This is a genomic window from Klebsiella sp. GN_Kp190 (assembly GCF_040061795.1).
Lineage (GTDB): Bacteria > Pseudomonadota > Gammaproteobacteria > Enterobacterales > Enterobacteriaceae > Klebsiella > Klebsiella michiganensis.
On record NZ_JBEAFN010000002.1, the window covers coordinates 57,672 to 100,274 of the forward strand.

General features: G+C 55.5%; 47 protein-coding genes and 1 pseudogene (1 of these 48 cut by a window edge). 34 read left to right on the forward strand and 14 right to left on the reverse strand.

Going from position 1 to position 42,603, the window contains the following annotated elements:
* A protein-coding gene (gene mrcA, locus ABLU67_RS00685; protein ID WP_009654857.1) for a peptidoglycan glycosyltransferase/peptidoglycan DD-transpeptidase MrcA crosses the window boundary here: on the reverse strand, nucleotides 1–100 show its 5' end (the start). Its footprint begins 2,459 nt before the window's first position; 100 of the gene's 2,559 nt are visible here — the first part of the coding sequence; it begins with the start codon at nucleotides 98–100; its stop codon lies off the left edge, out of view.
* Nucleotides 101–217: 117 nt separating this feature from the next.
* Here mrcA and ABLU67_RS00690 point away from each other — a divergent pair, with 117 nt between their 5' ends.
* The 12 genes from ABLU67_RS00690 to trpS all read left to right on the forward strand — a co-directional run bounded on the left by ABLU67_RS00690 (nucleotide 218) and on the right by trpS (nucleotide 10,194).
* Nucleotides 218–1,009: a pilus assembly protein gene (locus tag ABLU67_RS00690; RefSeq protein ID WP_109241033.1), complete on the forward strand. Its 792-nt coding sequence runs from the start codon at nucleotides 218–220 to the stop codon at nucleotides 1,007–1,009.
* Nucleotides 1,006–1,545, forward strand: coding sequence for a pilus assembly protein PilN (locus ABLU67_RS00695; RefSeq protein WP_224384538.1), 540 nt, complete (start codon nucleotides 1,006–1,008; stop codon nucleotides 1,543–1,545). The genes ABLU67_RS00690 and ABLU67_RS00695 overlap by 4 nt, the downstream gene beginning before the upstream one ends.
* Nucleotides 1,529–1,969, forward strand: a complete 441-nt coding sequence (locus ABLU67_RS00700) for a hypothetical protein (protein ID WP_025107843.1) — start codon at nucleotides 1,529–1,531, stop codon at nucleotides 1,967–1,969. The genes ABLU67_RS00695 and ABLU67_RS00700 overlap by 17 nt, the downstream gene beginning before the upstream one ends.
* Nucleotides 1,959–2,366, forward strand: a complete 408-nt coding sequence (locus ABLU67_RS00705; protein WP_014839685.1) for a HofP DNA utilization family protein — start codon at nucleotides 1,959–1,961, stop codon at nucleotides 2,364–2,366. The genes ABLU67_RS00700 and ABLU67_RS00705 overlap by 11 nt, the downstream gene beginning before the upstream one ends.
* On the forward strand, nucleotides 2,275–3,516 hold the full coding sequence (hofQ, locus tag ABLU67_RS00710; RefSeq protein ID WP_032719989.1) for a DNA uptake porin HofQ: 1,242 nt from the start codon (nucleotides 2,275–2,277) through the stop codon (nucleotides 3,514–3,516). The genes ABLU67_RS00705 and hofQ overlap by 92 nt, the downstream gene beginning before the upstream one ends.
* A 270-nt stretch (nucleotides 3,517–3,786) precedes the next feature.
* Nucleotides 3,787–4,308 (forward strand): shikimate kinase AroK, encoded by a 522-nt coding sequence (aroK, locus tag ABLU67_RS00715; RefSeq protein ID WP_004106441.1) that lies wholly within the window; start codon nucleotides 3,787–3,789, stop codon nucleotides 4,306–4,308.
* Nucleotides 4,309–4,362: 54 nt separating this feature from the next.
* Complete coding sequence (gene aroB, locus ABLU67_RS00720; protein WP_048263507.1) at nucleotides 4,363–5,457, forward strand: 3-dehydroquinate synthase; 1,095 nt, start codon at nucleotides 4,363–4,365, stop codon at nucleotides 5,455–5,457.
* A gap of 84 nt (nucleotides 5,458–5,541) precedes the next feature.
* Entirely contained in the window at nucleotides 5,542–6,843 is a 1,302-nt protein-coding gene (gene damX / locus ABLU67_RS00725; protein WP_049070367.1) for a cell division protein DamX, read from the forward strand.
* A gap of 78 nt (nucleotides 6,844–6,921) precedes the next feature.
* Entirely contained in the window at nucleotides 6,922–7,749 is an 828-nt protein-coding gene (gene dam / locus ABLU67_RS00730) for an adenine-specific DNA-methyltransferase (protein ID WP_014227055.1), read from the forward strand.
* A 17-nt stretch (nucleotides 7,750–7,766) separates the two neighbouring features.
* Nucleotides 7,767–8,444, forward strand: a complete 678-nt coding sequence (rpe, locus tag ABLU67_RS00735) for a ribulose-phosphate 3-epimerase (RefSeq protein WP_004126039.1) — start codon at nucleotides 7,767–7,769, stop codon at nucleotides 8,442–8,444.
* Nucleotides 8,437–9,186 (forward strand): phosphoglycolate phosphatase, encoded by a 750-nt coding sequence (gph, locus tag ABLU67_RS00740; RefSeq protein WP_025107839.1) that lies wholly within the window; start codon nucleotides 8,437–8,439, stop codon nucleotides 9,184–9,186. Before rpe ends, gph begins: the two co-directional genes overlap by 8 nt.
* A gap of 3 nt (nucleotides 9,187–9,189) precedes the next feature.
* Nucleotides 9,190–10,194, forward strand: coding sequence for a tryptophan--tRNA ligase (trpS, locus tag ABLU67_RS00745; RefSeq protein WP_064374808.1), 1,005 nt, complete (start codon nucleotides 9,190–9,192; stop codon nucleotides 10,192–10,194).
* A gap of 89 nt (nucleotides 10,195–10,283) precedes the next feature.
* Here trpS and cysG read toward each other — a convergent pair whose 3' ends face one another.
* From cysG to nirB, 4 genes and pseudogenes are all read right to left on the reverse strand, one after another.
* Complete coding sequence (gene cysG, locus ABLU67_RS00750; protein ID WP_048263504.1) at nucleotides 10,284–11,657, reverse strand: siroheme synthase CysG; 1,374 nt, start codon at nucleotides 11,655–11,657, stop codon at nucleotides 10,284–10,286.
* A 107-nt stretch (nucleotides 11,658–11,764) separates the two neighbouring features.
* Nucleotides 11,765–12,034, reverse strand: a pseudogene (locus ABLU67_RS00755) (formate/nitrite transporter family protein); the annotation flags it as partial.
* Nucleotides 12,035–12,242: 208 nt separating this feature from the next.
* Nucleotides 12,243–12,569 carry a nitrite reductase small subunit NirD gene (gene nirD / locus ABLU67_RS00760; protein WP_004854898.1) on the reverse strand — a complete coding sequence of 109 codons (327 nt, stop codon included), beginning with the start codon at nucleotides 12,567–12,569 and terminating at the stop codon, nucleotides 12,243–12,245.
* Nucleotides 12,566–15,109 carry an NADPH-nitrite reductase large subunit gene (gene nirB, locus ABLU67_RS00765; protein WP_348852106.1) on the reverse strand — a complete coding sequence of 848 codons (2,544 nt, stop codon included), beginning with the start codon at nucleotides 15,107–15,109 and terminating at the stop codon, nucleotides 12,566–12,568. The genes nirD and nirB overlap by 4 nt, the downstream gene beginning before the upstream one ends.
* A 240-nt stretch (nucleotides 15,110–15,349) precedes the next feature.
* On the opposite strand from nirB, the gene ABLU67_RS00770 reads away from it, so the two are divergent.
* A complete protein-coding gene (locus ABLU67_RS00770) occupies nucleotides 15,350–16,672 on the forward strand; it encodes a cytosine deaminase (protein ID WP_348852107.1) in 1,323 nt (440 codons plus the stop codon).
* Here ABLU67_RS00770 and tsgA read toward each other — a convergent pair.
* Entirely contained in the window at nucleotides 16,669–17,853 is a 1,185-nt protein-coding gene (tsgA, locus tag ABLU67_RS00775; protein ID WP_004854892.1) for an MFS transporter TsgA, read from the reverse strand. The genes ABLU67_RS00770 and tsgA overlap by 4 nt on opposite strands.
* 277 nt (nucleotides 17,854–18,130) lie before the next feature.
* Between tsgA and ppiA the strand changes: the two genes are divergently transcribed.
* The 5 genes from ppiA to ABLU67_RS00800 all read left to right on the forward strand — a co-directional run bounded on the left by ppiA (nucleotide 18,131) and on the right by ABLU67_RS00800 (nucleotide 21,473).
* Entirely contained in the window at nucleotides 18,131–18,700 is a 570-nt protein-coding gene (ppiA, locus tag ABLU67_RS00780; protein ID WP_004854889.1) for a peptidylprolyl isomerase A, read from the forward strand.
* 108 nt (nucleotides 18,701–18,808) lie between these two features.
* A complete protein-coding gene (locus ABLU67_RS00785) occupies nucleotides 18,809–18,976 on the forward strand; it encodes a YhfG family protein (RefSeq protein ID WP_004854887.1) in 168 nt (55 codons plus the stop codon).
* Nucleotides 18,966–19,568 carry a putative adenosine monophosphate-protein transferase Fic gene (locus ABLU67_RS00790; protein WP_009654847.1) on the forward strand — a complete coding sequence of 201 codons (603 nt, stop codon included), beginning with the start codon at nucleotides 18,966–18,968 and terminating at the stop codon, nucleotides 19,566–19,568. The genes ABLU67_RS00785 and ABLU67_RS00790 overlap by 11 nt, the downstream gene beginning before the upstream one ends.
* A gap of 31 nt (nucleotides 19,569–19,599) precedes the next feature.
* Nucleotides 19,600–20,163 (forward strand): aminodeoxychorismate synthase component 2, encoded by a 564-nt coding sequence (pabA, locus tag ABLU67_RS00795; RefSeq protein ID WP_014227049.1) that lies wholly within the window; start codon nucleotides 19,600–19,602, stop codon nucleotides 20,161–20,163.
* Between the two features lie 89 nt (nucleotides 20,164–20,252).
* Nucleotides 20,253–21,473, forward strand: coding sequence for an aspartate aminotransferase family protein (locus ABLU67_RS00800; RefSeq protein WP_116280689.1), 1,221 nt, complete (start codon nucleotides 20,253–20,255; stop codon nucleotides 21,471–21,473).
* Here the strand turns inward: ABLU67_RS00800 and ABLU67_RS00805 are convergent.
* Nucleotides 21,463–23,541, reverse strand: a complete 2,079-nt coding sequence (locus tag ABLU67_RS00805; RefSeq protein ID WP_014839675.1) for a YccS/YhfK family putative transporter — start codon at nucleotides 23,539–23,541, stop codon at nucleotides 21,463–21,465. The genes ABLU67_RS00800 and ABLU67_RS00805 overlap by 11 nt on opposite strands.
* Nucleotides 23,542–23,592: 51 nt before the next feature.
* Nucleotides 23,593–24,225 carry a cAMP-activated global transcriptional regulator CRP gene (gene crp, locus ABLU67_RS00810; RefSeq protein ID WP_000242758.1) on the reverse strand — a complete coding sequence of 211 codons (633 nt, stop codon included), beginning with the start codon at nucleotides 24,223–24,225 and terminating at the stop codon, nucleotides 23,593–23,595.
* 304 nt (nucleotides 24,226–24,529) lie between these two features.
* On the opposite strand from crp, the gene ABLU67_RS00815 reads away from it, so the two are divergent.
* Nucleotides 24,530–24,934, forward strand: a complete 405-nt coding sequence (locus ABLU67_RS00815) for an OsmC family protein (RefSeq protein WP_004854875.1) — start codon at nucleotides 24,530–24,532, stop codon at nucleotides 24,932–24,934.
* 43 nt (nucleotides 24,935–24,977) lie between these two features.
* Here the strand turns inward: ABLU67_RS00815 and ABLU67_RS00820 are convergent, their stop codons facing one another.
* The 4 genes from ABLU67_RS00820 to ABLU67_RS00835 all read right to left on the reverse strand — a co-directional run bounded on the left by ABLU67_RS00820 (nucleotide 24,978) and on the right by ABLU67_RS00835 (nucleotide 27,924).
* Nucleotides 24,978–25,850 carry a phosphoribulokinase gene (locus ABLU67_RS00820; RefSeq protein ID WP_004854874.1) on the reverse strand — a complete coding sequence of 291 codons (873 nt, stop codon included), beginning with the start codon at nucleotides 25,848–25,850 and terminating at the stop codon, nucleotides 24,978–24,980.
* A 35-nt stretch (nucleotides 25,851–25,885) separates the two neighbouring features.
* Nucleotides 25,886–26,104 (reverse strand): YheU family protein, encoded by a 219-nt coding sequence (locus ABLU67_RS00825; protein WP_004125965.1) that lies wholly within the window; start codon nucleotides 26,102–26,104, stop codon nucleotides 25,886–25,888.
* A complete protein-coding gene (locus ABLU67_RS00830) occupies nucleotides 26,101–27,060 on the reverse strand; it encodes a hydrolase (protein ID WP_263441373.1) in 960 nt (319 codons plus the stop codon). The genes ABLU67_RS00825 and ABLU67_RS00830 overlap by 4 nt, the downstream gene beginning before the upstream one ends.
* Nucleotides 27,061–27,204: 144 nt before the next feature.
* Complete coding sequence (locus tag ABLU67_RS00835) at nucleotides 27,205–27,924, reverse strand: NUDIX domain-containing protein (RefSeq protein WP_348852108.1); 720 nt, start codon at nucleotides 27,922–27,924, stop codon at nucleotides 27,205–27,207.
* A gap of 196 nt (nucleotides 27,925–28,120) precedes the next feature.
* Here ABLU67_RS00835 and prs point away from each other — a divergent pair, with 196 nt between their 5' ends.
* Both prs and ABLU67_RS00845 read left to right on the forward strand, forming a co-directional pair.
* The gene (gene prs, locus ABLU67_RS00840) at nucleotides 28,121–28,990 is read left to right on the forward strand and encodes a ribose-phosphate diphosphokinase (RefSeq protein WP_224384536.1); all 870 of its coding nucleotides are present in this window, start codon (nucleotides 28,121–28,123) and stop codon (nucleotides 28,988–28,990) included.
* Nucleotides 28,991–28,994: 4 nt separating this feature from the next.
* A complete protein-coding gene (locus ABLU67_RS00845) occupies nucleotides 28,995–30,485 on the forward strand; it encodes a nicotinate phosphoribosyltransferase (protein WP_049084405.1) in 1,491 nt (496 codons plus the stop codon).
* 61 nt (nucleotides 30,486–30,546) lie between these two features.
* Here ABLU67_RS00845 and ABLU67_RS00850 read toward each other — a convergent pair whose 3' ends face one another.
* On the reverse strand, nucleotides 30,547–32,451 hold the full coding sequence (locus tag ABLU67_RS00850) for an ABC transporter ATP-binding protein (protein ID WP_004854860.1): 1,905 nt from the start codon (nucleotides 32,449–32,451) through the stop codon (nucleotides 30,547–30,549).
* A gap of 175 nt (nucleotides 32,452–32,626) precedes the next feature.
* Between ABLU67_RS00850 and kefG the strand changes: the two genes are divergently transcribed.
* The 4 genes from kefG to slyD all read left to right on the forward strand — a co-directional run bounded on the left by kefG (nucleotide 32,627) and on the right by slyD (nucleotide 35,873).
* Entirely contained in the window at nucleotides 32,627–33,187 is a 561-nt protein-coding gene (gene kefG / locus ABLU67_RS00855; RefSeq protein WP_224384535.1) for a glutathione-regulated potassium-efflux system ancillary protein KefG, read from the forward strand.
* A complete protein-coding gene (gene kefB / locus ABLU67_RS00860) occupies nucleotides 33,174–34,979 on the forward strand; it encodes a glutathione-regulated potassium-efflux system protein KefB (protein WP_014227043.1) in 1,806 nt (601 codons plus the stop codon). The genes kefG and kefB overlap by 14 nt, the downstream gene beginning before the upstream one ends.
* An 11-nt stretch (nucleotides 34,980–34,990) precedes the next feature.
* Nucleotides 34,991–35,191, forward strand: coding sequence for a YheV family putative zinc ribbon protein (locus tag ABLU67_RS00865; RefSeq protein WP_004106389.1), 201 nt, complete (start codon nucleotides 34,991–34,993; stop codon nucleotides 35,189–35,191).
* A gap of 94 nt (nucleotides 35,192–35,285) precedes the next feature.
* Nucleotides 35,286–35,873 carry a peptidylprolyl isomerase gene (slyD, locus tag ABLU67_RS00870; protein ID WP_014227042.1) on the forward strand — a complete coding sequence of 196 codons (588 nt, stop codon included), beginning with the start codon at nucleotides 35,286–35,288 and terminating at the stop codon, nucleotides 35,871–35,873.
* Nucleotides 35,874–35,932: 59 nt separating this feature from the next.
* Here the strand turns inward: slyD and ABLU67_RS00875 are convergent, their stop codons facing one another.
* Complete coding sequence (locus tag ABLU67_RS00875) at nucleotides 35,933–36,151, reverse strand: protein SlyX (RefSeq protein ID WP_004106384.1); 219 nt, start codon at nucleotides 36,149–36,151, stop codon at nucleotides 35,933–35,935.
* A gap of 222 nt (nucleotides 36,152–36,373) precedes the next feature.
* On the opposite strand from ABLU67_RS00875, the gene fkpA reads away from it, so the two are divergent.
* The 9 genes from fkpA to ABLU67_RS00920 all read left to right on the forward strand — a co-directional run.
* Entirely contained in the window at nucleotides 36,374–37,192 is an 819-nt protein-coding gene (gene fkpA / locus ABLU67_RS00880; protein WP_025107830.1) for an FKBP-type peptidyl-prolyl cis-trans isomerase, read from the forward strand.
* Nucleotides 37,193–37,358: 166 nt separating this feature from the next.
* On the forward strand, nucleotides 37,359–38,081 hold the full coding sequence (locus tag ABLU67_RS00885) for a transcriptional regulator (RefSeq protein WP_004106380.1): 723 nt from the start codon (nucleotides 37,359–37,361) through the stop codon (nucleotides 38,079–38,081).
* A complete protein-coding gene (gene tusD / locus ABLU67_RS00890; protein ID WP_025107829.1) occupies nucleotides 38,081–38,467 on the forward strand; it encodes a sulfurtransferase complex subunit TusD in 387 nt (128 codons plus the stop codon). Before ABLU67_RS00885 ends, tusD begins: the two co-directional genes overlap by 1 nt.
* Nucleotides 38,467–38,826, forward strand: a complete 360-nt coding sequence (gene tusC / locus ABLU67_RS00895; protein WP_004854839.1) for a sulfurtransferase complex subunit TusC — start codon at nucleotides 38,467–38,469, stop codon at nucleotides 38,824–38,826. The genes tusD and tusC overlap by 1 nt, the downstream gene beginning before the upstream one ends.
* A 7-nt stretch (nucleotides 38,827–38,833) precedes the next feature.
* A complete protein-coding gene (tusB, locus tag ABLU67_RS00900; protein WP_025107828.1) occupies nucleotides 38,834–39,121 on the forward strand; it encodes a sulfurtransferase complex subunit TusB in 288 nt (95 codons plus the stop codon).
* A gap of 124 nt (nucleotides 39,122–39,245) precedes the next feature.
* The gene (gene rpsL / locus ABLU67_RS00905; protein WP_002920115.1) at nucleotides 39,246–39,620 is read left to right on the forward strand and encodes a 30S ribosomal protein S12; all 375 of its coding nucleotides are present in this window, start codon (nucleotides 39,246–39,248) and stop codon (nucleotides 39,618–39,620) included.
* Between the two features lie 95 nt (nucleotides 39,621–39,715).
* On the forward strand, nucleotides 39,716–40,186 hold the full coding sequence (gene rpsG, locus ABLU67_RS00910) for a 30S ribosomal protein S7 (protein WP_004106370.1): 471 nt from the start codon (nucleotides 39,716–39,718) through the stop codon (nucleotides 40,184–40,186).
* Between the two features lie 96 nt (nucleotides 40,187–40,282).
* The gene (gene fusA, locus ABLU67_RS00915) at nucleotides 40,283–42,397 is read left to right on the forward strand and encodes an elongation factor G (protein WP_004115957.1); all 2,115 of its coding nucleotides are present in this window, start codon (nucleotides 40,283–40,285) and stop codon (nucleotides 42,395–42,397) included.
* A gap of 70 nt (nucleotides 42,398–42,467) precedes the next feature.
* The coding region (locus tag ABLU67_RS00920) for a GTP-binding protein (RefSeq protein ID WP_009484166.1) at nucleotides 42,468–42,603 on the forward strand (136 nt) is incomplete at its 3' end.

Here is a 42,603-nt window from a genome sequence, read left to right on the forward strand (position 1 = left end):
GGAGCTGCGGCTCTATATATTTATAGAGACCAAAAATCGAGCCTGCTCCCAGCAGTACGCAACAGACTGCAAGGATAAAAAGATACTTTACGAACTTCACCGGAGATTTCTCATTTAGTTTTCATTGGGCAGTTTATAAACAAACGCGCAGTAGTATAAAGGCAAGCCTGGAGCATTGATATAGCGAAGCATATCGGCGGATAAGGAGATCGTAGGCATGGCTTTTAGAAACTGGCGCATAGGAATGCATATTCAGCAGGACCATATTGCTATCGTCGCGTTATTACTCGAGCGTTCACGCTGGGCGCTACGTCGCTGGTGGAGTATCCCGCTGATGCCCGGCACCGTGCGGCAGGGCATCGTGGTGGACGTTGAGTCGCTGGCCCGCCAGCTGCAGCCCTGGCGGCGGGAGCTGCCTTTGCAGCATCAGGCGTGTATTGCCTTCCCGGCGGCGCGAACGCTGCAAAAGCAGCTTCCGCGCCCGCAGATTTCATTACGAGAAAGCGAGCAGGCGACCTGGATCGCCAGCGCGATGGCGCAGCAGCTGGAAATGCCCGCGTCATCGCTCTGCGTCGATTATGTGGACGCCAGAGCGGCCGATGGCTGGCGGGTCACCGCCGCGCAGCGCCTGGATATTAACGTCCTCGGCCAGCTGGCGAGCCGCCTGAAGCTGAAGGTGGTCGGAATTGTTCCGGACGCCAGCGCGCTTGGCGCCTTTTTCCCCTGGCTGCCCGTCGAGGTTCAGGGGCTGGCGTGGCGTGACGAAACGAGCTGGCTTTGGGCGACCGCCGATAGCTGGGGATGCTGTCCATGCAGCGACGTACCCTCTTTTCCCGGCCTGGTTTCCCGGGTGAACGCCGGAGAGTTTCGCCTTTGCACCTCTGCCTCGCTCGACGGGCAGAATTTTGACGCATGGAGCGCCATTCATCGCCTGCAGCCCCCGCTCCCGGCCCGTGGCGATAGCTTTACCGTTGCCCTCGGCCTGGCGCTGGGAGCGGGTCAGTCATGAGCCACATCGTTAACTTCCTTCCCTGGCGCGAAACGCGTCGACTGCAACGTCTGCGGATGGCAGGACTGCTGATTGTGGGTTTGCTGCTTATTCTGCTTGCGGCGATCCTCGCCTCACGGCTCAACAAACGGGCCAGCCACTCGCTTGAAACGGCGAGGATAAGCGCTGACGACCTGCTTTATAGCGCATTACAGCAGCGTGAACGCGCCATGCGCCAGCGCCTGCAGCAGCAGGAACAACGGCGCCTGCGCTATCTGCGGCGCGAGAGAACCGCCGCCTGGCAGCCAACGTTACAGGCGATAGCGTCGCGTATGCCGGAGCACGCCTGGTTAACGCTGCTGGAATACCGACAGAATACCCTGGTACTGAGCGGACTCACGTTGCATCTAAAGGGGCTGGCTGAGCTTGAAAAGGCGCTGGGGAGCGTTGCCGGCTTGCGTCCGCCAAAGGCGGGAGAAACGCACCGCGACAGCGAAGGGCGCTGGTTATTTCACTTTTCCATGGCCGAAGAGGACGACAATGCAGTGGGACGTTGAACGTTGGCTGACGGGGCGCAAATATCTGTTCATGATATCCGTCGCTCTGGTCCTCATCGCCGTAATCGGGTTCTGGCTACTGCTGCCTCTCCAGGCAGAAACGTCGGCGGGGCGCTCGCCGCAGGTACAGGCGCAGTGGCGAAAACTGCTGCCGCTGCGTAGCGCTTTACAGACCGCCGGCATGGAGGAAGACGCGACCCAGGTTTTTACGCCTATTGATCTTCCGATTGCCGGGGCGACGCTTATCGCCTGGCGGCCAGGGGGCTCCGCAGGCGAGATGCAGCTGGCTGTTGACTGGCAAGCGGTGCCCGCGCTCTTTTCCTGGCTGGCTCGCTGCGGGATGCGCGCTACGGCTTTCTCCCTGCAGCCGGAAAAGCAGGCGTTACGGTTGACCCTGCATCTGGAGGCGGAAGATGCGCCTTAAATGGTGGTGTTGGCTGCTGTTCCCGCTCCCGCTGCTGGCTGAAGAGCGCGATCCGTTTCAGCCCCCGGTGGACCGCTGCCGGACGGCGCAGCTTAGCCAGTGGCGCTACGGCGGTGCTATCGGCGATTCGCTGGCGCTTATGGGTATCGTGCAGGATAGCGCCGGGAAATGGCGTCGCGTGAGGGCGGAGGCGATTTTGCCCACGGGCTGGCGGGTGACGCGCCTGACGCCAGAGAAAATGACAATATCAACCGGTCCTGGGTGTGAACCCGCACAGTGGGTCTGGCTGCGAAAGGGAATAAAGAATAATGCGATGGACAAGCCTGCTGTTTCTGCTCCTGCCGCTGATGGTCGTCGCGGCCAAAAAGGATCTTCCCGTGTCGCTGGTCGTCGATGATGCGCCGGTGTCTCAGGTACTGCAAACGCTGGCGGAGCTGAAGCAAAAAAATCTCGTGGTGGCTCCTGACGTCAGCGGTACGGTATCTCTTCATCTGAAGGAGGTGCCCTGGTTACAGGCGCTGCGCTCGGTTATCGACAGCGCCGGTCTGGCCCTGACTCAGCAAGGTTCGGTCCTGTACGTGCACACTCAGGCGTGGCAAAAGGCGCAGCAACTGCAGCTGGAAGCGGAAAAAGCAAAGCGTCTGCAGAATCTTCCTTTGCAGGGGCATAGCGTGACCTTGCATTATGCGGATGCAGAAGATTTGGCGAAGGCGGGTGAAAAACTGCTCAGCGCTCGCGGGCATATGATGGTCGATAAGCGAACCAACCGCCTGTTGATTCGTGATGATGCCCGGCACCTCCCGGCGTTAAAAGCGTGGGCACGGGAAATGGATGTGCCCGTCGGCCAGGTTGAGCTGGCGGCGCACATCGTCTCAATGAGCGAAACCAGCCTGCGCGAACTAGGCGTTAAGTGGAGCCTGGCCGACGCCAGCAGCCCGCCGGGCTCCGGTAAATTAACCACCTTGAGCAGCAACCTGGCGGTAGGGGATGCCAGCACGAGGGCCGGGTTTAACATCGGCCGCATCAGCGGGCGGCTTCTGGAGCTGGAACTTTCCGCGCTTGAGCAGAAGCAGCAGGTGGACATTATCGCCAGCCCTCGGCTGTTGGCTTCCCATATGCAGCCCGCCAGCATTAAGCAGGGCAGCGAGATACCTTATCAGGTCTCCAGCGGCGAAAGCGGGGCGACCTCCGTTGAGTTTAAAGAGGCGGTGCTGGGGATGGAGGTGACGCCGACGGTGCTGCATCACGATCGCGTGCGTTTAAAACTCAGGATTAGCGAAAATACGCCGGGCCAGGTGCTCAAACAGGAAAATGGTGAAGCGCTGGCTATCGATAAACAAGAAATAGAAACGCAGGTTGAAATGAAAAGCGGCGAGACCCTGGCGTTAGGCGGGATCTTTGCGCAGAAAAATAAAACGTCTCGCGATGGTATTCCTCTCCTTAGCGACATCCCCTGGCTTGGTCAGTTATTTCGCCGTGACGGTAAGGATAACGAACGACGTGAACTGGTTGTCTTCATCACTCCACGTATTCTGGCAGTGCATTAAGCGGGTTTTTCATGCTAAACACGTTTCAGGTGTTTGACGTGAGGACGGATTTAGCATACAAGGGGTACCGATTTGAGAGTCGGGTACGACATCAATCCTCCCTTTCTTGTCCGGTGATTTATTCTGTTGCCAAACCAGCCGGAGTATTGAGATAATTTTTAGTCTGACTCTCGCTCTAATTGCATATGAGGTTTCAGTTCATGTCCTGCTGCGCTGGGTGTCTGCGAAGCGGGTTTACCATTAACGAATAGTCTTAGTAGTACCGAAAAAATGGCAGAGAAACGCAATATCTTTCTGGTTGGGCCTATGGGTGCCGGCAAAAGCACTATTGGGCGCCAGTTAGCCCAACAGCTCAACATGGAATTTTACGATTCCGATCAAGAAATTGAGAAACGCACTGGCGCAGATGTGGGTTGGGTCTTTGATGTAGAAGGCGAAGACGGCTTCCGCGACCGTGAAGAAAAAATCATCAATGAGTTGACGGAAAAACAGGGAATCGTGCTGGCAACCGGCGGTGGCTCTGTAAAATCCCGTGAAACGCGTAACCGTCTCTCCGCCCGCGGCGTGGTGGTCTACCTGGAAACAACTATCGAAAAGCAGCTTGCCCGTACGCAGCGCGATAAAAAGCGTCCTTTGCTGCAGGTTGATGCTCCGCCTCGCGAAGTACTGGAAGCGCTGGCGGATGAACGCAATCCGCTGTACGAAGAGATTGCAGATGTCACTATCCGCACTGACGATCAAAGCGCGAAAGTGGTAGCAAACCAGATTATTCATATGCTGGAAAGCAACTGATTCTGGCTTAATAAAGTGCGTCAGAGTAAAAGCAACTGAGGTGGACGTCGCGTTATGGAGAGGCTTACTGTAACCCTCGGGGAACGTAGTTACCCGATTACCATCGCGGCTGGTTTGTTTAACGATCCAGCTTCCTTCCTGCCACTGAAATCAGGCGACCAGGTCATGCTGGTCACCAATGAAACGCTGGCGCCGCTTTATCTGGATACCGTACGCTCCGTACTTGAGCAAGCGGGCGTAAAAGTCGATAGCGTGATTCTTCCCGACGGCGAGCAGTTTAAAAGCCTGGCGGTGATGGATACCGTTTTTACCGCGCTATTGCAAAAACCACACGGCCGCGACACGACGTTAGTGGCGCTCGGCGGTGGGGTGATTGGTGATTTAACGGGATTTGCAGCGGCCAGCTACCAGCGTGGCGTGCGCTTTATTCAGGTTCCTACCACTCTGCTGTCGCAGGTGGATTCTTCGGTCGGCGGCAAAACGGCCGTCAACCATCCTCTCGGCAAAAACATGATTGGCGCCTTCTGGCAGCCGGTTTCTGTTGTTGTCGATCTTAACTGTCTCAAAACGCTGCCGAAGCGTGAGCTCTCTTCCGGCCTGGCTGAAGTGATCAAGTACGGCGTTATTCTTGACGGCGAATTTTTCGACTGGCTGGAAAATAATATTGATGCATTGCTGGCGCTGGATGAAAAAGCGATGGCGTACTGTATCCGTCGCTGCTGTGAGCTGAAAGCTGAAGTTGTCGCCGCCGACGAGCGCGAAACCGGGTTACGTGCTTTACTCAATCTTGGCCATACTTTTGGTCATGCTATCGAAGCTGAGATGGGCTACGGTAACTGGTTACATGGTGAAGCGGTCGCTGCCGGTATGGTGATGGCGGCGCGTGCATCCGAACGTCTGGGGCGGTTTAATCCGCAGGATACGCAGCGCATTATTCATCTGCTGCGGCGTGCTGGCTTGCCGGTAAGTGGCCCGCAGGAGATGGCAGCAGAGGCGTATTTGCCCCATATGATGCGTGATAAAAAGGTGCTGGCGGGCGAGATGCGGCTGGTGCTACCCCTCGCGATAGGGAAGAGCGAGATACGCGGCGGAGTCCCGCATGATGTTGTTCTTGGCGCGATTGCTGATACTCAGCAGGCGCAACAATAAGAAGGTCTGGCCGCGTTCGCGCGGCGTTATCATTTCGGGTGACGTGCAATAGTCGTGAGCATAAGCCTTTTAGTGGGGTGTTAAATGGATGAATTAAAACCAGAAGACGATATGAAAGCCGATCGCAGCGATCGTCGTACTGGTCGTTCTCGTCAGTCTTCAGAGCGTGATGCCGATCCGCAAATCAATTTTGATGATGTCGAACTTGATGATGCTGACGATGGTCGCCCGACGCGCGGCAGCAAAGCACGCCGTGAGCGCGATGAAGAACAGTATGAAGAATACGAAGAAGAAGTAGAGTCTGACGAAGACGATGACGAAGAGCGTCAGGTTGAGCGTCGTCCTCGTAAGCGTAAGAAGGCGCCTGCGAAACCGGCTTCCCGTCAGTACATCATGATGGGCGTGGGGATCCTCGTTCTGCTGCTGCTGATCGTTGGCGTGGGTTCCGCGCTGAAATCACCATCCTCATCCAGCGAGCAAACGGCTTCCGGCGAGAAGAGCATCAACCTGTCCGGCGAGCAGGACAATAATAATACCCAGCCTGCTGCTCAGGATTCATCAGCGGCAAACAACGCGCAGCCGCAGGATGTTTCTCTGCCGCCTATCGCGTCTAACCCGACTCAAGGTCAGGCGACGGCTGAACCCCAAGGCCAGCAGCGCGTTGAGGTTCAGGGCGATCTGAACAATGCGCTGACCCAGCAGCAGGGTCAGATTGATAGCGCGGTCGCGAATTCTACTCTGCCAACTGAACCAGCCACCGTTGCGCCAGTGCGCAATGGCACCGCGGCCCCGCGCCAGGCGACGACAGAGCGTCAGACGGCGGCGACACCGCGCCCGGCGGAGCGTAAGCATACGGTTATCGAACCGAAACCGCAGGCCACGGCGAAAGCGCCGACCCAGCCGAAGCCGGCAGCGGTCCAGCCTAAGCGTGTCGAAAACGTCGCGACCACGGCGCCGGCAGCCGCGCAGCCGACTAAGCCTGCCGCAACTGCCCAGGCCAAACCAGCCGCGACTACCGCGCCTGCTGCGACCGCGACCACCGCGCCAGCAGCAACTGCCGCTGCCGCTCCGGCTGCTACGGCCGCTGCGGGTAAAAGTGCGGGTGACGTCAGTTCGATGAAATCTGCGCCGTCCGGTCACTACACGCTGCAGCTCAGCAGCTCTTCTAACTACAACAACCTCAACAGTTGGGCGAAGAAAGAGAAGCTGGAAAAATATGTTGTCTATGAGACTACGCGTAACGGTCAGCCCTGGTATGTCCTGGTGAGCGGCATCTACGCTTCGAAAGATGAAGCGAAACGTGCTGTTGCTACGCTGCCAGCAGATGTACAGGCAAAAAATCCGTGGGCAAAACCGCTGCATCAGGTTCAGTCTGACCTGAAATAATGCCGCAGTGTAGTCTGAAGCGCAGGATGCTGTCGGAGCTTTCTCCACAGCCGGAGAATGTGTAATTAGTTAGGCAGCATGAAAAAGAATCGCGCTTTTCTGAAATGGGCAGGGGGTAAATACCCCCTGCTTGACGATATTAAGAAGCATTTGCCGCAGGGCGACTGCTTGATTGAGCCTTTTGTGGGCGCCGGGTCGGTATTTCTGAATACCGACTTTTCTCGTTATATCCTCGCTGATATCAATAGTGATTTGATTAGTCTGTATAACATCGTCAAGCTGCGTACCGATGACTATGTTACGGCGGCGCGTGAGATGTTTACGCCAGAGAACAACGTCACAGAGCAGTATTATCGGTTCCGTGATGAGTTCAACCAGAGTCAGGAGCCGCTGCGTCGCGCGGTGCTGTTCCTGTATCTGAATCGTCATGGCTACAATGGCCTGTGTCGCTACAATCTGCGCGGTGAGTTTAACGTGCCGTTTGGTCGCTATAAGAAGCCCTATTTTCCCGAAGCTGAGCTGTATCATTTCGCGGAGAAGGCGCAGCATGCAGAGTTTCATTGTGAATCTTATGAAGAGTGCATGAAGCGGGCAGATAACCGCTCCGTTGTTTACTGCGATCCGCCCTATGCGCCGCTGTCATCAACGGCGAATTTTACGGCTTATCATACGAATAGCTTTAGCCAGGAGCAGCAGGAGCTGCTGGCTAAAAAGGCGGAATCGCTGATGAAAAAGCGCATTCCAGTGCTGATTTCAAACCATCGCACGCCGCTCACTGAGGAGTGGTACAAAAACGCCGCTGAGACGCATATTGTGAAGGTTCGACGCAGCATCAGCAGCAACGGTGGTACACGTAAGAAGGTGGACGAGCTTCTGGCTCTGTACCGTCCGCCCAAGACCAAATAAATTTCAAGGAGATGCGGATGAAGCAGTATTTGATTGCCCCTTCGATTCTGTCGGCTGATTTTGCCCGTCTGGGCGAGGATACCGCCAATGCGTTGGCTGCGGGTGCGGATGTTGTGCACTTTGACGTGATGGACAACCACTACGTGCCGAATCTGACCATTGGTCCGATGGTGCTTAAATCACTGCGAAATTACGGTATCACCGCGCCGATTGATGTGCATTTGATGGTCAAGCCCGTTGACCGCATCGTTCCTGATTTTGCCGCCGCGGGCGCCAGCATCATTACTTTCCATCCGGAAGCTTCTGAACACGTTGACCGCACGCTGCAGCTTATCAAAGAGCACGGCTGTAAAGCCGGTCTGGTGTTTAACCCGGCCACTTCCCTGAGCTACCTCGACTACGTGATGGATAAGCTGGATGTCATCCTGCTGATGTCCGTCAACCCAGGCTTTGGCGGTCAGTCTTTTATTCCGCACACCCTGGAAAAACTGCGTGAAGTTCGTCGTCGCATTGATGAATCCGGCTACGACATCCGTCTGGAAGTCGACGGCGGCGTAAAAGTCAGCAATATCGCTGAGATTGCCGCAGCCGGTGCGGATATGTTTGTTGCCGGATCGGCCATTTTCGATCAGCCTGACTACAAAAAAGTGGTCGATCAAATGCGTAGCGAATTAGCAAAGGTTAGCCATGGATAAGTTACAAAATATTCGCGGCGTAGCGTTCGATCTCGACGGGACGCTGGTAGACAGCGCGCCGGGATTGACCGCTGCCGTTGATAACGCCCTGTATGCGCTGGAACTGCCGATGGCGGGCGAAGAGCGCGTCGTGACCTGGATTGGCAACGGCGCTGACGTTCTGATCCAGCGGGCTCTGACCTGGGCCCGTCAGGAGCGCGCGGCGCTGAGAGCGGCGCAGGGTAAACCTTCCGTCGATCATGACGATATCCCGCAGGCTGAACAGCAGGCCATTTTGCGCAAGCTGTTCGATCGCTACTATGGCGAAGTGGCGGAAGAGGGGAGCTTTTTGTTTCCCGCCGTTGCCGATACGCTGGGCGCGCTGCACGCAAAGGGCCTGCCGCTGGCGCTGGTAACCAATAAACCGACGCCGTTTGTCGCGCCGATTCTGGCGTCGCTGGATATCGCGAAATATTTTACCGTTGTTATCGGCGGCGATGATGTAAAAAACAAAAAACCGCACCCGGAACCGCTGCTTCTGGTCGCGGAGAAACTGGGGCTGGCACCCGCGGATCTGCTGTTCGTTGGCGACTCGCGCAACGATATTCAGGCCGCGAAGGCCGCGGGCTGCAGCTCGATCGGCCTGACCTACGGCTACAACTACGGCGAGCCGATTTCGCTGAGCGAGCCGGATTATATCTTTGACCAATTTAATGAACTCTTGCCCGCTTTCGGGCTACCGTACAGTGAAACTCAGGAATAAAAAATGACTAAGCCCATCGTTTTTAGTGGCGCACAGCCCTCCGGTGAATTGACCATTGGCAACTATATGGGTGCGCTGCGTCAGTGGGTAAACATGCAGGACGATTACCACTGCATTTACTGCATCGTTGACCAGCACGCGATTACCGTTCGTCAGGACCCGCAGCAGCTGCGTAAGGCCACGCTGGACACCCTGGCGCTGTATCTGGCGTGCGGTATCGACCCGCAAAAAAGCACCATCTTCGTTCAGTCCCACGTGCCGGAGCACGCGCAGCTCGGCTGGGCGCTGAACTGCTACACCTATTTCGGCGAACTGAGCCGTATGACCCAGTTTAAAGACAAGTCATCGCGCTATGCGGAAAACATTAACGCTGGTCTGTTTGACTATCCGGTACTGATGGCTGCCGACATTCTGCTGTATCAGACTAACCAGGTCCCAGTTGGCGAAGACCAGAAACAGCACCTGGAGCTGAGCCGCGATGTCGCCCAGCGTTTCAACGCTATCTACGGCGACGTGTTTAAAGTGCCGGAACCGTTTATTCCAAAATCCGGCGCGCGCGTGATGTCGCTGCTGGAGCCGACCAAAAAGATGTCCAAGTCAGATGATAACCGCAACAACGTTATCGGCCTGCTGGAAGACCCGAAATCGGTGGTGAAGAAGATCAAACGCGCGGTCACCGACTCCGACGAGCCGCCGGTTGTTCGCTACGACATCCAGAACAAAGCGGGCGTCTCGAACCTGCTGGACATCCTCTCTGCCGTTACCGGACAGAGCATTCCAGAGCTGGAGCAGCATTTTGAAGGCAAAATGTACGGTCACCTGAAGGGCGAAGTGGCTGAAGCCGTTTCCGGCATGCTGACTGAACTGCAGGAGCGCTATCACCGATTCCGCGGTGATGAAGCATTCCTCAATCAGGTCATGAAAGAGGGTGCAGAGAAAGCCAGCGCTCGCGCTTCCATTACCCTGAAAGCGGTTTACGAAGCGATTGGTTTCGTCGCTAAGCCCTGAGCAATTTGCTGGTCTCAGCGCAATAAAAAGCCGGGTGCAATGCATCCGGCTTTTTAATTTGTGAGCGGTTTTGAGCTACATCAGCGTCATTAATGGTTGGAGAACCAGTTTAGCTTATCGCGCAGGCCGACCACGCGGCCGACAATAATCAGCGCCGGGCTGGCCATTTGCTGGGCCAGAATATCCAATTGCTCTAACGTGCCGGTGACAACCTTCTGCGTTATCGCCGTTCCGTTTTCAACGATGGCTGCGGGCATATCCGCCGCCATGCCGTGGGCAATCAGTTTTTCCCGGATCGCCGGGGCCTGGTTCAGGCCCATATAAAACACCAGGGTTTGCTTTTCAACCGCCAGGTTTTCCCAGTCCAGCTCGCCGCCGGTCTTAAGGTGACCGGTGACCAGGCGCACGCCCTGGGCAAAATCACGGTGGGTCAGGGGAATGCCCGAGTAGGCGGAACAGCCTGAGGCCGCGGTAATGCCCGGTACAACGGAGAACGGAATACCGGCATGGCACAAGGTTTCCAGCTCTTCGCCGCCGCGGCCAAAGATAAACGGATCGCCGCCTTTCAGTCGTACAACGCGTTTCCCCCCCTGGGCTTCGCGCAGCAGAATCTGGTTAATCTCTTCCTGCGGTACGCAGTGGTAGCCCGAGCGTTTACCCACGAAGACCCGGTCGGCATCGCGGCGCACCAGATTCATGATATCGTCGGAGACCAGGCGGTCATAAACCACGACATCGGCCTGCTGTATTTGCTGCAGGCCTTTGAGGGTCAGCAGTCCGGCGTCGCCGGGGCCGGCGCCCACCAGTACCACTTCACCGCGATGATCCAGCGGCTCGGTCAGCAGCTGCTCCGTGGCGTCAGCGACGGCCTGGCGGTCCTCGTTGGCCAGCGACTGCGCCAGCCTGTCGTTAACAAACAGTTTCTCCCAAAAGCGTCGGCGCTCGCCGACGGTGGCAAACTGTTTCTTTACTCTTGAGCGCAGCTGACCTGCGTAGTGGGCCAGCTGGCCTAAATGCAGCGGTAAAACTGATTCCAGCTTTTCGCGTAGCAGGCGCGCCAGAACCGGCGAGGTGCCGCCGGATGAGACGGCCACCATCAGCGGCGAGCGGTCGATAATCGACGGCATAATAAAGCTGGCCTGCTGAGGGGCGTCGACCACGTTACAGAATATTCGTCTTTCTTCCGCTGACGCGCTGACTCGTTGATTAACCACTTCGTTGTCGGTTGCGGCAATGGCCAGCCAGCAGTTATCCAGCAGAGCAGGATTAAACTCGCCCTGAACCAGGGTCAGCATGTTTGCATCGGCCCATACCTGGAATTGCGGCACAAAATCCAGGGCATTGACCGTTAATCTGGCGCCAGCGTCCAGTAACAGACGAGCTTTACGTTCAGCCACATCGCCGCCGCCGACTAACAGGCAGTCGCGATCGCGTAATTGGCAAAATATAGGCAAATGGTCCACGACATTCCCTCTTAATTATTGGCAGCAGCCTTAGAATCTGGCTATCAGGCTATCTTATTTATCAGGTTGAACCTGGGCAATGTTCAACCTGCCTGCACCGATTACGTCTACTGAGCCAGACTCTTAGTCTCGTTAGTTTTTTCCGGGGCGGGGCGCTCCGATTGCGGCGTAGCATACCAATAACCCAATCCCATAAATACGACACCGGACAAAGTATTGCCGAGTGTTACCCATAACAGATTGTGACCGATTCCCGCAAGCGTGTAGGCATCGCTATGATGGCCAAACCAGGAGAGGGCAAACAGCGTCATGTTGGCGACGGAGTGCTCATAGCCGGACGCGATTAACGCCAGCAGACACCACCAGATAGCAATAAATGATGATTGGCCGAGAGGCGCGCAATGCGCCCGGCGTTGGCCGCGCACTTGTTTATTGTGTCCGTAAACATAGGAGTTCCTTTAGCACCTCATCCCTTGCGCTGGCTCTTGGTTAGCTGCCTTCGCGATGCAGTAGAAATGACGTTGTGCCATCAATTGAAGAAAAAAATGCAAAAAAAAGGGAGGCGTTGCGCCTCCCGTAAAGTGATTAACCGCGTAGCTGCACGACGCCGTCTTTCACTCGGGCTTCATAGTGCGCCACCGAATGGCTTTCATCTTCCATACACAGGCCGTCGCGCAGGCGGAAGCGCTGCTTTTTCAGCGGACTGGCCACCCACAGTTCGCCCTGATGTTCGGCGATCAGGCCGCGAGACAGGACGCTGGATTCAAAGAACGGGTCGATATTGCTAATCGCAAACACCTGGTCTCCGTGATAGGGGCGGAAAATCGCCACCTGTTTGTCGCCTAACAGCGCGCAGACGCCGGTTTCCGGCAGGATGTCATCGAGTTTGCAGATGTTTTTCCACTGGCTCATGCGTTTTCCTCCACCAGAGTTACCGGGATACGTTCGTACGGCGTGGCCGGGCGATGCTGTTCACGCTCAGGGACCACCTGGACGTTCGGATCGCGCTTATCGCTGTTGATGAAGTGTTTAAAGCGCACCTGGGCCGCTGGGGTGTTAACGGTTTCCGTCCACTCGCAGACTACCGCTGCACGCAGGCGGGACATCTCTTCTTCCAGATGTTCGTTCAGGCCCAGCTTGTCGTCGATGATGACCGACTTCAGATAATCGATGCCGCCTTCCAGGTTATCCAGCCACGGTGCGGTACGGGTCAGTTTGTCGGCGGTACGGATGTAGAACATCATGAAGCGGTCGAGGTATTTCATCAGCGTTTCGCGGTCAAGATCCGCTGCCAGCAGATCCGCGTGGCGCGGCTTCATGCCGCCGTTGCCGCAGACGTAAAGGTTCCAGCCTTTCTCAGTGGCGATGATGCCGACGTCTTTACCCTGGGCTTCCGCACATTCGCGGGTACAGCCGGAGACGCCAAACTTCATTTTATGCGGCGTACGAATGCCTTTGTAGCGGTTTTCCAGCTCGACGCCGAAACCCACGCTGTCGCCTACGCCGTAGCGGCACCAGGTGCTGCCTACGCAGGTTTTCGCCATCCGCAGCGCCTTGGCATACGCGTGACCGGTTTCGAAGCCCGCGTCGATCAGCTGACGCCAGATTTCCGGCAGATCGTCTTTTTGCGCGCCGAACAGGCCGATACGCTGAGAGCCGGTGATCTTGGTGTACAGATTAAATTCGCGGGCGATACGGCCGACGGCCACCAGGCCTTCCGGCGTGATTTCGCCGCCCGCAGAGCGCGGGATAACGGAGTAGGTGCCGTCTTTCTGGATGTTGGCCAGGAAGTTGTCGTTGGTATCCTGCAGCGGGGTATGCTGCGGCTTGAGGATATATTCGTTCCAGCAGGAAGCCAGCAGCGAGCCCACGGTCGGTTTACAAACCTCACAGCCGTAGCCTTTACCGTGTTTCGCCAGCAGCTCTTCAAAGGTTTTGATGCCTTCCACCCGGATGAGGTGGAACAGTTCCTGACGGGAGTATGCAAAGTGCTCGCACAGGTTATTGTTAACTTCGATGCCCTGTTTCGCCAGTTCGGCGTTGAGCACCTGAGTCACCAGCGGGATACAGCCGCCGCAGCCGGTACCGGCTTTGGTTTCCGCCTTCAGCGCCGCCACCGTGTGGCAGCCTTTATTAATGGCGGCAATCAATGCGCCCTTGGTGACATCGAAGCAGGAGCAAATTTGCGCGCTGTCCGGCAGTTTATCGACGCCGATGGACGGCTTACCGCTGCCCGCGTGCGCTGGGAGGATCAGCGAGTCGGGGTTTTCCGGCAGTTCTATGGCGTTCAGCACCAGCTGCAGCAGGTTGCCGTAATCGCTGGTATCGCCCACCAGCACCGCGCCGAGCAGGGTCTTGTTGTCAGGGCTGACGATAAGGCGTTTGTAGACCTCTTTGCTTTCGTCGAGGTAAACGTAGCTGCGCGCGCCCGGCGTACGACCGTGAGCGTCGCCAATGCCGCCGACGTCAACGCCCAGCAGCTTCAGCTTGGCGCTGAGATCCGCGCCTTCAAAGGCGTTTTCGGTCTGGAGGATATGGTCAACGGTAACCTGAGCCATTTTGTAGCCCGGGGCGACCAGGCCGTAAACGCGGTTGTTCCAGCTGGCGCATTCACCGATGGCGTAGATATCCGGGTCAGAGGTCTGGCAGGCGTCGTTAATCACGATGCCGCCGCGCGGAGCGACTTCCAGACCGCACTGGGTGGCCAGCTTATCGCGCGGGCGGATACCGGTAGAGAAGACGATAAAGTCGACTTCCAGCTCGCTGCCGTCGGCAAAACGCATGGTTTTACGCGCTTCGGTACCTTCCTGAACGATCTCTTTGGTGTTTTTACTGGTGTGCACGCGCACGCCCATGCTTTCAATCTTGCGACGTAGCTGTTCGCCACCCATCTGATCCAGTTGTTCCGCCATCAGCATGGGTGCGAATTCAATCACGTGGGTCTCAACGCCGAGATTTTTCAGCGCGCCCGCGGCTTCGAGGCCTAACAAACCGCCGCCGACGACGGCGCCGCGCTTGCTGCGACGGGCGCAGGCTTCAATCGCGTTCAGGTCTTCAATGGTGCGATAAACAAAGCAGTCCTGAGTTTCAGAACCTTTTATCGGCGGGATCCACGGATAGGAGCCGGTTGCCATAATCAGCTTGTCATAGAAAACGGTACGGCCCGCGCTGGAGTGAATAACCTTCTCCTGGCGGTTGATGGTGATGGCGCGTTCGCCGACCAGCACCTTAACGCCGTGCTTCTCGTAGAAACCTTCCCGTACCAAAGAGAGTTCTTCGGCGGTATGGTGAGAGAAGTAGGAGGAGAGGTGCACGCGGTCGTAGGCGATACGGGGTTCTTCACAGAAGACGGTAATATCGAACAGGCTGGCGTCGGATTTATCAAGAAGGTCCTCAATAAAGCGGTGGCCGACCATACCATTACCAATGATAGCGAGTCTGACTTTGCTCATTTTTGCCTCGATTTCTTTTATATTACCGCCTACCTTAACGATTCAGCCGCGACACTTATTGATGCAAATCAATTACACCTTTACCTACTACTTAAGTGGTATGTTTATGATTTGTCAGTATTTTTATAAGTAACGGAAAACGCTGGCTTTTCCTTTTTGCTTTTTTTATGTACAAAATTAGCAACGGATACCCACGGCGGGTTGAGTAAAACTTCAGCAACAATTACGGGAGTCATCGATATGACAGCAGCGCCGCTTTGGTTAATTGAGAACGTTCGTCTGCCCGATCGCGAAGGGTTATGGCAGATAGCGATAGACAAGGGGCGCTTCGGGGATATCACCCCTATGGGGGAGGCGCGCAAAGAGAATTTTGAAGTGCTGAACGCCCGCGGCGGACTGGCCATCCCCCCTTTTATTGAGCCGCATATCCACCTTGATACGACCCAAACCGCCGGAGAGCCGAACTGGAACCAGTCCGGGACGCTGTTTGAAGGGATTGAGCGTTGGGCGGAGCGTAAGGCTTTATTGAGCCATGAGGACGTTAAAGCCCGCGCGTGGAAGACGCTGAAGTGGCAGATCGCCAACGGTATCCAGTTTGTTCGTACCCACGTTGATGTTTCCGATCCGATGCTGGCCGCGCTCAAAGCCATGCTCGAGGTAAAGCAGGAGGTCGCGCCGTGGGTAGAGCTGCAGATTGTCGCCTTCCCCCAGGAGGGCATTTTATCCTACCCCAATGGTGAGGGCCTGCTGGAAGAGGCGCTGCGTCTGGGTGCCGACGTGGTGGGCGCGATTCCGCATTTTGAATTTACGCGCGAATATGGCGTGGAATCCCTGCACATCGCTTTCCGTCTGGCGAAAAAGTATCAGCGGCCTCTGGATATCCACTGCGATGAAATTGATGATGAACAGTCGCGGTTCGTTGAAACCGTGGCGGCCCTGGCGTTAAAAGAGGGGATAGGTCCGCAAGTAACCGCCAGCCATACCACCGCGATGCACTCCTACAATGGCGCCTATACGTCACGTCTTTTTCGTTTGCTGAAGCTCTCCGGCATTAACTTCGTCGCTAACCCGCTGGTCAATATTCACCTCCAGGGACGCTTTGACGACTATCCGAAGCGTCGCGGTATCACGCGCGTGAAGGAGCTGATGGCGGCGGGCATTAACGTCTGCTTTGGCCATGACGATGTATTTGACCCCTGGTATCCGCTGGGGACCGGCAATATGCTGCAGGTGCTGCACATGGGTCTGCACGTTTGCCAGATGATGGGCTATCAGCAGATTAACGAGGGACTGAAGCTGGTCACGGAAAATAGCGCGCGCACGTTTGGCCTGAGCGATTACGGTATTGCGACGGGGAACACGGCGAATCTGGTGATTCTGCCCGCGGAAAACGGGTTTGAGGCCGTGCGTTGTCAGGTTCCGGTGCGTTGGTCAATCCGCCAGGGGAGAGTCATTGCCACCACGCAGCTGGCGCAAACCTGGGTTCAGATGGATCGGGGCGGGGAGGAGCTGTTCTTTACCCGAAATAGCCCCTTTGCCGGAACAAAGGGGCCTGAGGCTTAGTGCGATTCCGCTGCCGCGTTGTTCTGACGGTGGCGGGAGACGAAGCCGAGGATCAGACACATCACAAACACCACGGCATAGAGGCCGTTAGCGGTATGCAGCGCTGCCAGCGGACCGCTGGCGGCAACGATAGGGCCGGTCACGACGAAAGTCAGCATAGTACCCACGGTGCCGCAGGTCAGAATGAAGTTCACCAGCTTCGGCGACGACACTCGGGTTTGCTGTGAACCCAGGGTGATGATCGACGTATAGATGGCGCTGGAGAAGAAGCCGAGGGTCAGAATAAACCACGGCATATGCTCCGGCGAACCGTTGATAAACAGATACATCAGTACCGTCGCTACGCCCGCCAGCACGGTCAGAATACGCTGCAGGTCGAAGAAGCGCAGGATGAAGCTGAAAGACCACATGCCGATCATGTACGACATCCAGAAATCGCTCACCAGTTTACCCGCGTCGCCAAGACTCATGCCCAGGCCTTTGGCGTATTCCGGCACCCAGGAGATGAAGCCCAGCTGACCGAGGATGTAGCATAGCGCAGCGATGGAGAGGAACAGCACGCCGATACCCCATTTCTCTTTCACTACCGGTTGGCTATCCTGCAGGGCTTTTTTGCCCAATACCGGGAATTCGCAGCCGAAGGTCAGAATGAAAATAGCGACGTAGACCAGGCCGATGCAGGCATAAACCCAGTACCATTCGATGCTGCGCGCCAGCAGATAAGCGGCCAGCATCGGGAAGATCATCCCCGCCATGCTGAAGAAGGAGTCGGTGAACAGCAGACGCGCTCCGCGCTGACGGCCTTCATACATATGGGTGATCAGGAAGGTACCAATCGACATGGTAATCCCGCTGACCAGGCCAAGCACGAACATCGAAGCGGAAAACAGCGCCAGGCTGTGGCTGAACATTAAACCCGCGACGGCCAGAACCATCAGGATAAAGCCAAAACGCAGCTGGGTTTTCAGCGGAACAATTTCCATCAGCCAGGCGTTCAGGAAGATAGAGATCAGGATACCGGCATTAAGGAAAGTAAAGGTGTTGCTCATACTGGAAACGGGCAGATGAAAATAATCTGCGATATTTCCCATCACCATCCCGGTGACAATCACCAACGCGCCGGTCAGGGCGTAGGAGAAGAAGCTGATCCATGTGAGCTTGATACGATTGCTGTTAGTCATGACTGGCCTGTGAATAGAAATGTAAAGCGCGTTGACTCTGCGCCGGGCGGACAGATTTTATGCGTTAGCGTGATTCAAGCAAACGTTTATTCTGAAATTTATATCTTTTTGCAATTCTTAGTGTGACTAATATCACATTTATCTATTTGGCCGATCGCCAGGCCCACCGTTACAACTGTTTCAGCTAAGTAAAATTAGGTAAAAGGCTGGCCCAGGATGCAAAGGCTCTTTAGAATCAAAGCACTCGGTTTTTATTCTGCTCCGTTAAGGAATTTCCATGCTCAAATCAACTCTCGCGGCGGTGGCTGCCGTTTTCGCCATTTCAGCATTCTCCCCGGCCATGGCGGCAAAAGGGGATCCCCATGTGTTGCTGACCACGTCTGCGGGCAATATTGAGCTTGAGCTGAATAGCCAGAAAGCACCGATCTCGGTGGATAACTTCCTCAAGTACGTGAACAGCGGCTTTTATAACAACACCACTTTTCACCGGGTGATCCCGGGCTTTATGGTGCAGGGCGGCGGCTTTAACGAGCAGATGCAGCAGAAACAGCCTAATCCACCGATTAAAAACGAAGCCGACAACGGCCTGCGCAATACGCGTGGCACCATCGCCATGGCGCGTACCGCCGATCAGGACAGCGCCACCAGCCAATTCTTTATCAATATTGCGGATAACGCCTTCCTCGATCATGGCCAGCGTGATTTTGGCTATGCGGTGTTTGGTAAAGTCGTTAAAGGTATGGACGTGGCGGATAAGATTTCTCAGGTGCCGACCCATAACGTTGGCCCGTATCAGAATGTACCGTCCAAACCTATCGTGATCCTTTCCGCAAAAGTTCTGCCGTAATTTTATTTTGCGCGGGTAACCCGTACCCGCGCAGCCCCCGCTTCCCTGCGAAATCGTTTTTTGCCGCTTATACTTGTGGCAACTGCGGACGCGTCAGGGAGGTGTTAAATGAAAAAGCTCACCGAAAAACAGAAATCCCGTCTCTGGGAGGATCGACGTAACGTGAATTTTCAGGCCAGCCGACGGCTGGAGGGCGTCGATGTTCCGCTGATAACCCTTACCCCCGAAGAAGCCCTGGCGCGCATTGCGGCGTTAAGGAGTCACTATGAGCGATAAATTCGGCGAGGGGCGGGACCCCTATCTCTACCCCGGTCTTAAGGTGATGCGCAACCGCCTGGGAATTCGCCAGGCTCAGCGACTTGAGCAGGCGGCGTGGGAGCTGACCGCCTTACGCGCGGCAACCATTGAACTCGGGCCGTTGGTGCGGGGATTGCCTCATCTCTGCGCTATTCATCGCCAGCTCTATCAGGATGTCTTCGACTGGGCAGGGCAGCTGCGTGAAGTGGATATCTATCAGGGCGACACCCGTTTCTGCCATTTTGCCTATATCGAAAAAGAGGGAAACGCGCTGCTTCAGGATCTTGAAGAGGAAGGTTATCTGGTGGGCCTCGCGCAGGATAAATTCATTGAACGTCTTGCTCATTACTACTGCGAAATTAACGTCCTGCATCCTTTCCGTCTCGGTAACGGCATGGCGCAACGCATTTTCTTTGAGCAGCTGGCTATCCATGCGGGCTATACGCTGGATTGGCGCGATATTGCGGTCGATGCGTGGAACCAGGCCAACCAGAGCGGAGCGATGGGCGACCTTTCTCCACTGCGGACGATATTTCGCAAAGTGGTAAGCGAAGCGACGGAAACTGAGTAGAATAGCGCGGTTCTTTGTTCCCGGAGCCGCTATGATCCTGCTTATCGATAACTACGATTCTTTCACCTGGAATTTGTACCAGTATTTCTGCGAACTTGGGGCGGAAGTGCTGGTCAGGCGTAACGACGAGCTGACGTTAGCGGACATTATTTCCCTGGCGCCAGCGAAAATCGTTATCTCGCCGGGCCCCTGTACGCCGGATGAGTCCGGGATTTCACTGGCGGCGATCCGCCATTTTTCCGGCCAAACGCCGATCTTAGGCGTTTGCCTCGGCCATCAGGCCATCGCCCAGGTTTTCGGCGCCGCTATCGTACGAGCCGCCAAAGTCATGCACGGGAAAACGTCCCCCGTCAGCCATACCGGCCAAGGGGTGTTCCTTGGACTGAATAACCCGCTTACGGTGACCCGCTACCACTCCCTGCTCATTGATCCGCTAACGCTGCCTGAATGCTTTGAGGTGACCGCCCGCAGCGAAGAGGGAGAGATCATGGGCATTCGCCACCGCGTGTTCGATCTCGAGGGCGTGCAGTTTCATCCGGAGAGTATTCTCAGCGAGCAGGGCCACCAGCTGCTGGCAAACTTCCTCAATCGGTGATTTGTAGTTGCCATGAGTTGATTTTTTATGCATATTTTGTGATTAGATTATCATAATCATTGCTGCATAACGTAAAGGATGGGCACCACATGGCAACTGAACAACCGGCAATCACCCGCGCTACATTCGATGAGGTCATTTTGCCGATTTATGCACCGGCAGAATTTATTCCGGTGAAGGGTAAGGGAAGCCGGGTATGGGATCAGCAGGGTAAAGAGTACGTTGATTTCGCCGGTGGGATTGCCGTGACCGCGCTCGGTCATTGCCATCCGGCGCTGGTGGCGGCACTGCATGAGCAGGGTGAAAAGCTGTGGCATACCAGCAACGTTTTTACCAACGAACCGGCCCTGCGACTCGGGCGGAAGCTGGTGGATGCGACTTTTGCCGATCGCGTCGTGTTTATGAACTCCGGTACGGAAGCTAACGAAACGGCTTTCAAGCTGGCTCGCCATTACACCGTGACCCGCCATAGCCCGTACAAAACCAAAATCATCGCTTTCCATAATGCGTTTCACGGTCGCTCGCTTTTCACCGTCTCCGTCGGCGGTCAGCCGAAATATTCCGACGGGTTTGGGCCGAAACCGGCCGATATCGTTCACGTGCCGTTTAACGATTTACACGCGGTGAAAGCCGTGATGGACGATCATACCTGCGCGGTGGTGGTCGAGCCGATTCAGGGTGAAGGCGGAGTGACGGCGGCGACGCCGGAATTCCTGCAAGGATTGCGCGATCTCTGCGACCAGCACCAGGCATTGCTGGTGTTTGATGAAGTACAGTGCGGTATGGGGCGTACAGGCTCGCTGTTTGCCTATATGCACTACGGCGTGACGCCGGATATTCTGACCAGCGCCAAGGCGCTTGGCGGCGGCTTCCCTATCAGCGCGATGCTGACCACCCATGATATCGCCAGCGCTTTCCACGCCGGTTCTCACGGCTCAACCTACGGCGGTAACCCCCTGGCCTGCGCGGTCGGCGGAGCGGCCTTCGATCTGATTAACACGCCGGAAGTGCTGGACGGCGTCACCGCGAAGCGCGAGCTGTTTGTTGAGCACCTTCAGCGCATTGACGCGCGGTTCGATCTGTTCAGCGATATTCGCGGCATGGGTCTGCTTATCGGCGCCGAGCTGAAGCTGCAGTATCACGGGAAGGCGCGCGATTTCCTCTACGCCGCCGCAGAGGCGGGCGTCATGGTGCTCAATGCCGGACCGGACGTGATGCGCTTCGTACCGTCGCTGGTGATTGATGATAGCGATATTGCTGAAGGCATGGCGCGCTTTGCCCTGGCGGTTGAGCGGGTGCTTAGCGCTTAGTGGCGCGCAGCCAGATGCCATGATGCGGACGCTGACGCCATGCCACCGATGAAATGGTGTGCATGGTGTTCAGATGCCCGAGGATGCGCTGCAAATGCTGCTCCATCGTACTGAGCGGGCCGCGAGGAACCTCCGCATCCTGCGCTTCCATAATGTTCACATCCCCCGCGCTGCCCGGCCCGTCGGAATCCAGCCGCTGCTGGCAGCGCTGGAGCGCAATCTCGCAGGATTCCAGATAACGCTGCGCCAGATCCGGCGTCAGCATATTGTGCTCGCGCGCCAGGGTGGTCATCGCGTTAATATGCTCGACAATAAACTGGCTGTGGGTCACCCACAGCTTCATGTCTTCCAGATAGTGCGAGTTAAAGCCGGGTTCCTGCATCGCCTGATTCAGCGAGTTAAACAGCGCGTTATGCGCCTGATTAACGCGCATGCGCTGGTAGGCCAGCGCCGGGGCCTGATGATCGTCGCTGAGGATCAGCCTGATCGCTTCCTGATCGGCTTCCAGCGCATCGTGGGCATTTTTGCGCAGCAGCCCGCTTTGCCACTGTGGCCATAGCCAGACCATTCCGCCGAAGGCGATCAGACAGCCAATCAGCGTATCAATCAGTCTGGCGATGATAAACTGCTCGCCGTTCAGGGTGAGCAGCTGCAGAGTGTACACCGCCGTCACCGTAAACCCGACCATCGCCCAGCCGTAGTGCTTGCGGATAATCAGATAGCTTAACAGCGTGATGAACAGCATCGCGGTCAGCGTATAGCCTTCAGGAACGTGAAAGTGCAGCGTGAGCCCGGCAATGACCAGTCCCGCAATGGTTCCGGCAGCCCGATGGACGATACGTACCCGGGTTGCGCCGTAGCCGTTTTGCGTCACGAACAGCACGGTCATCAGGATCCAGTAGGGCTTAGGCAGATGCAGCGCGCTGCCCATCAGGCTGGCGACGCTCAGCATCACGCTGATACGCGCCGCGTTTCGTAACGCCGGCGACTTAAGCGACAGATAGTTTTTCAACGCGGGCAGCAGCGGCAGGCGGCGGGTTTTATCCGCCATCAGGTTACGCGCGTATAGCGGGCGCTGGGTGCGCAGAACCCTGGCAATGCGGCTGAAGTGCCAGGCGCAGAACTGGCCAACCGGATTATCCGGATGCTGCCAGGCGATTTTTTCCAGCGCGCCGATCTGTTTATCCATCTGAAAGCGCTGAGGATAACGGTGGTAGAGGAGATCGTCCGCCAGCTCCCGCAGGCGGGCGGCAACGGTTTGCGCGTTCCAGCGAATCACCGCTTCCGCGTGGCTGCGCTCCACCAGTTTCTGCACCTCTTCCGGCTGATGAAGACTGACGGAAATATGTTCCTGAAGGTCCAGTCCAACCTGGAAAGCGCGCAGCAGGCGTTTGTGATCGCTGCGCTGGTTAGCCGCCAGCATATGCATCTGCTGATAGCACTGGGTAATCAGATCCACCACCTTCTGCTGGCGGTTGAGCAGCGGCGGCAGCGATGTGGCGGGGTCCGTATGCTGGGTAAGCAGACTGTATTTGGCCTCGCAGTAGTTGGCCAGCTCCCGGTAGAGCAGGCTTAATGATTCGCGCAGCGGCTGTTCGCGCCACAGCCAAAACCAGAACCAGTTAAACACGCCATACCATAAGGTGCCCATGGCGTAGATTAACAGCGGCTCCCAGATCGGCATATTGCCAGCGAGACTGAGGGTAAAAATAGCCGCGATAAGCGAGGCGGGCAGCAGCCGAGCGTGCAGGGAGCTGATTTCGGCGGTGACGCCGAGGATGAGCGCCAGACCCGTGAGGATCAGCGGCAAAGGGATGTCTCGCTGCAGAAGGAGCTGAACGATCAGGCTACAGCCGGCAAACAGGCTGCCGCCGATAATCAGGCGTTTAAAGAAGCGTTTATGCGGCGTATCCAGCCCGGCAACGTTGCAGCAGGCGGGAACTAGAGAAAACAGCAGCCCCTGCTGGAGATGACCGAGCAGAAGCCCAATCGCAACCGGCAGACACAACACCAGCGTTTGCCGCAGTGCATAGTTGACTTCCGGGTGGTAAATCAGCCTGCGCCACATGAGGGGAAAACAAAAACGGCGTATTGTTAGGCAATACGCCGTTTTACCGACTTAACGGGTACCGTAGACGACGATAGTTTTACCGTGCGCGGAGATCAGGTTTTGATCTTCCAGCATTTTCAGGATGCGGCCAACGGTCTCGCGGGAGCATCCGACGATCTGACCAATTTCCTGGCGGGTAATTTTAATTTGCATACCGTCCGGGTGGGTCATCGCATCCGGCTGTTTAGCCAGGTTCAGCAGCGTCTGAGCGATACGACCGGTAACGTCAAGGAAGGCGAGGTTGCCGACTTTCTCAGACGTGACCTGCAGACGACGAGCCATCTGCGAAGAGAGACGCATCAGGATGTCCGGGTTAACCTGGATCAGCTGACGGAACTTTTTGTAGGAGATTTCGGCCACTTCACATGCGGTTTTCGCACGTACCCAAGCGCTACGCTCCTGGCCTTCTTCAAACAAGCCTAATTCACCGATGAAATCGCCCTGATTAAGGTAAGAGAGGATCATCTCTTTACCTTCTTCATCCTTGATGAGTACAGCCACGGAGCCTTTAACGATGTAGTACAACGTTTCTGCTTTCTCACCCTGGTGGATCAGCGTGCTCTTTGATGGGTACTTATGAATGTGGCAATGAGACAAGAACCATTCAAGGGTAGGGTCTGTTTGCGGTTTGCCAAGCACCATGCGCGGTTATCCTCTGTTATAAGCTATCTCCGGGTGCCGACACTACACGGCATCCGGGCATGCAATCGTATTGAATCCCTATACCTGGGAATCCGGCTGAAAGTTTTCTGCAGCCTGTAATGTGAACTCCTCTGCATACATGCAGTACATCAATGTATTACTGTAGCATCCAGATTGTTTTAGCATAGCTTTCGCCGCATGTCTCCTGGTGTCTCGCTTCAGCATGACCCAGGTCGCCTTCCGTTGCGAGAATTGTTATGTACGCGTAATCTGTCAGGAAAATTACAGCCCTGGAGTTAAATTTATGCAAGCGCGAGTGAAGTGGGTTGAAGGGTTAACCTTCATCGGTGAGTCGGCTTCTGGCCACCAGATTCTGATGGACGGCAATTCCGGGGATAAAGCGCCCAGCCCAATGGAAATGGTACTGATGGCGGCAGGCGGATGCAGCGCGATTGATGTGGTTTCCATATTGCAGAAGGGCCGCCAGAACGTCACCAACTGCGAAGTTAAGCTGACCTCGGAGCGCCGCGAAGAGGCGCCGCGTCTGTTTACCCATATCAATCTGCATTTTATCGTGACCGGTAAAGAACTGAAGGACGCTGCCGTGTCTCGCGCGGTCGACCTGTCGGCGGAAAAGTATTGTTCCGTCGCGCTGATGCTTGAGAAAGCGGTAAACATTACCCACTCTTATGAAGTGATCGAAGGGTAAGCCGAACGCGCCCCGGCCGGCAATCGCGCCACCGGGGTTCTGGCTACTCGCTGATTTTCCGGCCTTCCATCAGCCGCTCAACCAGCGGCGCCATAATCAGTTCCATCGCCAGCCCCATTTTCCCGCCCGGTACCACCAGGGTATTCATATGCGAAATAAACGAGCCCTGCAGCATCGCCAGTAGCCAGGGGAAATCGATATTTTTTAGATTACGGAAATGGATAACGACAAAGCTTTCATCCAGTGAAGGAATGGCTTTGGCCGCAAACGGGTTGGACGTATCCACTGTCGGTACGCGCTGAAAGTTGAGGTGGGTGCGTGAAAACTGCGGGGTGATAAAGTTGATGTAATCTTCCATCGAGCGGACCACGGAATCCATGACCGCCTCACGAGAGTGTCCGCGCTCGCTGGTGTCGCGGATAAGCTTCTGGATCCACTCAAGATTGACGATGGGCACCACGCCGACCAGCAGGTCGACATGGTTTGCTACGTTATGCTGTGGCGTCACAACGCCGCCGTGCAGGCCTTCATAAAACAGGACGTCAGTCGGTTCCGGCAGCGGCTGCCAGGGCGTGAAGGTCCCCGGAACCTGATTCCACGGCACGGCCTCGTCATAGGTATGTAAATATTTGCGCGACTGGCCTTTGCCGCTTTGCCCATATTCGGCGAACGTGTGTTCCAGCAGGCCGAAGTCGTTAGCCTCGGGGCCAAAGTAGCTGATATGTTTGCCCTGATCGCGTGCTTTACGGATCGCCATGTCCATTTCCGGACGGGTATAGCGGTGAAAGCTATCGCCTTCAACTTCGGCGGCGTGCAGATTAAGCTGGGCGAAAATTTTGCGAAAGGCGAGGCTGGTGGTCGTGGTTCCCGCGCCGCTGGAGCCCGTGACGGCAATCACCGGATGTTTGGCAGACATAACAACTCCCAGAGTAAACGATAGTGTGTGCCGCTTTAGCCGTGAAACTGCTTGCGGGGCATGATATTCACCGTTTCGTGCAGTTCTGACCACACCAGCACGGCTTCTCCGCTTTTCAACTGCTGTTTAACATCCGCGACTTTATCCGTCAGCGAACGTTCATGTTCACCATAATCGGTGCCTTCACGTAATACAAAACTTTCGATCAGGTTATCCAGCGTTTCGGGATCGAGATCTTGCCAGGGAATGATCATATTTGCGCTCCTAGCCAACGGGTTAGCCAATCCGGGATGCGTTTTTCAAGCCACATTTCAGGCTTACGCAGCGTGCCGCCGACGAAGCCGACGTGCCCGCCGTGCTCCGTGAGCTGATATTCGACATTCGCCGGCAGCTGCTCCTGCGGGGGAATCGAGTGGTGATCCATAAAGGGATCGTCCTTCGCGTGAATAATCAGCGTGGGCTTAGTGATATCGCTCAGGCGCGGCATGGCGCTACACTGGCGATAGTAGTCCAGCGCATCGGCAAAACCGTGGATCCTGGCCGTAATGCAATCGTCAAACTCGCGGATACGGCGCATGCTTTTTAGCTGGCGTAAATCGACGGGCAGAGAGCCGGGATAGGCTTTTAGCTTACGCGCGGCGTTGGCTTTCAGCAGGTTGAGCAGGTAGCGCTGATAAACGCGGGAGAAACCTTTGTCCATATGATAGCTACAGGCTTCCAGCATAAACGGCGCCGAGACGATAACCGCGGCATCAACGGGAATAGCGTCGCCTTCTTTTGCCAGCAGGCAGCCCAGCATATTGCCCCCGAGCGAATATCCCACCGCGGCGGTGGGAATCGTGCCGTACTCGCGCTGGAGCCAGCGCAGAAACCAGGAGCCGTCTTCCGTTTCGCCCGAGTGGTAGATGCGGTTATTCCGGTTGGGTTCGCCGCTACAGCCGCGAAAGTGCATCACCACGCCCAGCCAGCCGCGCTGCATTGCCGCATGGATAAGTCCGTGTGCGTAAGGGCTGTGTAGGCTCCCCTCCAGGCCATGAAATACCACCAGACGAGGTTTATGGCGCGCCTGAGAAGGGTCTTCACTCCATGCCAGATCGACAAAATCGCCGTCCGGCAATTCCAGACGCTGCCAGTGGGGAGTAAAGCGGAGTTTGCGACGGATTAGCCGCGGCAACATGGTTTGCAAATGACGATTGCCTACGCCGCGCATCGGATGAAACTGCTGCGAGTCGTCTTCAGGGGGCGTCATTTCTGTAGGAGTGATATCAACCATAGCACCAGAGCAATAAATAATCTTTATAACATACTATACCGCGCATGAAGTGCGCAGGTTAGCCCATATGTGGCCTTGCGGCTAATCGGTCAGCAGGTTACGTGAAAAGAGATGAAAATCGACGCCGGGTTTACGCCGCCATAGCCGCGCTTTCCGCGCGCCGGTTGCCGCTGTTTCACCGGTCTCTTCAAACATTCCGGAGGCTTCGAAGCGGCGAATCAGGCTTTTGCGTTGAATCGGCTGACCAAGGATGATTTCCGTGGCTTCCAGCAGCTGACCATGGGTAAAGGTCTCCGGCAGACAGTAAACCGGCAGTAAAGAGTACATCGTTTTTTGGCGTAAGCGATGCAGACCGGCGTCGATAATCTTTTGATGATCGAAAGCCAGCGAATAGCTATCCAGCTGCGCCACCGGCACCCAGCGGGCATCGCTGACGCTGGCGATATGCGGCTGACACTCTACCCACGAGATTAACGCAAACCAGGCGATAGTCAGGCTCCAGCCGCGCGGATCGCGATCCGGCCCGGAGAAGGTGTCGAGCTGCTCCAGCCATGACGGTGAAATCCCGGTTTTTTCCGTGAGCTTACGTAGCGCCGTGACGCGGGTTGAATCATCGTGCGCCAGATCGATAAAGCCGCCGGGTAGTCCCCACGCCCCCTGCTGCGGTGGATTAGCGCGCTCAACCAGCAGAACGCACAGCGCCCCTTCATGCAGGGTAAACAGGACGCTGTCGACGGTCACCAGCGGCGAGGGAAAGCGGCTGGCATCGTATTGGCTGAGGTATTCGGCATCGTTGGTCATAGAGCGCTCGCAGCGGAAAAGAACGCTGACAAGTGTACCAGCCCCTTCCTGAGCAGCAAGTATCCATTTTTATTATTGTTTTTCAATTGCTTAATCCAAATCTCCGCTTAAAAGACATTTAACGCTTGCACAATATGTGTCTTAGGGACATTATTGATTGTGTCTTAGGGACACAATTTAATGAGCGGAGGTCATCATGAGCGAAAAATTTACCCTGGAACTGGATGATGAAGCGTTTACGCTTGCCAGCGGCGTCTTTCCCGATGGCGCTGTGTGGCTGAAGGTGACCGATCCACTACCGCCTTCCGCCCGTCTGATGCGCATCCGGGCGGTTGCTCTGCGCGACATGAACGATTTTATGCTGCTGGCGCAGCTGGTGGAGGCCGTGCGTCATGTTACCGACGTGACGTTTAGCCATCTGGAACTGCCGTGGCTGCCGTGGGCGCGTCAGGATCGTCATATGGTACCGGGAGACAGCTTCGCGCTGAAGGTCTTTGCCAGGCAGCTTAATACCCTTGGCTTTGACAAAGTCGTGGTGCTTGACCCGCACAGCGATGCCGCAGCGGCGGCAGTCAATAATATGGTCGCGGTGGCTCAACAGCACTGTCTCCTGCAGAGCGCCGGTCTGCGTCAGGCTATTGCTGCCGGGGAGCTGATGCTGGTGGCGCCGGATGCCGGCGCGCTAAAGAAGATTCATCCTGTGGCTAAAGCCTGCGGTGCCGGAGAGTTCGCGATCCTCGGTAAAGAGCGTGATCTTACCAGCGGCGCGTTAACCGGTTTTTCCCTGCTGGCCGGTAATGTCGCGGGGAAAGCGGTGCTTATTGTTGACGACCTCTGCGACGCTGGCGGCACCTTTATCGGCTCGGCGCAGGTGCTGCGCGAGGCGGGCGCCCGCAGCGTGAGTCTGTACGTCACCCACGGTATTTTTTCCAAAGGCGTAGAGCATCTGTTGAATAACGGCATCGATGCCGTTTACGCCACCACCTCTTTGACTTCTCCTGCCCTGGCTCATCCGCAGCTGGAGCTTATCGATATTGACGCCATCTACCGCGCACATTGGGGATAACATGATGAAAATAAATCCGATTCTGGCCATTGATGGTTATAAAGTTTCCCATCGCGTGCAGTATCCGCAGGGGACAACGAAGGTTTACTCTAACTTTACCCCGCGCAGCGATCGTTTTTTCCAGTCGCCGCAGGCCGATGGCAAGCTGGTGTTTTTCGGCCTGCAGGGCTTTCTGCAGTGGTTCCTGGTCGATCTGTTTAACGAGGCGTTTTTCGCCCGCCCGGAAGAGGAGGTCGTGAACGAGTATAAGCAGGTGATGGACGGCTATCTGGGGCGCGATACGGTTGGGGTGGAGCCTATTCGCGCTCTGCATCGCCTTGGCTATTTACCGCTGCATATCAAAGCGCTGGATGAAGGCACCAAGGTGCCGATGAAAGTACCGGTGCTGACCATCACCAATACGCAACCTGAGTTCTTCTGGCTGGTGAACTATCTGGAGACGGTGCTTTCGGCGGAGCTGTGGAAAGCGTCAACCAACGCGACCATCGCCCACCACTATCGCCTGATTTGCGAACGCTGGGCGGAGAAAACCTGTAGCGATCTGACGCACCTTGATTTCCAATGTCACGACTTTTCGTTTCGGGGGATGTCCGGGCTGCACGACACTGCGCAGTCGGGCTGCGGACATCTGGCCAGCTTCAAAGGGACCGATAGCCTGCCTTCGCTGCTGTATGCCCGTGATTATTACACTCGCGGTGAAGATGAGCTCATCGGTGCCAGCATTCCGGCTACGGAACACAGCGTGATGTGTATGGGCGAGCGCGAGCGGGAAATTGAAACCTTTCGCCGGCTGATTACCGAAGTCCACCCGCAGGGTTTCGTCTCTATCGTCTCGGATACCTGGGACTACTGGCAGGTGCTGACCGAATACACCCGCGAGCTGCAGGCAATAATTATGCAGCGTCAGGGGCGCGTGGTATTCCGTCCGGACAGCGGCGATCCGGTGGCGATTCTGTGCGGAACCGCAGCTGACGACGACACCCGCAGCGAGCGCAGCGCCGAGGAGAAAGGCTCCGTGGAGGTTCTGTGGGAAATTTTTGGCGGTACTATCAACGAAAAAGGATACAAGGTGCTGGATCCGCATGTCGGCCTGATTTACGGCGATTCCATTACTCTCGCCAGAGCGGATGAGATCCTGCGTCGCCTGGAAGCGAAAGGCTTTGCCAGCGCTAACGTGGTGTTCGGCGTGGGTTCATTTACCTACCAGTACAACACCCGCGATACCTTCGGCTTCGCGATGAAGGCAACCTGGGGGGAGGTGAACGGCGAGGGAAGAGCCCTCTTTAAGGAGCCGAAAACCGATAATGGTCTTAAACGTTCGGCGCGTGGTTTGCTGCGCGTGGAACGCGACGCCTTGGGGGAACTGCAGCTGTACGATGGGCAAACGCTGGAACAGGAGCAGCAGGGCGAGTTAAAAACGCGCTTTCTGGATGGCAAGCTGTACGGCTATGTCTCGCTGTCGCAGATCCGCGCTCGGCTGGCGGCGCAGCGCTAAGCCACGGTGCGGAGGATGAAAAAAGGCGGGTTAGCCCGCCTTCTCGTATGGCATATTGCCGCTAGCCTTCCTGCAGCATCTGCTCCAGCTGCTCCTGGGCATCCAGCCAGGCCATTTCACACTCTTCCAGCCCGGACTTCGCGCTGGCCTGCTGCTGTAGACACGCAGTGAGCTCGGCTTTGCGGCTTTGATCGTACAATTCGCTGTCGCCCAGCTTCTCTTCCGCCTGCGCCAGCTGCGCGTTGAACTTCTCCATCTCTTTTTCCAGTCGGGCGATCTCTTTGCGCAGCGGCTGGGTCAGCGTACGCAGTTCGGCTTCCCGGCGTTTCTGATCTTTACGCGCCTGGGCGCTGTTGCCGTTTTCCTTTGGCTCTTCCGATGTCTGGCTTTCCTGCTTTTGCGAGTCGCTCAGCCACTGCTGATAGTCTTCAAGATCGCCATCGAAAGGTTCGACTTTGCTGTCGTGCACCAGATAAAGGTCATCGGTGGTGGAGCGAATCAGATGACGGTCGTGCGAAACCACCACCAGCGCGCCTTCAAAATCAATGAGCGCTTCGGTTAGCGCCTGGCGCATATCGAGATCGAGGTGGTTGGTGGGTTCATCAAGCAGCAGCAGGTTAGGCCGCTGCCAGACGATTAACGCCAGCACCAGGCGCGCTTTCTCGCCGCCGGAGAAACGCTTTGTCTCTTCGTTGACTTTATCGCTCTGGAAGCCGAAACCGCCCAGATAGTCGCGCAGCTTCTGCTCCAGCTCCTGCGGCGCAATACGGGCAAGATGCTGCAGCGGGGATTCGTCGGCGCGCAGGAACTCCAGCTGATGCTGGGCAAAGTAGCCAAGCTTGATGCCTTTCGCCAGACCAATTTCACCCTGCAGCGGCTGTAGCTCGCCGGCCAGCAGTTTAATCAGCGTCGATTTACCGGCCCCGTTACGCCCCAGCAGACCGATGCGCGAACCGGGAACCAGATTCAGCTTGATTGAGTCGAGAATCACGCGCTCGCCATAACCGGCGCTGACCTTTTCCATTTTCAATAGGGGATTGGGCAGGCTTTCCGGCGCGCGGAAGCTAAAGTGAAACGGGTTATCAACGTGGGCAGGGGCGATGAGCTCCATACGCTCGAGCATTTTGATACGGCTTTGCGCCTGTTTAGCTTTGGTGGCTTTAGCGCGAAAACGGTCGATGTAGCTCTGCAAATGCGCGACGCGCAGCTGCTGGCTCTCATACATCGACTGTTGCTGCGCAAGACGGGTCGCGCGCTGCACTTCAAATGAGCTGTAGTTGCCGGTGTACTCGAACATCGTTTGCTGTTCGATATGGATAATTTTGTCGACGATCGGATCGAGAAAATCGCGATCGTGGGAGATCAGTATCAGGGTCCCCGGGTAGCCTTTGAGCCACTTCTCCAGCCAGATGACCGCGTCGAGATCGAGGTGGTTCGTCGGTTCATCAAGCAGCAGCAGATCGGAACGGCAAATCAGCGCCTGCGCGAGGTTGAGACGCATACGCCAGCCGCCGGAAAAGTCGCTCACCGGTCTTTCAAGCTGTTCGTTGCTGAAACCGAGCCCGTGGAGCAGGCTGGCCGCACGCGAGCGGATGGTCCAGGCGTCGATGGCGTCCAGCTTACCGTGGACCGTCGCGATGGCATGGCCGTCATTACGTTCGTTGGCTTCGTGCAGGTCCGCCTCCAGCTTGCGGAATTCGCGATCGCCATCAATAACATAGTCAATAGCCGGCTGCGCAAGCGCAGGCGTTTCCTGATTAACCCAGGCCAGCTGCCAGCTGCCGGGGAAGGTCATTGAGCCGCCGTCGGCGCTAATCTCGTTTTTCAAAAGCGAAAGCAGCGTGGATTTACCGCAGCCGTTTTTACCCACCAGGCCGACTTTTTGCCCTGGGTTGATGGTGGCGGTAGCGTTGTCCAGCAGGACGCGTACGCCGCGACGAATTTGTAAGGAGGAGAAAACAATCATAAGGCGCCGTATGTTCTGACTATGTTAATTTGTCATTATGATAATGTAGTGTCGAGCGAATCGCTCAACCGGGCCGCAATGGTAGCCCAAAATGAAGATGATACACAAAGTCATTCTGGTTGCGTCGGGACGCAGCCGCTGCACAGGCCGCCAGAAGACGTTCGGGAGGGGAAAGATGTCTCAGACAGCGAAAGTTTTGCTGCTGTATGCCCACCCAGAATCTCAGGATTCCGTGGCCAACCGGGTTTTGCTTGAACCGGCCTTACAGTTGTCGAATGTTACCGTGCACGATCTCTACGCGCACTATCCGGATTTTTTTATCGATATCGCCTGCGAGCAGGATCTCCTGCGCCAGCATGAGGTGATTGTTTTCCAGCATCCGCTCTATACCTGGAGCTGCCCGGCGCTGATGAAAGAGTGGCTGGACAGGGTGCTTAGCCGCGGCTTTGCCAGCGGGGCGGGAGGGAATCAGCTGGCGGGAAAGTACTGGCGTAGCGTCATTACTACCGGCGAGCCGGAGAGCGCCTACCGGCGCGATGCCCATCGTTATCCGATGAATGATATTCTCCGCCCTTTCGAACTGACCGCCGGTATGTGCCGCATGCACTGGATGAGCCCGATTATCGTCTACTGGGCGCGTCGGCAATCATCCGACGATCTGAAAAGCCGCGCTCGCGCCTACCGCGATTGGCTGGCTAACCCTGTAACGGCGGGAGGTCCAAATGGCGGGAGCTGATTTACTGCTGGCCGGGGTGTTATTTCTGTTTGCCGCCGTAGTGGCGGTGCCGCTGGCGGCGAGGCTGGGTATTGGTGCCGTGCTCGGGTATCTGTTGGCCGGTATCGCCATCGGCCCCTGGGGATTAGGCTTCATCAGCGATGTGGATGAAATTCTTCACTTCTCAGAATTAGGCGTCGTCTTTCTGATGTTTATCATCGGACTGGAGTTGAATCCGTCCAAGCTGTGGCGGCTGAGAAGCTCCATTTTCGGCGTCGGGGCCGCTCAGGTCGCCTTCAGCGCGCTGATACTTGGCGGTTTGCTCATGCTTAGCGACTTCTCATGGCGCGCTGCGGTGGTTGGCGGGATTGGACTGGCGATGTCTTCCACCGCGATGGCGCTGCAGCTGATGCGGGAGAAAGGCATGAGCCGCAGCGAGTCCGGGCAGCTGGGCTTCTCCGTACTGCTGTTTCAGGATCTGGCTGTGATCCCGGCCCTGGCGCTGGTTCCCCTGCTCGCAGGGTCAGGTGACGACCATTTTAACTGGCTCACCATCGGGATGAAGGTGCTGGCCTTCGGCGGAATGCTGGTTGGAGGTCGTTATCTGCTGAGGCCGGTATTTCGGTTTATCGCCGGCTCCGGCGTGCGGGAGGTCTTCACCGCGGCGACGCTACTGCTGGTTCTTGGATCGGCGTTGTTTATGGATGCGCTCGGTTTGTCGATGGCGCTGGGGACCTTTATCGCCGGCGTCCTGCTGGCAGAGAGCGAGTATCGCCACGAGCTGGAAATCGCCATTGAGCCGTTTAAAGGGCTTCTCCTCGGGCTGTTCTTTATTTCCGTTGGCATGGCGCTGAACCTTGGGGTGCTCTATACCCATTTACTGTGGGTTGTGGCCAGCGTCGCGATACTGGTGACGGTAAAAGGTCTCGTCCTGTATCTTCTGGCACGGGTTTATGGCCTGCGCAGCTCTGAACGGGTGCAGTTTGCCGGCGTGCTGAGCCAGGGGGGCGAGTTTGCCTTTGTGCTGTTCTCACTCCCCGCTTCGCTTCGTCTGTTTCAAAACGATCAGATGGCCCTGCTGCTGGTGACGGTGACATTATCGATGATGACCACGCCGCTGCTGATGAAGCTCATCGATAAAGTCCTTTCGCGGCGATTGAACCAACCTGAAGAGGAGGGCGAGGCTCCGTGGGTTGAAGATGACAAACCGCAGGTGATCATCGTTGGTTTTGGGCGTTTCGGCCAGGTGATTGGCCGTCTGCTGATGGCGAACAAAATGCGTATTACGGTACTGGAGCGCGATATCAGCGCGGTCAATCTGATGCGTAAATATGGCTATAAAGTTTATTTTGGCGATGCGACGCAGCTGGAGCTCCTTCGCTCGGCGGGAGCCGAAGACGCGCAGTCGATCGTTATCACCTGCAACGAGCCGGAAGATACCATGAAGCTGGTGGAGATGTGTCAACAACACTTTCCACATCTCCATATTCTGGCGCGAGCGCGGGGACGCGTTGAGGCCCATGAGCTGCTGCAGGCGGGAGTGGCGCAGTTTTCCCGCGAAACCTTCTCCAGCGCGCTGGAGCTAGGACGGAAAGCGCTTATCTCACTCGGCATGCATCCCCATCAGGCGCAGCGCGCCCAGCTGCATTTTCGGCGCCTCGATATGCGGATGCTGCGCGAGTTAATGCCGGTGCATAGTGATACCCTGCAGATATCCCGCGTGCGGGAAGCGAGACGCGAGCTGGAGGAGATTTTTCAGCGCGAGATGCAAAAAGAGAGCAGGCAGTTAGACGGCTGGGATGAATTTGAATAAAGGTAAATGATATGGCTGTGCGTAAACGTTTTATCGCCGGTGCGAAATGCCCGGCGTGCCAGGCCCAGGATTCGCTGGCGATGTGGCGTGAGAATAATGTCGATATTGTTGAGTGCGTTAAGTGCGGTCATCAGATGCGTGAGGCGGATAAAGAGGTCCGCGAGCATGTTCGCAAAGAAGAGCAAGTGATAGGCATTTTTCATCCGGACTAGCGTTATCTATCGGCTTTTTTTAAGCTAGAGGGTACACGGGTGCAGAATTCCGCTACAATCTGCGCCACTATTCTTCCCATGCTCAGGAGATATCATGAAAGTAGCAAAAGACCTGGTGGTCAGCCTGGCCTATCAGGTACGTACAGAAGACGGTGTGTTGGTTGATGAGTCTCCGGTAAGCGCGCCGCTTGACTACCTGCATGGTCACGGTTCCCTGATTTCCGGCCTGGAAAACGCGCTGGACGGCCACGACGTTGGCGACAAATTTGACGTCGAAGTCGGCGCTAACGATGCATACGGTCAGTACGACGAAAACCTGGTTCAGCGCGTTCCTAAAGACGTATTTATGGGCGTTGATGAACTGCAGGTTGGCATGCGCTTCCTGGCGGAAACCGATCAGGGTCCGGTACCGGTAGAAATCACCGAAGTGGGTGACGAACACGTTGTTGTTGACGGTAACCACATGCTCGCTGGTCAGAATCTGAAGTTCAACGTTGAAGTTGTCGCGATTCGCGAAGCAACGGCGGAAGAGCTGGAGCATGGTCATGTACACGGTGCTCACGGGCACGATCATGGCCACGACCACGATCATGATGGTTGCTGCGGTGGCCACGGCCATGACCATGACCACGAACATGGCAAAGGCGGCTGCGGCGGCAACGGCGGCTGCGGCTGCCACTAATTCCGCTGCGCTCGCGTCGCGGAATAGAAAAAAGCGGGGAAACCCGCTTTTTTTACGTCTTAATAGTGCGGCGGGGGCGTTTCTTCCGCCTGTGAAGCCATATGCGACGGCTGAGTGGCTTTCAGTTTTTCGACCATCAGGCGCATATGTTCGCGCATCCTCGCCATTTCTATCTCGTGGGCGGTGACGGTCTTGTTGAGGTCTTCAATAGTGATTTCCTGAAACGCCAGTCTGCTCTCCAGCTCCGCAAGGCGAGTCTCTAAAGTGCTATCGTGCATGAGTAACCTCTTCTGTCTTATCCTGCGGGCGGATTCTACTGAAGTTTCAGCATCCGCGCAGCATCGTTACGTCTGACAGGAAACTAATTCATACAAAAATAGTCTTAAATGAGGCGATATTCAGGTACGTCTGTATGTTGATTTGTTCTGCAACGTTCTATAGTACGTTTTTTGTTTTTTACGATAACCTTGGGGTGAGATGCCCCGGCCCTGGAGAAATGGATGAAATCACTGTTTAAAGTAACGCTGCTGGCGACCACTATGGCCATCGCCCTGAATGCACCGCTGAGCTTCGCTGCTGAGACTACAGCGAAAGCGGCACCCGCAACGGACAGCAAATCGGCATTTAAAAATGACGATCAGAAATCTGCTTATGCGCTGGGTGCATCGCTGGGACGTTACATGGAAAACTCCCTGAAAGAACAAGAAAAACTGGGCATCAAATTAGATAAAGATCAGCTGATCGCCGGCGTTCAGGACGCTTTTGCTGATAAGAGCAAGCTGTCCGATCAGGAGATCGAACAGACTCTGCAGGCGTTTGAAACCCGTGTAAAAACAGCTGCTCAGCAGAAAATGGAAAAAGACGCCTCTGAGAATGAAGCGAAAGGCAAAGCTTACCGTGACGCCTTTGCCAAAGAGAAAGGCGTGAAAACGTCTAAATCTGGCCTGCTCTACAAAGTCGAGAAAGCGGGGACCGGTGAAACGCCGAAAGACAGCGATACCGTTGTCGTCAACTACAAAGGTACGCTGATCGACGGTAAAGAGTTTGATAACTCTTATACCCGCGGCGAGCCGCTTTCCTTCCGCCTGGACGGGGTGATCCCGGGCTGGACCGAAGGCCTGAAGAACATCAAGAAAGGCGGTAAAATCCAGCTGGTCATTCCACCGGATCTGGCTTACGGCAAAACTGGCGTACCGGGTATCCCGGCAAACTCTACTCTGGTATTTGATGTAGAGCTGCTGGATATTAAACCGGCGCCGAAAGCAGACGCCAAGCCTGAAGCCGCTGCTGAAGCGCCAGCCGCTGACGCTAAGAAGTAATCGGTTTTAAGCCGCCGCCTCCAGGGGCGGCGGTTTTTTTATTGCGGGCAGATATAATTAAAACTGGAAAGAACCTCAGGCGCTGTATTACTTTAGATAGATTAATAATGATGATGAGCCTGCCCTGACGATAACGACAGGCTCCTGAAAAGGAGTGCTTTTTTTCATGTCCAGGTCGCTTTTAACCAACGAGACCAGTGAGCTTGATTTGCTGGATCAACGTCCTTTTGACCAGACCGACTTCGATATCCTTAAATCCTATGAAGCGGTAGTGGACGGGTTAGCGATGCTCATCGGTTCCCACTGTGAAATCGTATTGCACTCATTGCAGGACTTAAAATGTTCCGCTATTCGTATCGCCAACGGTGAACACACCGGCCGTCAAATCGGCTCGCCAATTACCGACCTTGCGCTGCGCATGCTGCACGATATGACTGGAGCCGATAGCAGCGTTTCCAAATGCTATTTTACTCGCGCCAAAAGCGGTGTGCTGATGAAATCGGTCACTATCGCTATCCGCAACCGTGACCATCGGGTCATTGGCCTGCTGTGCATCAACATGAACCTTGATGTCCCTTTCTCACAAATCATGAGCACCTTTATTCCGCCGGAAACGACGGAGGTGAATTCCCAGGTCAACTTTGCTTCATCGGTTGACGATCTGGTGGCCCAGACGCTTGAGTTCACGATTGAAGAGGTGAACGCTGACCGTAACGTTTCTAACAACGCTAAAAATCGGCAGATCGTCCTGAACCTCTATGAGAAGGGGATCTTTGATATCAAAGATGCCATCAACCAGGTGGCCGATAGGCTGAACATCTCTAAGCACACGGTCTATCTCTACATTCGTCAGTTCAAAAGTGGAGATTTCCAGGGGCTGGATAAGTAATGCGCTTTGCCATTACGGTAACGGGGCCCGCTTATGGTACCCAGCAGGCCAGCAGCGCACTACAGTTTGCCCGCGCCGTTTTGCAGGAAGGCCACGAGTTGATCAGCATCTTTTTCTATCGTGAAGGCGTCTATAACGCGAATCAGCTCACGGCGCCCGCCAGCGACGAATTTGATCTGGTTCGGGCCTGGCAGACGCTGCATGACGAGCACGCCGTTTCCTTGCATATCTGTGTAGCCGCAGCGTTACGCCGTGGAATCACTGATGAACAGGAGGCCCGGCAGCTGAATTTGCCTGGCTATAATTTGCAGCCGGGCTTTACCTTGAGCGGATTGGGCGCGCTGGCGGAAGCCGCGTTAACCTGCGATCGCATGGTGCAGTTCTGATGAAGCGCGTAGCCTTTGTTTTTTCGTCTGCGCCTCATGGTTCAGCGTCGGGCAGGGAAGGGCTGGACGCCCTGCTGGCAACCTCCGCGCTGACGGAAGAGATCGGCGTTTTCTTCGTGGGTGATGGCGTCTTTCAGCTTCTTCCCGGGCAGCGCCCCGCAGCGGTGCTGGCGCGCGACTATATCTCCACCTTTAAGCTCTTATCGCTATACGATATCGAACAGTGCTGGATTTGCGCTGCTTCAGCACGGGAGCGCGGTCTGAATTCTGCCACGCCGTGGGTTGTTGATGGCGAATGGCTGGAGCCAGAGGCTTTGCGCGCCCGGCTTGACGATTTCAACGTGATACTGCGGTTCTGAGGCTCGAATGCTCCACACGCTAAGCACATCCCCCTGGCACGCCGATATGGCGGCTATGCTCCGTTTGCTAAAAGAGGGCGACGATCTTCTGCTGCTGTCGGACGGCGTTATCGCCGCTCTCGCGGAAGGCCGTTTCCTTGAAATCCTGCAATCTGCCCCCATATCCCTCTACGCTCTGCAAGAAGATATCGAAGCCCGCGGGCTGGCTGGTCAAATTGCGGACAGTGTCGTCAGGGTTAGCTATACTGATTTCGTCAGACTTTCAGTCAAACATGCAGGTCAGTTGTCCTGGTAATGGCGGGATCGTTGTATATTTCTTGACACCTTTTCGGCACCGCCCTAAAATTCTGCGTCCTCATATTATATGAGGCGATTTATTACGTGTTTACGAAGCAAAAGCTAAAACCAGGAGCTATTTAATGGCAACAATTAACCAGCTGGTACGCAAACCACGCGCGCGCAAAGTTGCAAAGAGCAACGTGCCGGCGCTGGAAGCCTGCCCGCAGAAACGTGGCGTATGTACTCGTGTATATACCACCACTCCTAAGAAACCGAACTCCGCACTGCGTAAAGTTTGCCGTGTGCGTCTGACTAACGGTTTCGAAGTCACCTCCTACATCGGTGGTGAAGGTCACAACCTGCAGGAGCACTCCGTGATCCTGATCCGTGGCGGTCGTGTTAAAGACCTTCCGGGTGTTCGTTACCACACCGTTCGTGGTGCGCTTGACTGCTCCGGCGTTAAAGACCGTAAGCAAGCTCGCTCCAAGTATGGCGTGAAGCGTCCTAAGGCTTAATGGTTCTCCGTTAAGTAAGGCCAAACGTTTTATATTAATGTCAAACTAAACTCTTAGAGTTTTGGACAATCCTGAATTAACAACGGAGTATTTCCATGCCACGTCGTCGCGTCATTGGTCAGCGTAAAATCCTGCCGGATCCTAAGTTCGGATCAGAACTGCTGGCTAAATTTGTAAATATCCTGATGGTAGATGGTAAAAAATCTACTGCAGAAGCAATCGTATACAGCGCGCTGGAGACCCTGGCTCAGCGCTCTGGTAAAAATGAACTGGAAGCTTTCGAAGTCGCTCTCGACAACGTGCGCCCGACTGTAGAAGTTAAGTCTCGCCGCGTTGGTGGTTCTACTTATCAGGTTCCAGTTGAAGTCCGTCCGGTTCGTCGTAATGCTCTGGCAATGCGTTGGATCGTTGAAGCTGCTCGTAAACGTGGTGATAAATCCATGGCTCTGCGTCTGGCGAACGAACTTTCTGATGCTGCAGACAACAAAGGTACTGCAGTTAAGAAACGTGAAGACGTTCACCGTATGGCAGAAGCCAACAAGGCGTTCGCACACTACCGTTGGTAATCCCTTCGGAGTATTAGTCACCAGGCGGGCGCTTCAGATAAGTCGCCCGTTTTGGATAACTTAACTGAACGCCTAAAGAAATAAACGAGGAATCAAATGGCTCGTACAACACCCATCGCACGCTACCGTAACATCGGTATCAGTGCGCACATCGACGCCGGTAAAACTACTACTACCGAACGTATTCTGTTCTACACCGGTGTAAACCACAAAATCGGTGAAGTTCATGACGGCGCTGCCACCATGGACTGGATGGAACAGGAGCAGGAGCGTGGTATTACTATCACCTCCGCAGCGACTACTGCATTCTGGTCAGGTATGGCTAAGCAGTATGAACCGCATCGCGTAAACATCATCGACACCCCGGGGCACGTTGACTTCACCATCGAAGTAGAACGTTCCATGCGTGTGCTTGATGGTGCAGTAATGGTTTACTGCGCAGTTGGTGGTGTTCAGCCTCAGTCTGAAACCGTATGGCGTCAGGCAAACAAATACAAAGTTCCGCGCATTGCGTTCGTTAACAAAATGGACCGTATGGGTGCGAACTTCCTGAAAGTTGTTGGTCAGATCAAAACCCGTCTGGGCGCGAACCCTGTTCCGCTGCAGCTGGCGATTGGCGCTGAAGAAGCGTTCACCGGTGTTGTTGACCTGGTGAAAATGAAAGCCATCAACTGGAACGAAGAAGACGCAGGTGTAACCTTCACTTACGAAGATATCCCGGCAGACATGCAGGAACTGGCCGAAGAATGGCACCAGAACCTGATCGAGTCCGCTGCTGAAGCTTCTGAAGAGCTGATGGAGAAATACCTGGGTGGTGAAGAACTGACTGAAGAAGAGATTAAAACTGCTCTCCGTCAGCGCGTTCTGAACAACGAAATCATCCTGGTAACCTGTGGTTCTGCGTTCAAGAACAAAGGTGTTCAGGCGATGCTGGATGCGGTAGTTGACTACCTGCCATCCCCGGTTGACGTACCTGCGATCAACGGTATCCTGGACGATGGTAAAGATACTCCGGCTGAGCGTCACGCTAGCGATGATGAGCCGTTTGCTGCTCTGGCATTCAAAATCGCTACCGACCCGTTCGTGGGTAACCTGACCTTCTTCCGCGTGTACTCTGGTGTGGTTAACTCTGGTGATACCATCCTGAACTCCGTGAAAGCTGCACGTGAGCGTTTCGGTCGTATCGTACAGATGCACGCTAACAAACGTGAAGAGATCAAAGAAGTTCGCGCGGGCGATATCGCTGCTGCTATCGGTCTGAAAGACGTAACTACGGGTGACACTCTGTGCGATCCTAATGCGCCGATCATTCTGGAGCGTATGGAATTCCCTGAGCCGGTAATCTCTATCGCTGTTGAACCGAAAACCAAAGCTGACCAGGAAAAAATGGGTCTGGCTCTGGGCCGTCTGGCTAAAGAAGACCCGTCTTTCCGCGTATGGACTGACGAAGAATCTAACCAGACCATCATCGCCGGTATGGGTGAGCTGCACCTCGACATCATCGTTGACCGTATGAAGCGTGAATTCAACGTTGAAGCGAACGTCGGTAAACCTCAGGTTGCTTACCGCGAAGCGATTCGCGCGAAAGTTACCGATATCGAAGGTAAACACGCTAAACAGTCTGGTGGTCGCGGTCAGTACGGCCACGTCGTTATCGACATGTACCCACTGGAGCCGGGCTCTAACCCGAAAGGTTATGAGTTCATCAACGACATCAAAGGTGGTGTAATTCCTGGCGAATACATCCCGGCCGTTGATAAAGGCATCCAGGAGCAGCTGAAAGCAGGTCCTCTGGCTGGTTATCCGGTAGTTGATCTGGGCGTGCGTCTGCACTTCGGTTCTTACCACGACGTTGACTCCTCTGAACTGGCGTTTAAACTGGCCGCTTCTATTGCCTTTAAAGATGGCTTTAAGAAAGCGAAACCAGTTCTGCTTGAGCCGATCATGAAGGTTGAAGTAGAAACTCCGGAAGAGAACACTGGTGACGTTATCGGTGACCTTAGCCGTCGTCGCGGTATGCTGCGCGGTCAGGAATCCAACGTGACTGGCGTTGTGATCCACGCTGAAGTTCCGCTGTCTGAAATGTTCGGATATGCAACTCAGCTGCGTTCTCTGACCAAAGGTCGTGCTTCTTACTCCATGGAGTTCCTGAAGTATGATGATGCGCCGAACAACGTTGCTCAGGCCGTAATCGAAGCCCGTGGTAAATAAGCCGCAGGGTTAAAACCAAAGTCCCGTGCTCTCTCCAGAAGGGGAGAGCACTATAGTAAGGAATATAGCCGTGTCTAAAGAAAAATTTGAACGTACAAAACCGCACGTCAACGTCGGTACTATCGGCCACGTTGACCATGGTAAAACTACTCTGACCGCTGCAATCACTACCGTTCTGGCTAAAACCTACGGTGGTTCTGCTCGCG

What these genes read in the sequence shown, in the direction of transcription:
- ABLU67_RS00690 (WP_109241033.1), top strand. Translation starts at nt 218, where the DNA reads ATGGCTTTTAGAAACTGGCGCATAGGAATGCATATTCAGCAGGACCAT.
- ABLU67_RS00695 (WP_224384538.1), top strand. Translation starts at nt 1,006, where the DNA reads ATGAGCCACATCGTTAACTTCCTTCCCTGGCGCGAAACGCGTCGACTG.
- ABLU67_RS00700 (WP_025107843.1), top strand. Translation starts at nt 1,529, where the DNA reads ATGCAGTGGGACGTTGAACGTTGGCTGACGGGGCGCAAATATCTGTTC.
- ABLU67_RS00705 (WP_014839685.1), top strand. Translation starts at nt 1,959, where the DNA reads ATGCGCCTTAAATGGTGGTGTTGGCTGCTGTTCCCGCTCCCGCTGCTG.
- aroK (WP_004106441.1), top strand. Translation starts at nt 3,787, where the DNA reads ATGGCAGAGAAACGCAATATCTTTCTGGTTGGGCCTATGGGTGCCGGC.
- aroB (WP_048263507.1), top strand. Translation starts at nt 4,363, where the DNA reads ATGGAGAGGCTTACTGTAACCCTCGGGGAACGTAGTTACCCGATTACC.
- damX (WP_049070367.1), top strand. Translation starts at nt 5,542, where the DNA reads ATGGATGAATTAAAACCAGAAGACGATATGAAAGCCGATCGCAGCGAT.
- dam (WP_014227055.1), top strand. Translation starts at nt 6,922, where the DNA reads ATGAAAAAGAATCGCGCTTTTCTGAAATGGGCAGGGGGTAAATACCCC.
- rpe (WP_004126039.1), top strand. Translation starts at nt 7,767, where the DNA reads ATGAAGCAGTATTTGATTGCCCCTTCGATTCTGTCGGCTGATTTTGCC.
- gph (WP_025107839.1), top strand. Translation starts at nt 8,437, where the DNA reads ATGGATAAGTTACAAAATATTCGCGGCGTAGCGTTCGATCTCGACGGG.
- trpS (WP_064374808.1), top strand. Translation starts at nt 9,190, where the DNA reads ATGACTAAGCCCATCGTTTTTAGTGGCGCACAGCCCTCCGGTGAATTG.
- nirD (WP_004854898.1), bottom strand. Translation starts at nt 12,569, where the DNA reads ATGAGCCAGTGGAAAAACATCTGCAAACTCGATGACATCCTGCCGGAA.
- nirB (WP_348852106.1), bottom strand. Translation starts at nt 15,109, where the DNA reads ATGAGCAAAGTCAGACTCGCTATCATTGGTAATGGTATGGTCGGCCAC.
- ABLU67_RS00770 (WP_348852107.1), top strand. Translation starts at nt 15,350, where the DNA reads ATGACAGCAGCGCCGCTTTGGTTAATTGAGAACGTTCGTCTGCCCGAT.
- tsgA (WP_004854892.1), bottom strand. Translation starts at nt 17,853, where the DNA reads ATGACTAACAGCAATCGTATCAAGCTCACATGGATCAGCTTCTTCTCC.
- ppiA (WP_004854889.1), top strand. Translation starts at nt 18,131, where the DNA reads ATGCTCAAATCAACTCTCGCGGCGGTGGCTGCCGTTTTCGCCATTTCA.
- ABLU67_RS00785 (WP_004854887.1), top strand. Translation starts at nt 18,809, where the DNA reads ATGAAAAAGCTCACCGAAAAACAGAAATCCCGTCTCTGGGAGGATCGA.
- ABLU67_RS00790 (WP_009654847.1), top strand. Translation starts at nt 18,966, where the DNA reads ATGAGCGATAAATTCGGCGAGGGGCGGGACCCCTATCTCTACCCCGGT.
- pabA (WP_014227049.1), top strand. Translation starts at nt 19,600, where the DNA reads ATGATCCTGCTTATCGATAACTACGATTCTTTCACCTGGAATTTGTAC.
- ABLU67_RS00800 (WP_116280689.1), top strand. Translation starts at nt 20,253, where the DNA reads ATGGCAACTGAACAACCGGCAATCACCCGCGCTACATTCGATGAGGTC.
- ABLU67_RS00805 (WP_014839675.1), bottom strand. Translation starts at nt 23,541, where the DNA reads ATGTGGCGCAGGCTGATTTACCACCCGGAAGTCAACTATGCACTGCGG.
- crp (WP_000242758.1), bottom strand. Translation starts at nt 24,225, where the DNA reads ATGGTGCTTGGCAAACCGCAAACAGACCCTACCCTTGAATGGTTCTTG.
- ABLU67_RS00815 (WP_004854875.1), top strand. Translation starts at nt 24,530, where the DNA reads ATGCAAGCGCGAGTGAAGTGGGTTGAAGGGTTAACCTTCATCGGTGAG.
- ABLU67_RS00820 (WP_004854874.1), bottom strand. Translation starts at nt 25,850, where the DNA reads ATGTCTGCCAAACATCCGGTGATTGCCGTCACGGGCTCCAGCGGCGCG.
- ABLU67_RS00825 (WP_004125965.1), bottom strand. Translation starts at nt 26,104, where the DNA reads ATGATCATTCCCTGGCAAGATCTCGATCCCGAAACGCTGGATAACCTG.
- ABLU67_RS00830 (WP_263441373.1), bottom strand. Translation starts at nt 27,060, where the DNA reads ATGCGCGGCGTAGGCAATCGTCATTTGCAAACCATGTTGCCGCGGCTA.
- ABLU67_RS00835 (WP_348852108.1), bottom strand. Translation starts at nt 27,924, where the DNA reads ATGACCAACGATGCCGAATACCTCAGCCAATACGATGCCAGCCGCTTT.
- prs (WP_224384536.1), top strand. Translation starts at nt 28,121, where the DNA reads ATGAGCGAAAAATTTACCCTGGAACTGGATGATGAAGCGTTTACGCTT.
- ABLU67_RS00845 (WP_049084405.1), top strand. Translation starts at nt 28,995, where the DNA reads ATGAAAATAAATCCGATTCTGGCCATTGATGGTTATAAAGTTTCCCAT.
- ABLU67_RS00850 (WP_004854860.1), bottom strand. Translation starts at nt 32,451, where the DNA reads ATGATTGTTTTCTCCTCCTTACAAATTCGTCGCGGCGTACGCGTCCTG.
- kefG (WP_224384535.1), top strand. Translation starts at nt 32,627, where the DNA reads ATGTCTCAGACAGCGAAAGTTTTGCTGCTGTATGCCCACCCAGAATCT.
- kefB (WP_014227043.1), top strand. Translation starts at nt 33,174, where the DNA reads ATGGCGGGAGCTGATTTACTGCTGGCCGGGGTGTTATTTCTGTTTGCC.
- ABLU67_RS00865 (WP_004106389.1), top strand. Translation starts at nt 34,991, where the DNA reads ATGGCTGTGCGTAAACGTTTTATCGCCGGTGCGAAATGCCCGGCGTGC.
- slyD (WP_014227042.1), top strand. Translation starts at nt 35,286, where the DNA reads ATGAAAGTAGCAAAAGACCTGGTGGTCAGCCTGGCCTATCAGGTACGT.
- ABLU67_RS00875 (WP_004106384.1), bottom strand. Translation starts at nt 36,151, where the DNA reads ATGCACGATAGCACTTTAGAGACTCGCCTTGCGGAGCTGGAGAGCAGA.
- fkpA (WP_025107830.1), top strand. Translation starts at nt 36,374, where the DNA reads ATGAAATCACTGTTTAAAGTAACGCTGCTGGCGACCACTATGGCCATC.
- ABLU67_RS00885 (WP_004106380.1), top strand. Translation starts at nt 37,359, where the DNA reads ATGTCCAGGTCGCTTTTAACCAACGAGACCAGTGAGCTTGATTTGCTG.
- tusD (WP_025107829.1), top strand. Translation starts at nt 38,081, where the DNA reads ATGCGCTTTGCCATTACGGTAACGGGGCCCGCTTATGGTACCCAGCAG.
- tusC (WP_004854839.1), top strand. Translation starts at nt 38,467, where the DNA reads ATGAAGCGCGTAGCCTTTGTTTTTTCGTCTGCGCCTCATGGTTCAGCG.
- tusB (WP_025107828.1), top strand. Translation starts at nt 38,834, where the DNA reads ATGCTCCACACGCTAAGCACATCCCCCTGGCACGCCGATATGGCGGCT.
- rpsL (WP_002920115.1), top strand. Translation starts at nt 39,246, where the DNA reads ATGGCAACAATTAACCAGCTGGTACGCAAACCACGCGCGCGCAAAGTT.
- rpsG (WP_004106370.1), top strand. Translation starts at nt 39,716, where the DNA reads ATGCCACGTCGTCGCGTCATTGGTCAGCGTAAAATCCTGCCGGATCCT.
- fusA (WP_004115957.1), top strand. Translation starts at nt 40,283, where the DNA reads ATGGCTCGTACAACACCCATCGCACGCTACCGTAACATCGGTATCAGT.